Origin of the sequence: Microbacterium sp. NPDC079176 (genome assembly GCF_040686675.1) — a bacterium.
Taxonomy (GTDB): Bacteria; Actinomycetota; Actinomycetes; order Actinomycetales; family Microbacteriaceae; genus Microbacterium.
This window is the reverse complement of sequence record NZ_JBFBLM010000005.1, coordinates 19,890-75,126: the sequence shown is the minus strand read 5'-3', so window position 1 is coordinate 75,126 and position 55,237 is coordinate 19,890. Positions and strand designations below refer to the sequence as shown.

The following is a 55,237-nucleotide window of genomic DNA, read 5'->3' as shown; positions in this document are numbered from 1 at the left end:
ATGAGACGTCGATCCGTTCGGCCTCTGACTCACGGCTGCGCATCTCGGATGCCTCGACGCGTGTCCTCCGTCGGAGATCGTCGAGCGAGTGCTGCATCGCGCGCACCCCGTCGGAGTGCCAGTCGGTGTCGGCGGTGAGGACGGCGAGCGATGCGCGCACGTCGTCGAGCGCCTCGACCGCGCTGCGGAGCGCTGCCACGGCGCGGGACTGGGCCCAGGCGGTGTCTGCGGCGCCGGTCTGTGCGAGTGCGAAGGAGTACATGCGCCCAGCATCCGCGATCCACTGCCGCTGCGATGTGCGGACGACCCTCGGATCTCGGGCCTCGTGAGCAGTTGGCTCGGTCGCGGCACCGGTGCAGAACGGGTGCGCCCGACCGGCCCCGGATCTCCGGCATCGCGCGATCGGGCTGCGACCGGCAGAATAGGACGGTGACATCCCCGGATCCCTTCCGCGTGATCTTCGTGTGCACGGGGAACATCTGCCGTTCTCCGATGGCGGAGGTGGTGTTCCGCGATCTCGCGGAACGTCAGGGTCTCGGCTCGCGGATCGTCTCCCGCAGCGCGGGAACAGGAGATTGGCACCTCGGCGAACGGGCCGACCACCGCACTCTCGATTCCCTCAGCCGCCGCGGCTACGACGGCTCACTCCACCGCGCGAAGCAGTTCACCTTCTCCTCCTTCTCGGAGAACGACCTCGTCGTCGCCCTCGACCGCACTCATGAGCGCATCCTGCGCGAGTGGGCCGCCAACGAGGACGAGGAGGGCAAGGTCACCCTGCTGCTCGCCTTCGACCCCGACGCGCACAGCCAGGATGTCCCCGACCCCTACTACGCCGGCGCCGAGATGTTCGATTCGGTGCTCGGTATGATTGAGACCGCGACTCGCGGGCTGTTCCGCCAGCTCGAGCCGGCTCTCCGCCAGCCCCGCACGCCCCGCACTCCCGGGGCCCGATCAGGAGGACTCCCCTGACTTTCCAGCCTTCGCTCCCGCCCCAGCCGCTGAGCCCCCTCGACGGTCGCTACCGCGGCGCCGTCACCGGCCTCGCCGACTTCCTCTCGGAGGCCGGCCTCAACCGCGCCCGTGTCGAGGTCGAGGTGGAGTGGCTGATCGCGCTCACCGACCGCTCGCTCTTCGAGACGAGCCCCCTGTCGGATGCCGACAAGGAGCGCCTGCGCGCCCTCTACCGCGACTTCGGCCAGGCCGAGATCGACTGGCTCGCCGAGAAGGAAGCCGTCACGCAGCACGACGTGAAGGCGATCGAGTACCTCGTGCGCGACCGCCTGTCGGCCCTCGGCCTCGACGCGATCGCCGAGCTCACCCACTTCGCCTGCACAAGCGAGGACATCAACTCCGCGTCCTACGCCCTGACCGTCAAGCGCGCGGTCGAGGAGGTCTGGCTGCCGGGTCTCGACGTCGTGATCGCGAAGCTCCGCGAGCTGGCCGCCGAGCACGCCGACGCCGCGATGCTCTCCCGCACCCACGGTCAGCCGGCCACTCCGTCGACCATGGGCAAGGAGCTCGCCGTCTTCGCGTGGCGTCTCGAGCGCGTGCGCGCGCAGATCGCGGCATCCGACTACCTCGCCAAGTTCTCGGGCGCGACCGGCACCTGGTCGGCGCACATCGCCGCCGACCCCGACGCCGACTGGCCCACCATCTCGCGCGAGTACATCGAGGGCCTGGGTCTGGGCTTCAACCTGCTGACCACGCAGATCGAGTCGCACGACTGGCAGGTCGAGCTCTACGATCGCGTGCGTCACGCCGGCGGGATCCTGCACAATCTCGCCACCGACATCTGGACGTACATCTCGCTCGGCTACTTCGCGCAGATCCCCGTCGCGGGCGCGACCGGATCGTCGACGATGCCGCACAAGATCAACCCGATCCGGTTCGAGAACGCCGAGGCCAACCTCGAGATCTCCGGCGCCCTGCTGGCATCCCTCGGACAGACCCTCGTCACCAGCCGACTGCAGCGCGACCTCACCGACTCGACGACGCAGCGCAACATCGGCGTCGCGTTCGGCCACTCGCTGCTCGCGATCGACAACCTGCGTCGCGGTCTGAACGCCATCTCGCTCTCGCGCGACGTGCTGCTCGCCGACCTCGACGTGAACTGGGAAGTCCTCGCCGAAGCAATCCAGACCGTCATCCGCGCGGAGGTCGTCGCCGGCCGCTCGTCGATCAGCGACCCCTACGCGCTGCTGAAGGAGCTCACCCGCGGTCACCGCGTGGGCGCCGCGGACCTGGCGGAGTTCGTCGAGGGACTCGAGATCGGGGATGCCGCGAAGCAGCGTCTGCTCGCCCTGACCCCCGCCTCGTACACCGGCATCGCCGAGCAGCTCGCGAAGTAGGCGCGAACGCGCGGGTGCCGCTGAGGCATCCGCGCGTTCGGTGCGGGGCCAGAAACGCACCGTGCGCGCGATGCGAGGCCAGAAACGCACCGCAATCGGCCGAATCGGATGCGAAAGTGACCCCGCAGCCAAGTGACCCCGCAGCGAAGCGACCCCGCACGAATCTGACCCGGCGCCGGGTCACGAACGCCGTGCGGGCTAGGGGCGGGGTTCTCCGGAGTGCGCGCCCGCCGGGTCCCGCGGCATGAACGCCGCGGCGATCAGGGTGAGCACGGCCACGACGGCGGCAGCGATGAACACCCAGACGGATGCCGAGATGATGGTCGCCGGGTCCTCGGGCCCCGCGCCCTGCGCGATCACCGAGTTCGAGATCGCGCCGAACACGGCCACCCCGAGCGCGCTGCCCGCCGAGCGGGCGAAGGCGTTCATGCCGGTCACGGCACCCCGCTCGCCCCAGCCGACCGAGGCCTGAGCCGCGATCAGCGTCGGGGCGGCGCTCCAGCCGAGGCCGAAGCCCAGGACGAATGCCACGGCGGCGATCGAGAACGGATTGGGCCAGGGAGAGACCACCGCCAGAGCGATCGCCGCGACCGCGGTGATCGACATGCCGGTGAGCGCTGTGCGTCGGAAACCGATCCGCATGTACAGCCGGCCCGCGTTCGCGGCGGCGAGCGGCCAGCCGAGAGTGAGCGCCGCGACGGCCAACCCCGACAGCAGCGGCGCGATGCCGATGGACCCTTCCAGATATGCGGGTGCGAAGCTCGTCACGCCGGTCATCAGGGCGCCGATGCCCAGGGAGACGATCGTGGTCGTGAGGATCAGCGGCCGCGCCGCCAGGCGCAGGTCCACGATCGGCTCGGCTGCGCGACGCTCGACGAGGCCGAAGGCCACGAGCGCCGCGGCGCCGAGTCCGAAGCAGACGGCACTGGGGATCGACAGCCACGCCCAGGCGTTTCCGCCCTCCAGCATCCCGAGGATCAGGCCCGTGAGTCCGACCGTGAGCAGCACGGCACCGGCGTAGTCGATGCGATGACGCTGCGTCTGCTTCTCTTCGTGGTACCGCCGCAGCAGCATCCATCCCGCGATCAGACACAGCGGGATGTTGACCCAGAAGATCCACCGCCAGGCGTCGAGCTGGGCGAAGATGCCGCCGAGCGCCGGCCCGACGACAGAGGAGATCGCCCACACCGAGGCGATGTACCCCTGCACCTTGGCGCGCTCGGCGACCGTGTAGATGTCGCCGACGATCGTCATCGACATCGGCGCGACGGCACCGGCGCCGAGGCCCTGGATGATGCGGAACACGATCAGGGCGGTCATGCTCCAGGCGAAGCCGGAGAGGACCGACCCGAGCAGGAACAGCGCGATGCCGAGCAGGATGATCGGCTTGCGGCCGACGGTATCGGCGAAGCGCGAGTAGATCGGCACGCTGACCGCCTGTGCGAGCAGATAGACCGAGAAGAGCCAGGGGAACTGCTGGTAGCTGCCCAGATCGCGCACGATGCTGGGCACCGCGGTCGCGAGGATCGTCGCGTCGATCGCGATCAGCCCCGTGGCGAGCATGAGGGCCCCGAGCACCGGGCCTCGTTCCGACCTGAGTCCGATGGAGGCGCGGTCGATCGAGGCAGTCACTACAGGGACAAGCCGTCGCAGCCCGGGACTATTCCGGTCGCGATGGAGAACCTTGCGATCCGGTCAGGAGGAGCTTGCGATCCGGTCAGGAGGAGGAGGTGCGGCCCGGCTTGTCGGCGCCCGGCTCGTCGGGAGTCTCGGGGTCGAACAGCACGGGGCGGTCGACCTTCTTGGTGACCTCGGCCGGGTCGACCACGAGGATCAGCATGGCGAGGAACAGCAGCGTGACGATGAATGCGCCGCCGCCGACCACCAGGCCGAGAGCGATCGGCGTGAGGCCGTCGTAGGTGCCGTTCGCGATGGCGTTGTTCACCCGGGCGGTGAAGGCGCCGGTCGACACGAGCGTCACCACCGCGGCGAAGACACCGCAGCCGAGAGCGATGCCCAGCAGGTGCAGCGGGCGCAGAATGTCGCGTCGGGTGGGCTTCTCGTCGCTCATCGCTCTCCTCCGTGCCCGGCGGGGGCGGGGTCGTTCTCGATCGTGGTCCCGGCGGCGACAGCATCCGCTCGCTTCGGGGTCAGACCGGCGATGCCGAGGAAGACCGCGACGATGGCCGCGTATCCGCCGAACATCCCGACGCCGAGGATGATGCCGGTGAGCTCGAACGCACCGGCTCCCTCGATGGCGTACGGCTGCACGAAGCCCGCCGGGATCGCGATCAGGAGCACGGCCAGCAGCAGGCCGAAGGCGCCGAGGGTGATCGAGTCCCGTGCGGTCGCATCGCCGGCTTTGCGAGCACGGAGTCCGACGACGAGCTCGAGGATGCCGGTCGAGACCGCCCAGGCGATCACGACGACGAAGAAGAGGTCTTCGGTACGCCATGCGGGCACACCGGCAGTCATCCCGGCGACGAAGCTCAGCAGGGCGAACACGACGGACGGCCAGCGCTGACCGGCCGGGTAGACGAGCCACGCGGCGACGATCATCACGAGGCCGGTGGTGAGCACGAAGCCGCTGAAGACGGAGAGACCGACGGCCGCCGAGTGATCGGGCGAGAAGGTGATCATCACTGCAGCGGCGGCGGCGAAGAGCGCGCGCAGCAACTGGAGGTGACGCACGGTGAACGCGCGGGCGGTGGCAGACATGAAGATCGAGGGTCCTCCGGGGGGTGTTCCCCCCAGTCTACGCGGGGGCGCTGAGTGGGCGCCGACACCGGAGAGGTGTTCGCGGGGCCCGATGGATCTCCCCAGATCGATCATCAGGCCCCGCGACAGAACGCAGCGACGGGGGCGACACTGCGTCAGGCCGAGTGGTCGCGAGGTCGGGCACCCTGCTCACGACTGCTCAGCCGATAGACCCCAGAAATAGCACCTCGTCCCCTACGCGATGCTGGTGTGGTCGTATGCTCACTCTAGGGCTCGATTCTTCACATACCGGAGGGGGTGCTGTGATGAGCATGGAAAGTGGTCTGCGCCGATATGCCGATGTATTCGCAGCGTCCTTCCGCGACGCGATCAATGCGCGTGGATTGACTCTGGCGCGGCTGCACGAGCAGCTGCGCGCCCGCGGCAACAGCGTGTCCATGGCGACGCTCAGCTACTGGCGGTCCGGAGCTCGGCGCCCCGAGGGTGCCCAGTCGATGGCCGCGCTCGGCGACATCGAGCAGCTGCTGCACCTCGAGCCCGGCTCTCTCACCGCCCTGCTCGGCACCACGAACCGCACCGGTCCGCTCGGACCCAACCTCTTCCCGCTCGACGAGCAGGAGCTCGAGGATGCCGTCAAAGAGGCGTTCGCCGCTCTCGGCGCGGAGTACCCCGACACGTCGCGCGAACTCACGACCCACTCGGTGACGGACGTGGATGCCGCGGGCAACGTCTCGTACTCGATCACGCGCAGCATCGTGCAGTCGACCGTCGGCACCGTCGCGTCGATCCCGTTCCTCGAGATGACACCGGGCATCAGCACTCCCGCCCCGTTCATCGAGGCGGTGGCGGGAGGACGCATCGCTGCCCGGTACTCGCACCCGAACGGCGAGGTGCACGGCGTCCTGTTCGAACTCGACGTTCCTCTGACCGCTCCGAGCACCGCGATGGTCGAGTGGTCGGTCGCCTACCCGCCGGACTATCCCCCGCAGCGCGAGACGGGTCATGCCGTCGCCCGGCAGACCAGGGAGCTGCTGGTGTGGACGCGATTCCACCCCGACGCGCTGCCCGACCGGATCGAAGAGCGCGTCGAGACGCCGGACGGCTCGACGCTCACCGAGCTGTCGCTCGAGGGCCGCAATTCGGTGCACCAGGTGCGACGCGCATTCGGACCCGGACTGCTCGGCGTCGCCTGGAGCTACGCCGACGGGCGCTGACCGCGCCCGCCTGCGAGCTCGGAGCCGACCGACTCACCCGGGCTGATCGCCGACCGCGACCGGGCGTCCCGGAGTGTTCGACCACTGGCTCCACGAGCCGGGGAAGACCTTCGCCTCGATGCCGATCTCATCCAGCACCAGCGCGGTGTGCGCCGCCGTGATGCCCGAGCCGCAGTAGGCCGCGACGGGCGTCCCCTCGGTCACCCCGAGGGCGGCGAAGGTCGCCTGAAGGGTATGAGTGTCGAGGATCCGGCCCTCGGCATCCAGATGGGCGGCCATCGGGACGTTGAGCGCGCCCGGAATGTGCCCGGCGATCGGATCGAAAGGCTCGTGCTCTCCCCGATAGCGATCCGGCGCGCGCGCGTCGAGCAGCACACCGGTGTCGACGAACGAGGCGGCCTCGTCGATCGAGATCGCATCGCCGCCGATCTCGTCGAGGACGACGTCGCCGGGCTCGGCCTGCACGTCATCGTCGGCGACCGGAAGGCCGGCGGCCGTCCACGCGCGGATGCCGCCGTCGAGGACGCGCACGTCGACACCGCCCTGACGCAGCAGCCACCATGCTCGTGACGCACTGACTCCCTTGGCGTCGTCATAGGCGACGACGACGTCACCCCGGTTCACACCCCACCGCCGGGCGGCCCCCTGGAGCGTCGCCGTGGAGGGCAGGGGGTGCCGGCCGTCCGAGGGTTCGCCGTGGGTGGCGAGCTCGGTCGCGAGCGGCACGAAGACCGCCCCCGGGATGTGGCCCGCGAGGTAGTCCTCCCGGCCGTCGGGCCGGTCGAGTCGCCAGCGCACGTCGATCACACGCACGGGGGTCTCGGACGTCAGCAGATCGCGCAGTTCGGTGGCGCTCACGAAGTTGCTCATGATCCGAGGCTAGCGAGACGCCGTCCGGATCGCGCACCCGGCCGTATTCCGTCGACATATCGGGCCGACCGGCGATTCGAGACGGCGGTCGGCGCGGCGCTAGGCTCGTCCCGGCCGCGTCGAGAAAGGACAGCATGTCCACTCGATTCCGCTTCATGAGCCTGCGCCGACAGGAGGTCGCCCTCATCGCCGTGACGGCGGTCTGGGGCAGCACATTCCTCCTGGTGCACTGGGCGATGCAGCACTCGGGGCCGTGGTTCTTCGTCGGCATCCGGTTCCTGGTCGCCGGCGCGATCAGCATCGCCATCTTCCGCCGGGCGCTGCGCGGCATCCGCTGGCGCGACATCGGCGCCGGGGTCGCGATCGGCGTGATGATCTATCTCGGATACGGATTGCAGACCGTCGGGCTGCAGACCATCGATTCGAGCACCTCGGCGTTCATCACCGCGATGTACATCCCTCTCGTGCCGCTCGCGCAGTGGGCCGTCTTTCGCAAGCGCCCACCGGCCATGGCGTTCGCGGGCGCCGCGCTCGCGTTCCTCGGACTGCTGCTCATCGCGGGACCCGATGCGTTCGCCCTGACCCTCGGGGCGGGCGAGATCCTGACGCTCATCAGCACCCTGCCCATCGCGGCCGAGATCATCCTGATCAGCGTGTTCGCCGGCCGGATCGATCTCGGCAGGATCACGATCATCCAGCTCCTCACCGCCGGAGTGCTCGGCATCCTCACCATGCCGATCGTCGGCGAGGGCCTGCCCGAGTTCTCGTGGATCTGGGTCGGCTGCGCAGTCGGACTCGGAGTGGCGAGCTGCGTCATCCAGCTCACGATGAACTGGGCCCAGAAGTCCGTGTCCCCGACCCGCGCGACGATCATCTATGCGGGCGAACCGGTCTGGGCGGCCGTGATCGGGCGCATCGCCGGTGAACGCCTGCCCGTCGCCGCACTGATCGGCGGAGCACTCGTGGTGCTCGGCATCCTCGCCAGCGAGCTCAAGCCCGTGCGTCGTCGTTCCGGCGAGTAGTGCGCCAGCGGGAATATCGGGGGCGTCGGCGCGTTGCACCCGACATGATTGAAACTTCAACCGTCGTTCCGGTCGCCACAGAGCGGACGCGGGTGCGCGTGCCGATGCGCTTCGCCGACGGGTTCTCGACCACGGCGGATGTCGTCACATTCGACGGACTGATCGACGGCCGCGAGCACCTGCTGCTCGGGCTCGGCGACTGGAGGACCGCCATGGAGCGCGCGGCCGACGGCGGCGACGCACCCCTCGTGCGTCCGCACAGCGAATGCCTGACCGGTGACGTGTTCGGTTCCGAGCGCTGCGACTGCGGCCCGCAGCTGCGTGAAGCCGTCGAGCGCATCGCCGAAGACGGCGGGTTCCTGCTCTACCTGCGCCAGGAGGGTCGGGGCATCGGCCTCTACGCCAAGCTCGACGCGTACGCGCTGCAGGATGCCGGCCTCGACACGTACGAGGCGAACGTCGCACTCGGCCGCGGAGAAGACGAACGCGACTACACGATCGCCGCGCAGATGCTGCAGGCGGTGGGCGTCGACAGCATCCGTCTGCTGAGCAACAATCCCGACAAGGCGGCACAGCTCGACGCCCTCGGCATCCGCGTCACCGAGCAGGTGGCCACCGGCGTGCACCTGTCGGACGCGAACCACCGCTACCTCGAGGCCAAGCGCGACCACACCTCGCACACGCTCGACCTGTCAGCCGCCTGATGAACGCGCAGCTGGCGAGCGAGCGGAGGCTCGACGATGCGGAGATGCAGACGTGGCTGCCGACCATCCGGTTCGTGCAGCTGCTGCCGCAGGTGCTCGATCGCACGCTCAAGGCCGAGACCGGACTCAAGCACTCGCACTACGCGATCCTGGTGACCCTCGCAGGTCAGGGTGATCGCGCGATCCCGATGACCGAGCTCGCGCAGATCGCCGGGCTCAGCCGCTCACGACTCAGCCACGCGATCGACTCGCTCGAAGACCGCGGCTGGGTGACGCGCACCTCGTGCAGCAGCGACAAGCGCACGCTGACCGCTGCGCTGACGGATGCCGGTCGTGACCTGCTGCGGGCGGCGGCGCCCGTTCATGTGGCGCAGATCCGCGAACTGATCCTCGACCCTCTGACCGCAGAGGAGAGGGAGCAGCTCGGCACGATCTCGGCCAAGCTGCTCCCCGGCGTCGCCGCCGCTCTCTAGGTCACGCCTCGGGGATCTCGCGGCCGAAGGTCTCGAGCGTGACGTCCTCGGGCTCAGGGCCACGGCGCACACCGGTGTCGAGCGCATCGATCGCGTCGAGCTGGTCGGCGGTGAGCTCGAAGTCGAAGACGTCGAAGTTCTCGGCGATGCGGGCGGGACGCACCGACTTCGGCAGCGCGGAGCGCCCCTGCTGCAGGTGCCAGCGCAGCATCACCTGTGCCGGCGACTTGCCGTGCTCTGCGGCGATGGCCGTGAGCGTCTCGTCGTCGAAGACGGATGCGCCGTTGGGGCGGTAGGCCGTGATGCCGCCGATGGGCGACCACGCCTGGGTGACGATGCCGGCCGCGGCATCCGCCTGCTGCACCTCGCGCTGCTGGAAGTAGGGGTGCACCTCGATCTGGTTGAGCGCGGGGACGATGCTCGTCTCCGCCGCCAGCTTGTCGAGGTGCTCCACCATGAAGTTGCTGACGCCGATGGCGCGCACCCGACCGTCGGCGAGCAGGGTCTCGAGCGCCTTATAGGCACCCAGGGTGAGGTCGAAGCGGGTCGGCAGGGCCTGGTGCAGGATCAGCAGGTCGAGCTGATCGACCCCGAGCTTGCCCGTCGACTTCTCGAACGCGTGCAGGGTCTCGTCGTAGCCGAAATCGCTGATCCAGACCTTGGTCTCGATGAAGACCTCGTCGCGCGCGATACCGGTGCGGCGGATCGCCTCGCCCACCTCGCGCTCGTTGCCGTACGCAGCGGCGGTGTCGATCAGGCGGTAGCCGGTCTCGAGAGCGGTGCTGACGGCATCGACCGTCTCGTCCGGAGCGGCCTGGAACACTCCGAAGCCGAGGGCGGGCATCTCAATGCCGGTGTTGAGCGTGATGTTCATCGTCATACCTCCAGTGTGCGCGTCCGCTCACACGCGAGGGAGAGTCCACCAGTACCTCCCTTCGTCGCGACAGGGGGCGTACCGTCGCATACATGGACACCCGCAGCGAGGTGCGCGAATTCCTCTCGTCGAGGCGCGACCGCATCACCCCCGACCAGGCCGGCCTCCCCGCATTCGGCGGCAACCGGCGTGTGCCGGGGCTGCGCCGTGAAGAGGTGTCGCTGCTCGCCGGCGTCAGCGTCGACTATTACACCCGACTCGAACGGGGCGACCTGTCCGGCGTCTCCGACAGCGTGCTCGATGCGCTCGCCCGTGCTCTTCAGCTCGACGAGGCCGAGACCGCGCATCTGTTCGATCTCGCCCGCACCGCGAACGCCTCACCCGTCGCCCGCAAGCCGCGCAAGAAGGTCGAGACGCTGCGCCCCAGCATCCTGCGCCTGCTCGACGCGATGACCGAGGCGCCGGCGATCGTGCGCAACAACTACTTCGACTACCTCGCGGCGAACGCGCTCGGCCGCGCGCTCTATGCGCCCCTGTTCACGACCCCGGTGCCGAACAGCGCCCGCTTCGCCTTCCTCGACCCGGCCGCACAGACGTTCTACCCCGAATGGGAGCGAAACACCCAGGAGCTCGTGGCCGCGATGCGCGGCGAAGCGGGGCGCAACCCGTTCGACCGCAAGCTCACCGATCTCGTTGGCGAGCTGTCGACGCGCAGTGAGCGGTTCCGCACCCTGTGGGCGGCGCACAACGTGCGCTTTCACCGCAGCGGCGTCAAGAGGATCAACCACCCCGTCGTCGGCGAGATGGAACTCACCTACGAGGCGTTCGAGCTGCCTGCCGACCCGGGCCTGCAGATGTCGACGTACACGGCCGAGCCGGGAACGGCATCGGCCGACAAGTTGCGGATGCTGGCCAGCTGGGCGGCGACCGACGCTGCCGATGGGATCATCGATGCGCCTTCAGAGCGCACCGAGGCCTGATTTCTGCTGTGAGCAGAACGGCTCGAATCATGCGCTGACGGCGGATTATCGTGAGGCATGGCCGACCTCGTCCCGTTCCCTCGCGCACCTCGCTCTGCCCGCCCTCGTCCCAGTGAGCCCGAGCCCCTATGGCGCCAGATGGTCGGCGATCAGCTGCGCCGTCGACGACACGACCGGGACGAGACCCTGACCGAGACGGCAGGGAACGCCGGAGTCTCGCCGCAATACCTCTCCGAGGTCGAACGGGGACTCAAGGAGCCGTCGAGCGAGATGATCGCGGCGATCGCCGGGGCCCTCGACACCTCGCTGATCGAACTGACGAGCGCCGTGGCCGACGAGCTGCGCCAGGCGACGATGGCTCCGGCATCCGCTGCGGTGTCCGCCACCCGCGGGGCCTTCGCCCTCGCCGCCTGACGGCTCGTCTCGTCTGCCCGCCCGTCTGAAGGTCCGCCCGTCTGAAGGTCCGTCCGTCTGCAGGTCCGTCCGTCTGCAGGTCCGTCCGTCTGCAGGACTTCGGCACGGATGCAGGACCAGAACGGCAGAATCATCCTGCATCCGTGCCCCGATCCTGCAGACGAACGCCGTGGCCCCTCAGTCCGCCCGCTCCCCCAGCACGGTGTCGACCAGACCGTAGTCCCGGGCGGCGGATGCCGTGAAGACGCGATCCCGGTCGGTGTCGGCGCGCAGCTCGCTCAGCGAGCGTCCGCTGTGCCTGGCGAGGATCGACTCCATGTCGGAACGCACCCGCACGACCTCGTCCGCCGCGAGGATGAGGTCGGGGATCGCTCCCCGCGACTGGCCCGCCGGCTGATGCAGCACGATACGGGCGTGCGCGAGAGCTGCCCGCTGTCCCGGAGCCCCTGCCGCGACCAGCAGCGCCGCCGGCCCGATCGCCTGACCCACACACGTCGTCGCGATCGCCGGACGCACGTGCTGCATGGTGTCGTAGATCGCGAGCGCCGCCCCCGGGTCGCCACCTTCGCTGTTGATGTAGAACTGGATGCCGGAATCCTGGCTGTCGGCATCGAGGTGCAGCAGCTGCGCGATCAACGCGTTGGCGACTCCGGCGTCGATGCCGGTGCCGAGATAGATGACCCGCTCGGCGAGCAGGTGCGAGTAGACGTCCATGACGCGTTCACCTCGCGGATGCTGCGCGATGACGTTGGGGATCGTGTAACCGCTCATGCGCCCGCACCCAGCCCGACCCGGGCCCGACGACGCGGCATGAGATCCGCGAGCGAGGCGACGATCTCGTCGATGAAGCCATAGTCCTTCGCCTGCTCCGCCGTGTACCAGCGGTCGTGCAGCGAGTCCTCGAAGATGCGCTCCACGGGCTGTCCGGTGTCGGCCGCGATCAGCCCGAGCACGGTGTCGCGCATGTGCCTCAGGTCGTCGGCCTGCGTCTCGAGCTCGCCCGCCGAGCCGCCGATCCCCGCCGAGCCCTGATGCATGAGGATGCGCGCGTGCGGGAGCGCCCTGCGCTTGCCCCTCGCCCCGGCTGAGAGGAGGAACTGCCCGGCGCTGCACGCGAGCCCGAGTGCGAGGGTCGACACGTCGTTCGGCACGAGGGTCATGAGGTCGCGGATCGCGAGCATCGACGGCACGGAACCACCGGGCGAATGGATCCACAGGGCGATGTCGGTCGTCGGATCCTCCGCCGAGAGGGTGAGCAGCTGCGTCATGAGCAGCGTGCCGTTGTCGTCGTCGAGGGCGCCGTCGAGCACGAGCACTCGTTCGTGGAACAGTGCCCGGCGGGCCTCGGGGCCGAACTGCGGGATGGGGTTGTCTTCGCTCATGGCCCCAGCATCCGCCGCCGTGTCGGAGTGCGGGCGAGTATCCGCTCGCGGCAGATCGGCCCAGAGCAGATAGGCCCAGAGGAGATCGGCCCCAGCAGATCCACCCGTGCAGATCGGTTCGGCATCCTCGCGTAACACCCCCGACTCACGCGACTCCTACCCTCGAAGCATGGCGAAGCAGAAGACACCCGAGTGGCAGTGGTCCGAAGAAGGCATCAACTTCCGCACCCGCAAATGGGTGAAGCCGGAAGACCTCAACGCGAACGGATCGCTGTTCGGCGGCAGCCTGCTGAAGTGGATCGACGAAGAGGCCGCGATCTACGCGATCGTGCAGCTGGGCAACTATCGGGCCGTGACGAAGCACATCTCCGAGATCAACTTCGAGGCCTCAGCCGTGCAGGGCGACCTGATCGAGATCGGCCTGCAGGCCAGGCACTTCGGCACCACGTCTCTGACCATGCGCGCCGTCGCCCGCAACATGATCACGCGCAAGCGCATCCTCACGATCGAGAAGATCGTGTTCGTGAGCCTGGACGACGACGGGATGCCGACGCCGCACGGATACGACGAGATCACGTACAACCGCGATCGGATGCCGACCGAGCGCATCGCCACGGGGACGATCCGTCTGCCCTAGCCGCGGCTCCCGCCCGCTCGTCCGCCCGTGTGCGGGCCTCCGTTCAGGAGGAGATCCCTCGCACCGAAGGACCAGGCAGTGGATTCGGTCCTTCTGAGCGAGGGATCTCCTTCCGCAGGTGCGGGGGTCAGAGGCCGGCGTCTGCGCTCGGTGCGAGGATGGAACACGTCTGCCGAGCAAAGGAGCCCAGAATGAGCCGCAGCGCCACCGCAGCCACGACCGCGATCAGAGAGATGCGCGACTTCCTGTTCGCAAACGCGACGGACTACGCCGCGGCACGCGAGGGGTTCGCCTGGCCTGCGCCCGCTGAGTTCAACTTCGCGCTCGAATGGTTCGACGTGATCGCCGGCGAGTCGCCCGACCGCCCGGCGGTGCAGATCGTGTCAGCCGACCTCAGCCTCGAGTCGTGGACCTACGGAGAGCTGTCGAACCGCTCCGACCAGGTCGCCGCCTGGCTCACAGGACTCGGCATCGGGCGCGGCGACCACGTCATCGTGATGCTCGGCAACACCATCGAACTCTGGGAGGTGATGCTCGCCATCACCAAGGTCGGCGCGGTGTCGATCCCCACCTCGACGTTGCTCTCGGCATCCGACCTGGCCTACCGTGTCGACCACGGACGCGCCCGCGCCATCGTGACGCTCGGCGGCCTGGCCGAGCGCATCGCCGACATCGACGGCGATGTCCTGCGCATCGGGGTGGGCGAGGGCATTCCGGCCGGGTGGACGCGCTTCGACGATTCCGCCGACGCTCCGACGACCTTCGAGCCCGACACCGCGACCCCCGCCGATGACACGGCTCTGCTCTACTTCACGAGCGGCACGACCAACCGTCCGAAGCTCGTGCAGCACACCCACGTGTCGTACCCGATCGGGCATCTGTCGACCATGTGGTGGCTCGGTGTGCGCCCCGACGACGTGCACCTGAACATCTCGTCGCCGGGTTGGGCGAAGCATGCGTGGTCGAGCTTCTACTCGCCCTTCCTCGCCGAGGCGACCGTGTTCGTCTACAACTACGACCGCTTCGACGCGAACACCCTCATGCAGGTCATGGACACGCATCATGTCTCGACGTTCTGCGCGCCGCCGACCGTGTGGCGGATGCTGATCCAGGCCGACCTCGGGCGCTTGACCCACCCGCCGCGCGAGCTCGTCGGAGCCGGCGAACCGCTGAACCCCGAGGTCATCGACCGGGTGCAGGAGGCGTGGAGAGGCACGATCCGCGACGGCTTCGGCCAGACCGAGATGACGGCCTGCGTGGGCAACTCCCCCGGTCAGGTCGTCAAGATCGGATCGATGGGACGACCCCTGCCCGGATACCCCGTCGTGCTGCTCGACCCCGCGACCGGTGAGCTCGCCGAGCACGAGGGCGAGATCGCGCTCGACCTGGCGCATCCTCCGGTGGGGCTCATGGCCGGGTACTACGACGACCCCGAGAAGACGGCCGAGTCGCGCGTCGGCGGATACCACCACACGGGCGACATCGCCCAGCGGGATGCCGACGGCTATCTGACCTACATCGGCCGGGCGGACGACGTGTTCAAGGCGTCCGACTACAAGATCTCGCCGTTCGAGCTCGAGTCGGTGCTGCTGGAGCACGACCTCGTGATCGAGGCGGCGGTGATCCCGAGCCCCGATCCGACGCGGCTCGCAGTCCCGAAGGCGTACGTGTGCCTGCGCCCCGACGCGGCCGGATCCGACGCCGACGCCGCGCGATCGATCTTCGCCTACGCCCACGACCGGCTGTCCTCGCACCTCTGGGTGCGGATCATCGAGTTCGTGCCCGAGCTGCCCAAGACGATCTCCGGCAAGATCCGCCGGGTCGAACTGCGCGCCCGAGAGGCCGAGCGCGTCGCCTCAGGAGACGAGGCCGCGCAGCACCGGGATCGCGACTACCGCTGAGTGCGGCTCAGCCTGCGAGCGCAGGCTGACTGCCGGTGCTCGGCGCTTTCGTGGAGCGCGCCGGGACCGTCGGCTCGGGCGCGTCGACGACAGCCTGGATCCGCGCGGCGCGGGCGACCTCACGGGCAGGCTCGCCCGCGTTGACGATCCCGCGTGCGACGGCTCCGATCACCAGCATCGCGACGAGCACGATGCCGGACACGAGCAGCGGCGTCCACTGATTCGCGAACGATGCCGTGGTGCTGAGCATCGCGCTCGGGATCCACAGTCCTACTGCTCCGCCGGCGAGACCCGCCGCTCCGCGCATGATCGCGACTCCCGCCACGATCGCGCACAGCGCCGCGAGCACGGCCCCCACCACTCCGATCGGCACCAGTATCGATGCCAGTTCGCTTGCCACCCTTGACGATGTCATCACGACCCCCCGGTCCGCGGAACCTCCGCATCACCAACATTACGAAGTGTCGGCATTCTGGGCATCCATCTGAAGGATGATGTTCCTCAACCGTGACGCGTTGTTCAGCGGCGCTTCAACCGTGCGAACCGTGTCCTCTTGACCACTCGCACCGGCTGGGTGACGACCGCGTCGACGACCATCGAGCCGTCGGTCGGGCCGATGATCGCCATCGCCGACGTCTCGGTGGACTCGATCGGGTCGACCGGCATGCGGGCGAGCGACCGGTGAGCGCGCACGTACGCGGGCACCAGCAGCACGATCGCGCCGAGCCAGGCGAGAGGGTTGCTGAGCGCGACGCCCTCGAATCCGATGAGCGCGCCGAGCACGACCGCCGCTCCCACGCGCATCACCAGCTCGATCACGCCCGTGACGGTGGGGATGAGTGTGTGGCCGAGGCCCTGCAGCGCACCGCGGAGCACGAACAGCACACCGAGGGCCCAGTACCCGCATCCGTTGATGATCAGCATGAGGTGCGCGAGTCGCACGACCTCGTCGGACCCCTCACCGACGAACAGGCGCACCATCGGCGTGCCGAACGCGATGATGATGACGCCGAGTGCGATGCCGGCGGCGATCGCCATCCAGGTGCCCTCGACGACTCCTCGACGGATGCGGTCGGGGCGGCGCCCGCCCAGGTTCTGCGCCGTGTACATCGACGACGCGAGACCCAGCGACGAGAGGAAGGCGACCGCGAGGCCGTCGACGCGGGATGCCGTCGTGTAGGCCGCGACGGCATCCGAGCCGAGCGTGTTCAGCGCCACCTGCACGGTGAGCGTGCCGATCGCGATGATCGATGCCTGGAATCCCATCGGCAGACCGAGGTGCAGGTGCTCCCTGAAGTCGTCGCGGGTGACTCGCCAGTCGGCGCGACGCAGGTGCAGCATCGGCAGGCGACGGCGCACGAACTCGAGGCACAGTGCGACGGAGACGGCCTGGGCCACGACGGTCGCGAGGGCTGCGCCGCCGACTCCCCACTCGAGCGGACCGACCATCAGGATCACGAGGCCGACGTTGAGCGCGCACGAGACGGTCAGGAAGATGAGCGGTGTGCGCGAGTCGCCGATCGCCCGGATGATCGCCGAGAGGTAGTTGAAGAACATCGTCGCGCTCGCGCCGATGAAGCTGATCTGGGTGAAGACCGTCGCCTCGGGCATGAGCTCGGCCGGCGTCTGCAGCAGCTCGAGCACGGGCCGGGCGATCAGGGGCGCGACGATCGTGAGCACCACGCTCGTGATTCCGGTCAGGATCACGCCGGTCGCGACCGAGCGGCGCACGGCGGCACCGTCACCCGCTCCGAACGCCTGCGCGATGGGGATCGCGAAACCGCTGGTCAGACCCCAGGCGAAGCCGATGAGCAGGAACAGCAGGCTGCCGGTGGCGCCGACGGCGGCGAGGGACTCGACGCCGAGGTGCCGGCCGACGACGACGGCGTCGGCGAACTGGTACATCTGCTGCACGACGTTTCCGAGCAGCAGGGGAATGGAGAACGACAGGATGACACGCCACGGACGGCCCGTGGTCAGAGAGGTGGCCATGAGAGAAGAGGCTCGCAGAACTGGGGGATGATCGGGGGTCGTACCAGGATATCGAATCGATTCGGTTGGATGCCATCCCCGATCGCCAAGTACGGTCGGAAGGATGCCGCAGCGGGACGCGGCACGGAACACCGGAGGTTCGAGCGATGACGACAGAGAAGACAGGCGGATCCGTCGGGGTGGACGGGTCGGTCGACGGCGACGAGCAGCACCTGAAGCGGGCACTGAGCAACCGGCACATCCAGCTGCTCGCGATCGGCGGCGCGATCGGCACCGGCCTGTTCATGGGCAGCGGCAAGACCATCTCGGTCGCGGGCCCCTCGGTCATCTCCGTCTACATGATCATCGGCTTCATGCTGTTCTTCGTGATGCGGGCGATGGGCGAGCTGCTGCTCTCGAACCTCAAGTACAAGTCGTTCAGCGACTTCGCCAGCGACCTGCTCGGCCCGTGGGCGGGGTTCTTCACCGGATGGACGTACTGGTTCTGCTGGGTCGTCACCGGAGTCGCCGACGTGATCGCGATCGCCGGCTACACGGATGCGCTGTTCCCCGGCATCCCGTTGTGGATCCCCGGCGTGCTGGTGATCGTCATCCTGCTCGCGCTGAACCTGCCCACCGTCGCCGCCTTCGGCGAGATGGAGTTCTGGTTCGCGCTCATCAAGATCGTGGCGATCGTGGCGCTCATCATCACGGGTCTCGTGATGATCTTCACCGGCTTCCAGCACGATGCGGGCACGGCGAGCTTCGCGAACCTGTGGGATCACGGCGGCATGTTCCCGCACGGGTTCATGGGCTTCGTCGCCGGGTTCCAGATCGCTGTCTTCGCGTTCGTCGGCGTCGAGCTCGTCGGCACCGCCGCGGCCGAGACGAAGGACCCCGAGAAGAATCTGCCGAAGGCGATCAACGCGATCCCGATCCGCATCCTGCTCTTCTACGTCGGCGCCCTCGTCATCCTGATGGCCGTCACGCCCTGGACCGAGTACGTCGCGGGCGAGAGCCCCTTCATCGCGATGTTCGCTCTCGCGGGCCTCGGCATCGCCGCGACGGTCGTGAACCTCGTCGTGCTGACCTCGGCCATGTCGAGCGCCAACTCTGGCATCTACTCGACCTCGCGCATGGTGTTCGGGCTCGCACAGGACGGCGATGCGCCCCGGCTGTTCGGACGCCTGTCGAAGCGCCGCGTGCCGCAGAACGCGCTGTTCCTGTCGTGCATCCTGCTGCTGTCGGGTGTCGTGCTGCTCTACGCCGGCAAGGACATCGGCACCGCGTTCGACATGGTCACCACGGTCTCGGCGGTGTGCTTCATGTTCGTCTGGACGATCTTCCTGTGCAGCTACCTCGTCTACCGGCGCCGGCGGCCCGAGAAGGTCGCCGCATCGAGGTTCCGGATGCCGGGCGGCATCTTCATGGTCTACGTCGTGCTCGCGTTCTTCGTGTTCATCCTGTGGGCGTTGACGACGCAGCCCGACACGCTGACCGCGCTGCTCGTGACCCCGATCTGGTTCGTGCTGCTGCTCGTCGCGTGGCTGTTCGTGCGGAAGTCGCAGAACCACCTGACCCGGCACGCCGCGCACATCGCCTACCTGCGTGACGACTCGGCGGAGTAGTCGCGACGGCTCGGCGTTCACAATTCAGCATGAGCCGGCCGATTCCTGACGAAACGGCCGGTTCTGCGGTGTCCGGGACTGTTCGTGCTGAATCGTGAACGGCGGCTGCCTGTGGGAGGTTCCGACAGGCCCTCCCTCGGGGCCGTCAGCGCGCGTAGCGTCGGCCCTGACGAAAGGACTCGACATGCACACTCGCACACTCGGACAGGGCCTCGAGGTCTCGGCAGTCGGACTCGGCTGCATGGGGATGTCGCAGAGCTACGGACCCAACCCCGGCAGCCGCGACGAGATGATCGGCGTGCTGCGGTCGGCTCTCGACCTCGGCGTCACGTTCTTCGACACCGCGGAGGTGTACGGGCCCTATGTCAACGAAGAGCTCGTCGGCGAGGCGCTCGAGCCGATCCGCGACCAGGTCGCCATCGCGACGAAGTTCGGGTGGCGCATCGAAGACGGCAAGAGCGTCGGGCTCGACAGCCGCCCCGAGCAGATCCGCCGCGTCGCGGAGGCATCGCTGCGGCGCCTGCGCACCGACGTGATCGACCTCTTCTACCAGCACCGCGTCGACCCGGACGTGCCGATCGAAGACGTCGCGGGCACGGTGTCGGAGCTGATCGCCGAAGGCAAGGTGCGTCATTTCGGGCTCTCCGAGGCCTCGGCATCCACCATCCGACGCGCGCATGCCGTGCAGCCGGTCACCGCGCTGCAGAGCGAGTACTCGTTGTGGACCCGCGATCCCGAAGCGGAGGTGCTGCCGGTGCTCGGTGAGCTCGGCATCGGCTTCGTACCCTTCAGCCCTCTGGGCAAGGGGTTCCTCACCGGCACCGTCGACCAGACCACCTCATTCGCAGACGGAGACATCCGCGGCACGATCCCCCGCTTCAGCGAGGAGAACCGGGCGGCGAACCAGGCCCTCGTGAGTCACGTCACGGCACTCGCCGAGGCGAAGGACGCATCGTCCGGCCAGATCGCGCTGGCCTGGCTGCTCGCCCGCGAACCGTGGATCGTGCCGATCCCCGGCACCCGCCGCACCTCGCGCATCGCCGAGAACGCGGGAGCGGCGGCCGTGGCGCTCTCGGCAGACGAGATGGCGGATCTCGACCAGCTCGCCGCTCGCGTCGGGGTGCAGGGCGACCGCTACAACCCGCAGCAGATGTCGTTCGTCGACCGTTGAGCCGGCGCCGGCGCTGGGTAGTCTGAGGCGGATGACTCCGCCCCGCAGCTACCCGGCGACGATCGCCGCGCCTGTGGAGCATGAGCTCGTCATCAAGAAGTCGCGATTCATCGCGACTGTCGAGCCGGTCGCCTCAGTCGACGAGGCGGATGCCGTGATCGCACGGCTGCGGAAGCGGTGGTGGGATGCCCGGCACAACTGCAGCGATGGTCACCGGACTCCTCGGAGACCAGGCACGTTCGTCGGACGACGGCGAGCCGTCGGGCACCGCGGGAGTGCCGATGCTCGAGGTGCTGCGCAGGCGAGAGCTGACCGACGTGGTGGCCGTGGTGACGCGGTACTTCGGCGGGGTCAAGCTCGGCGCCGGCGGCCTCGTGCGGGCATACTCCTCAGCGGTCTCGGAGGCCCTCGACCTCGCGTCGCCGGTGCACCGGCAGTCGCTGACGCAGGTGATGTTCGACGTCTCGCACGCGGATGCCGGGCGCTACGACAACCTCCTGCGCGACTGGGTGCTGCACCACGGAGCGACGCTCGGCGATGCCCGCTATGCAGCGCTGGCGACGTTCGAGGTGTGGGCACCAGCGGACGAGGTCGACCGTCTCGTCGAGGACATCGCGGCGGCGTCCGCCGGTTCCGTCGTGCCGGTGACCGGCGTGGAGCGCATCGTCGACGTCCCCGGCTGATCCACAACAGCGCCCGGATATTCTGGATGACGCGATCTCGGAAGGAGAGCGATGTTCGACAGCCCGCTCTCGGCTTCCGCCTACGAGATCCTCGGGGTGGACCCCACCGTCGACGACGGCGAGCTGCGGCGCGCCTATCGTCTGCGACTGCGCCAGACCCACCCCGACACCGGAGGGGACGCGGCCGTGTTCATCCAGGTGCAGCGCGCGTGGGAACTCGTCGGCACGCCCGAGGGCCGCGCCGCCTATGACCGTCGCTCCGGCGCCCACCCCGGCATCCCCGCCGAACCGGAGTGGAACGGCTGGCGGCCGCAGTCGGCGACCCGCACCGACACGCGTCCCCGGGCGCGGTCGTACGGCCACCCCGGCGGATGGCGTCGAGAGCGCTACCTCTCACTCATCCGCGAGTGGGCCGGCCGTGGCGTCGAGGTGCCCGATCCCTACGACCCGGCGCTCGTGCGATCAGCGCCGCGAGACCTGCGACGGCTGCTCGCCGATGCCCTCGCGGAAGAGGCGACGGCCCGCACCGTCAGCGCCCTCGGAATGGGATTCACGGTCTGGCACGACGTCGCGACCGGCGCCGACCCCGACGACAAGCTCGACCACGTCGTGCTCAGTCCGTCGGGTCTCTACGGCGTGATGTCGGAGGACTTCGGCGGCGTCGTCGGATTCCGCCGCGGCGAGATCACCGGCCCGAGCCTCGGCACACGCGCGCCCGTCACCGCGGCGCTCGGCCGCATGCGCACCGTCGCGAAGGCCGCCAAGGTGAAGTTCGGCGGTCTGATCATGGTGCTCCCCGACGACGACCTGGCACAGGCCGTCACGCCTCTGGGCAGCAGTCGCGGGGTGCCCGTCGTGGTCGTGCGGCGCAGCGCCCTGGCGATGGTGCTGCGCCAGGGAGTGCCCGGCGCACGAGCGATCGGCGGCAACGAGCTGTTTGACGTCCGCACCCGACTGCAGCAGACCGTCACCTTCGTCTGACCCTGGTCGCGCCCTGTCGGCATCCGTCCGGCCCTCTTGACGGGCGTCGTCAAACCGGTTTACACTCGCTGCACCCGCACCTGTCAAACCGGTTAAACCGACGCCTGGCGAAGATGCGGACGATCAGCCCGATTTTCCACGAGGAGGTGGCATGAGCCGCACGACGATCGCCGACGTCGCCCGCGAGGCGGGAGTCACCAAGGCCACCGTCTCTCACGCGATGAGCGGCAAGCGCCCCATCTCCGACGACACCAGGGCGAAAGTGCTCGCCGCCGCGGAGAAGCTGAACTGGGTGCCGAGCCAGAGCGCCCGCGCGCTGGCCACCCAGAAGGCCAACGCCCTCGCCGTCGTGCTGGCCCGCGACCCCGAGGTCATTGCGAACGACTCGTTCTTCCCCGCGTTCATCGCCGGCGTCGAGTCCGTGCTGGCCGAGACCGAGACTGCCCTGATCCTGCAGGTGGTTCCCGATCGGGCCGCAGAGGAACGCGCCTATCGCTCGCTCAGCCACGGGCGGGCCGACGGCGCCCTGCTCCTCGATCTTCGGAACGACGACTGGCGCGTGCCGCTGCTCGAAGAACTCGGCCTGCCGGCCGTGCTGGTCGGCGCCTACGAGCAGCCGACCCGCTTCTCGTGCGTACGCACCGATGACGACGCCCCGGTGCGCGAGATCATCGCCCACCTGCGCGCCGAGGGGCATGAGCGCATCGCGCACGTGGCCGGTCCTCTCGACTACGTGCACTCGCGGGTGCGGGCGGATGCCTACATCGACGCCGTGGGCGGAGACGCACTGCTGCGCGAGGGCGACTTCACGGCATCCAGCGGTCGTGAGCGCACCGCCGAGCTGCTCGCGCTTCCCGAGCGACCGACCGCGATCCTCTACTCCAACGACACGATGGCGATCGCCGGGTTGTCGTACGCCCGCTCGAGCGGACTCAGCATCCCCCGCGATCTCGCGATCGCCGGCTTCGATGACGACCACCTCTCGGCCCACCTCTCCCCTGCGCTCACGAGCGTCTCGTCGGGTCCTGCCGCACGTGGCCGCGCGGCAGCCCGCCTGCTGCAGGCCGACATCCTCGGCGCCGAACCGCGCACCGAGGTCGTCGACTGCAACGTCGTGCACTTCCGGGAGAGCACCACCCGCTAGACGATCACCCGAACCATCGCGTCAAGGAGGACAACATGAAGAAGAAGATCCGCGCAGCAGCGCTCTTGGGAGCCGTCGCACTCGTCGCCACCGGATGCTCGTCAGGAGGCGGGGGCGGCGACGCCTCGGCCGACGGCACCGGCTCCATCGACATCTGGCTGTCGAACAACGAGCAGGAGGTCGCCTGGGGCACCGCCGTCGTCGACGCCTGGAACGCCGAGCACCCCGACGAGAAGGTCAACGCTCAGGAGATCCCCGCGGGCTCGTCGTCGGAAGAGGCCATCACCGCCGCGATCACCGCCGGCACCGCACCCTGCCTCGTCTACAACGTGGCCCCGGCCGCCGTCTCGGGCTGGGTCAAGCAGGGCGGACTCGTCGACCTCAGCACCATGGAGGGCGGCAGCGACTACATCACCGAGCGCGGAGGAGAGGTCGACTCGTATTCGACCGACGGCAGCTTCTACCAGCTGCCCTGGAAGTCGAACCCCGTCATGGTCATGTACAACAAGGCGCTGTTCCAGGCCGCGGGCATCGATCCCGAGGACCCGCAGATGAACACGTACGACGCGTTCCTCGAGGGGTCCAAGGCGATCGTCGCCTCCGGTGTGCAGAGCGCCATCTGGCCGGCTCCGACGAGCGAGTTCTACCAGCCCTGGTTCGACTTCTACCCGCTCTACCTCGCCGAGACCGACGGCACCATGCTCGTCGAAGACGGCAAGGCGACGGTCGACTCGGATGCCGGCCGCGAGGTCGCCGAGTTCTGGAAGACGTTCTATGACGAGAAGCTCTCGCCGAACGAGGCGTCGACCGACGATGCGATGTCCGCCGGCACCACCGCCATGCAGCTCGCCGGTCCGTGGGCGATCCCCTCGTACGCCGAGACCGTCGACGTCGGGTTCATGCCGGTCCCGACCAGCGACGGCCGCGAGAACCCGACGACCTTCGCCGACTCGAAGAGCGTCTCCATGTTCACCGCGTGCGAGAACCAGGGCACCGCGTGGGAGTTCCTGAAGTTCTCGACGAGCGTCGACAGCGACGGACAGCTGCTCGAGGCCACCGGTCAGATGCCGATGCGCACCGACCTCACGGAGACCTACGCCGACTACTTCGATGCGAACCCGAACTACGTCGCGTTCGCCGAGCAGGCCGAGGCGACGGCCGACGTGCCCAGCATCCCGAACTCCGTGGAGGCCTGGCAGGCGTTCCGCGACGAGTACTCCGCCGCCGTGATCTTCGGCAAGGAGTCGATCGACGACTTCCTGAAGAACGCCACGACGAAGATCGACGACCTCGTCGCCGAGTGATGAGTCTGCGATGACGCTCCGAGACGACGCCGTCGCGGACGTGGCCGGGGGCACTTCAGCCCCGGCCCCGTCCGCGGGCCGGCCACCGAGGGCGCGGTTGCGCACCCGACTGCTGGGTGCGCAACCGATCGGCGGCCTGTTCGCCCTGCCGTACCTGGTCTTCGTGCTGGCGATCTTCGCGTTCCCGCTGGGATTCGCGGTCTACATCGCCTTCCACGACTACTTCTTCACCGCGCCCAACGTCGAGGTCGAGCGACCGTTCGTGGGCTTCGACAACTTCGTGACCGTGCTCACCGACCCGAGAGTGCTCGGTTCGTTCCGCAACACCCTGATCTTCCTCGTCATCAACGTGCCGCTCACCGCCGTGCTCTCGCTCGTGCTGGCCGCGGCGCTGAACACCGGCATCCGCTGGGTCGCCGCCTACCGCGTGGCGTTCTACGTGCCGTATCTGACGGCCAGTGTCTCGCTCGTCGGCGTGTGGATGCTGCTCTTCTCGGGCAACGGTCTGATCAACACGATCCTCGGCCCGCTCGCCCCCGATCCGTCGTGGCTCGTGAACAGCGGGCTGGCGATGCCGATGATCGCGCTCTACGTCACGTGGAAGCAGCTGGGCTTCTACATCCTGCTGTATCTCGCGGCGCTGCAGAACGTGCCGAAGGAGCTCTACGAATCGGCCGAGACCGACGGCGCGGGAGCATTCTCCCGATTCTGGAACGTCACGGTTCCCGGCGTCCGTAGCGCCACCACGCTCGTGCTGATCCTGTCGATCATCACCGGAGCCAACCTCTTCACCGAGCCCTACCTGTTGACCAACGGCGGTGGCCCCGACGGCGCCTCGTCGACCCCCGTGCTGCTGATCTACCAGCTGGGCATCCAGCAGCAGAACCCCGACACCGCGGCAGCGATCGGCATGATCCTCGTGATCCTGGTCGGGATGCTGTCACTCGCCGCCAACCGCGCGACCAGGGAGCGATGACCATGAGACGCACGCGTTCACTGCCCCGCATCCTGAGCCTCATCCTGCTCACGGTCGCGGCCATCGGCTTCGCCTTCCCGTTCTACTTCATGCTGGTCGGGGCCTTCCAGGAGAATCCGACGAACTCGCCCAGCGAGCTCTTCCCGACGAGCGGGTGGACGGTCGACAACTTCCTCGCGATCGACTCCCGCATCGACCTCGCGGGCTCCCTGCTCAACTCGCTGATCTTCACGGCGGGTGTGCTGCTGGGCACCGTGGTGTTCGGGCTGCTCGCCGGATATGCGATCGCGAGGCTCGACTTCCGCGGCCGTGGCGTCATCTGGGTGCTCATGCTGCTCGTGCAGATGGTGCCGTTCCAGCTGCTGATGATCCCGCTCTACGTGCAGATCACCCGCAACTACGGGCTCGGCGATTCATACATGGGCATGATCCTGCCGTTCCTCATCAACACGACCGCGGTGTTCATCTTCGTGCAGTTCTTCAAGGCGCTGCCCGTCGAGATCTTCGAGGCGGCGCGCATCGACGGAGCCGGCGAGATCCGGCTGCTGACGTCCGTCGCGATCCCGCTGATCAAGCCGGTACTCGTCACGGTGGTGCTCGTCACGTTCATCGGCCCCTGGAACGAGTTCCTCTGGCCGTTCCTCATCACGAAGGACGCGTCGCTGCAGCCGCTCGCCGTATCGCTCGCCAACTACATCTCCAACGTCGCGCAGTCGACGGCGAATCCCAACGGGGCCATCCTCGCCGGCGCCACGGCGCTCGCGTTCCCCGTCGTCATCCTGTTCATCGTCTTCCAGCGGTTCTTCCGAGCCACCGACCTCGGCGCCGCCGTCAAAGGCTAGCCAGAAAGGCACCCCATGTTCACCGGAGCAACCTTCCCCCTGGGCCCCTTCGTCCCCTACGAGGCCAATCCCATCCTTCGACCGAAAGGCGACAGCTGGGAGTCGGCCAATCTCTACAACCCGGCCGCGATCGTCGACGGCGACGAGGTCGTGCTGCTCTATCGGGCGCACGCCGACGACATCGTCTCGCACATCGGCATCGCGCGATCGAGCGACGGCGTGAACTTCACCCGCGAGGACGCGCCGATCCTCTCCCCCTCAGAGGACTACGAGCGCTTCGGATGCGAGGACCCGCGCATCGCGCTGATCGACGGCACCTACTATCTGACCTACACGGGATGGGACCGACGCAGCGCCCAGCTCTGCCTCGCCACCTCGACCGACCTGCGCACCTGGACCAAGCACGGCCCGCTGTTCGACGACTTCGACACGTTCAAGACCATGGATCCGCGTGGGTTCAACTGGTCGAAGGCCGGCGTGATCGTGCCGCAGAAGATGCACGGCAAATGGTGGATGTACTTCGGCGAGGGGGCGATCTACTGGGCGACCAGCGACGACCTCATCCACTGGACGCCGGGCACGGCCGACACCGATCCGATGTACTCGCCGACCCCGGGCACCTGGGACGAAGCGCTCGTCGAGATCGGCACCTCGCCCGTGCTCGCCGACAACGGACTGCTGGTGTTCCTCACGAACGGCGCGACGAGGGTCGTGCATGACGACGGATCGGTCGACGTCGACTACCGGTGCGGGCAGATCGCGATCGACCCCGACGAGCCGACGAAGGTGATCGCCCGCCTGCAGGAGCCGTGGCTGAGGCCGCAGACGTTCGAGGACATGAACGGCCTGGTGTCGAACGTCACGTTCGTCGAAGGACTCGTGAAGTTCCGAGGCAAGTGGTTCGCCTACTACGGGCAGTCCGACACGACGCTGGCCGTCGCCATCCACGATCCCGCGCAGCCCTGGGGCCGGGCACTGAGAGACGCGAACGAGGAATGAGAGCATGTCCATCTCCCGACGCACGTTCCTGACCGCCGCAGCCGCGACCTCTGCACTCGCGCTGCTTCCGCTCGACCCTGCCGGAGCGCACGCCTCGGCGCCCGCCGCACTGCCGCTCGGATCTCGACCGATCGGCGCGGGTGGAGGCGCGCGGCTCACGAACCTCGCACACCTGCGCTTCCTGCTCGCCGAGGTTCCCGTGGTGGCGAGTACCACGCACACCACGTTCGGCATCGACGCCTCACCCCGCGTGCTCGCACCGTGGACCTATGCCGACACCGACGGTGCGGGCGGATTCCGTCCGGTGGGTGGCGGCACTCGCGACGCCGTGACCGGGTACTGGACGCAGGGCGCCTACAACGCGGATGACATCGCGCGAGCGGCGATCGTGTTCCTGCGCGCGTGGAAGGCGACCGGCGACGCGCAGGCCCGCGACGAGGCACGCGATGTGCTGAGGTCGCTGGCGTTCCTGCAGACGACGAGCGGGCCGAATGCCGGCCGGGTGGTGCTGTGGCAGCAGGAGGACGGCACCCTGAACCCCAGTGCGATCCCCGTCGAACTGCCCGACCCGTCGGACTCCGCCGAGTCCTACTGGCTCGCTCGTTCGGTCTGGGCATTCGGCGAGGGCTATGCGGCGTTCCGGCGGGAGGATTCCGAGTTCGCGGCATTCCTGCTCGCACGGCTGCATCTCGCTCTCGACGCGCTCGGTCGCGAGTCTCTGTCGCGTGCCGGTCACTGGGTGCGCAGCGACGGACGGGATCTGCCCGCCTGGCTGATCGCCGGCGGCGCGGATGCGACGGCCGAGGCCATGCTCGGGCTCGCTGCGGCGACCGAGGCCGGAGATGCGCGCAGCCGTCAGGCTCTGCAGACCTACGGAGAAGGGGTGGCCGCGATGGCCACCGACCCGGCGAAGGGATGGCCGTTCGGCGCCGTTCTGCCGTGGACCGGGTCTCTCGGTTTCTGGCATGCCTGGGGCGCTGCCGCACCGGAGGCACTGGCTCGCGCGGGTGCGCTGCTGCGCCGCCGAGAATGGACCGCCGCGGCCGTGGCGGACGCGGGGACGTTCACCCCGCAGGTGCTCGCCTCGGGCGGACCGCACAACGCCTGGGCGCCGCTGCCCGCGGAGGCGCAGATCGCGTACGGCGCACACGGCCGCGTCGCGGGCGCCGTACAGGCGGCGTCCGTCGGCGGAGACGGTATGCGCGTGCTCGCCGGGCTGACTGCCAGCTGGTTCTTCGGGGCGAACACCGCAGGCGTCCCGGTGTACGACCCGGCCACCGGCGTGACGTTCGACGGCGTGGAGACCGACGGGCGCGTGAATCGCAACTCGGGGGCTGAGTCCACGATCCACGGGCTGCTCACGATGCTGCTGCTCGACGCGAACCGCGACATCGCACGCATCGCGACATCGATCACCGGCCTGTCCTCGTTCTCGGGACTTCGGGTGATCGATGCCGAGGGCGCTCGGCTCTCGGCGGGCTGCGAAGTCGTGCGGCCAGAGGGCGGCGCGTGGATCGGCGAGGGCAACCTCTCGGGAGCCGCGTATGTGCGGGTTCCCGCGGGCGAGTCGGTCGAGTTCGATGTGACAGAGGCCGGCGGCATCCTGCACGGTCTCGTCTGGAGACAGAAGGCGGATGCCGGAGAGGCGGTGTGGGAGGTGTTCCGCGGTGGCAGGCGGCTCTGGAGCACGCGAACCCCTGCCGGAGGAACGGGCGATCGCGGCCTCACGGAGGCCGACGGGATGCTCGTTCCCCAGCTGCTCGGTGGCGATCTTCCCGCCGATGCGGTGACCGTCCGGTGCACGAGCACCGGCGATCTGCGGCTCGACGCTCTCGTCATCCAGCCGGCGGTGTCCACGGCCGTGTATGCCATGGCATCCGGTTCCGCGGTGCTGTACGCGAACGGCGCTCGGCGCGATCAGCGAGTCTCGCCCCTCGCTGCGGGATCGGGCCGAGCCTACGAGGCCGACGGGTCGCAGCGTGGCCAAGCTGTACAGGGCGGCAGGGTTCGCGTGCGCGGCGGAGGTTTCACCATCACGCGGTGAGGGTGCGGGGCTGTGCCGTCGGCACGCGTGCGGACTACGGTTGCGGTGTGCCTGCGCTTCCCGAGTACGACCCGCTGCCCGATCGCCCCGCCCCCGACAATCCCTCGGGAAAGCTCGTCCTCCTGCGCCACGGCGAGACGGAGTGGTCGAGGGCCGGCCGCCACACCGGCCTCACCGACATCCCGCTCACGGCGCGGGGTGAAGACCTCGCTCGCGCTGCCGGGAGGCTGGTCGCCGACTACGACTTCTCGCTCGTCCTGTCGTCACCCCTCGAGCGCTCTCGGCGCACGGCCGAGCTCGCGGGGCTTCACGCCGAGGTCGATCCGCTGCTCGTCGAGTGGGACTACGGCGGATACGAGGGTCGCACGACGAAGGACATCCGCGAGGAGCTCGGCTACGACTGGAGCGCCTTCACCCACGGTGTGATCCGGGGCGCGACGCCGGGCGAGACCGTGGAGGAGGTCGCCGCCCGCGCGTCCCGCGTGCTCACACGGGTGCTGCCGGCGCTGACCGAGGGCGATGTGGCACTCGTCGCGCACGGCCACTTCCTCCGCATCCTCACCGCCGTCTACCTGCGCCTCGCTCCGCGCTTCGGCGCGCAGATCACGCTGGATGCCGGATCGGTGTCGGTGCTGAGCTTCTATCGCGAGCAGCCGGCGATCCTGACGTGGAACTACGGCCTCGAGCTGCCCCTCGCACCGTCGGAGTCCTGACCCCCGCAGCGGAACGAGAGCACTGGAAACTCACGGCACGGTGACGAGCGAGATCGCATTGATCGTGGGAGCGCCGTCGAGAGCGAGCTCGAACCTCACCCCGGTCCGGGCATTCGTGACGTCGAACGCGATCGTCTCGTTCGTGCACGCGATCGGCTCCGACGGCGATCCCTCATCGAGTTCACTGACGGTGAGCACGATCGTCCCCTCGCCTCGGCATGCGAACTGCGCCTGATAGGTCCCCGGTTCGAGCGATGTGAAGCTGGTGACGTCGTTGGCCGAGCTGTTCTCGCTCATCCATCCGGAGAAGCCGAAGACGTATCCGGGAGAGTCCGACCCCGGTACCGCCGTCTGCGCCCACTCGGCGATCTCGTCCACGGGCAGCGGAAGCTGCGCCTCGTCGGAGTCGGCATCCGGAGTCGCCGTCGACGCGGAGCCGCTCGGAGATGGCGAGGGAGACGTCGATCCGGTCGCCGACCCCGACGGCTCTCCCGTGCATCCGGCGAGCGCGATGCCCGCCATCAGGACCAGTCCGATCGTCGCCGCTCGTTTCCTGAACATCCCTCCACGCTACGGATGAGCCAGGATGATGCAACCGCCGCGCCCGACACGCCATTCTTTTGAGTTACTCAAAATAAACGGTAGAGTCGGGGCCATGGAGACAGAACTCGACTCGGCACTTCGCGGTGCCGGGCTGCGTGCGACCGCGGGCCGCGTCGCCGTGCTCGAGGCACTGGAATCCATGGCCCACACGGATGCGGAGCGGATCTTCCGCACCGTGTCCGACGTGCTTCCGACGACGTCGATCCAGTCGGTGCACAACATCCTCGCGGACCTGACGACGGCGGGCCTCATCCGCCGGATCGAACCGGCAGGCTCCGCGGCGCTCTACGAGCGGCGCATCGACGACAACCATCACCACATCGTGTGCACCCAGTGCGGTGCGATCGGCGATGTGGACTGCGTCGTCGGCGAAGCGCCGTGCCTCACCCCGTCTTCGGCGGGGGGATTCACCGTCCAGACAGCCGAAGTGACCTTCTGGGGCCTGTGCCCCAGTTGCCAGAACGCCGCGCAGTAGCATCCGACGCCGCTCCCGGGCACCCGGGATGATCGTCGTGTCTGCGTGCAGAAGGAGAAGAACATGACCGACCCATCGACCACCACCCAGACGGGCACCCCCGTCGCGAGCGACGCGCACTCGCTCACCGTCGGAGCTGACGGCCCCACCGTTCTGCACGATCGCTACCTCGTCGAGAAGCTCGCGTCGTTCAACCGCGAGCGCGTGCCGGAGCGCAACCCCCACGCCAAGGGCGGCGGAGCCTTCGGAACGTTCACCGTCACCGAGGACGTGTCGGCCTACACCCGTGCCGCGGCCTTCCAGCCGGGCGCTCAGAGCGAGACGCTGCTGCGTTTCTCGTCGGTCGCCGGCGAGCAGGGTTCGCCCGACACCTGGCGCGACGTGCGCGGTTTCGCGCTGCGTTTCTACACGCCCGAGGGCAACCTCGACATCGTCGGCAACAACACTCCGACCTTCTTCCTGCGCGACGCCATGAAGTTCCCCGACTTCATCCACTCGCAGAAGCGTCTCGGCGACTCGGGTCTGCGCGACGCCGACATGCAGTGGGACTTCTGGACCCTCTCCCCCGAGTCCGCCCACCAGGTCACCTACCTCATGGGCGACCGCGGCCTGCCGCGCAGCTGGCGCCACATGAACGGCTACGGATCGCACACCTACCAATGGGTCAACGCCGCCGGCGAGCGCTTCTGGGTGCAGTACCACTTCCTGTCGAAGCAGGGCGTCGAGGCGATGAGCGCCGAAGAGGCCGAGAAGCTCGCCGGATCGGATGCCGACTACTACCGTCGCGACCTGTTCGACGCGATCGCTCGCGGCGACGCCCCCTCGTGGGACGTCTATGTGCAGGTCATGCCCTACGAAGAGGGCAAGACCTACCGCTTCAACCCGTTCGACCTGACGAAGACCTGGTCGAAGAAGGACTACCCGCGCATCAAGGTCGGCACGTTCACCCTCGACCGCAACCCGCAGAACTTCTTCGCCGAGATCGAGCAGGCCGCCTTCTCGCCGGGCAACCAGGTTCCCGGCACGGGCATCTCGCCCGACAAGATGCTCATGGCTCGCGTGTTCGCATACTCGGATGCTCAGCGCTACCGCATCGGTGCGAACTACAACCAGCTGCCGGTCAACCAGCCGCACGCGGCCGAGGTGCGCAACTACATGCACGAAGGCCAGATGCAGTACAAGTTCAACCCGGCCGAGCACCGCGTCTACACGCCGAACTCCTACGGCCCCGCCGGCGGACCCACGGCTGACCCCGCTGCCGGTGTCGAGGCGAGCTGGGAGTCGGACGGCGAGCTGATCCGCGCCGCCGCGACCCTGCACCTCGACGACGACGACTTCGGTCAGGCGGGCACGCTCTACCGCACGGTCTTCGACGACGAGCAGCGCGCGCGCTTCCTCGACACGCTGACCGGCCAGGGACAGGGCATCACGATCGACGCGATCCGCGAGCGGTTCTTCCAGTACTGGACGAACGTCGACGCCTCGCTGGGCGACGCTCTGCGCGCTCGCTTCTGAGCCGCCTCCGCTGAGGACCGAGACCCACCGTCCCTTCGGGCCGGTGGGTCTCGGCGTCTCCGGGCATCGCAGGGGGAGCACAATGGATGCCGTGGCTGTTCCTCTCTCCGACCTGACCCAGATGCCCGAACCCCAGCAGGTGCACGCCGCCGATGGCACTCGCCTCGCGACCTACACCTGGGGTGATGTGGATGCTCCCGTGGCGGTGATCGTGCACGGCTTCGCGTCGAGCGCCCGCGACACCTGGGTGCTCACGGGGTGGGTGCGCGAGCTCACGAAGGCGGGGTATCGGGTGCTCGCGCTCGATCAGCGGGGCCATGGGCTCAGCGAGAAGCCGCACCAGGCCGACGCCTACGGCATCCGCACTCTCGCGACCGACGTCGAGACGGTCATGGACATGTATCTCGTCGACGAGGCCGTCTACGTCGGATACTCGCTCGGGGCCCGGGTCGGCTGGGAGGTCGTGCGCGATCTGCCCCACCGGATCGGCCGCGCCGTGCTCGGAGGGGTGCCGGACGGCATCCCTCTCGCGCGGCTCGATCTCGACCAGGTGCGCGCGTATCTCGCCGACGGGACGCCCGTCGCGGATCCGACGACGCAGAACTACATCGCGCTGACCGAGCGCGTGCCCGGCAACGACCTCGGCGCGCTCGTGGCGCTGGCCGAGGGGATGCGGTCGTCTCGGACGATCGATCCCGACCCGTCGAACGCGCCGGCGAGCCCGATCCTGTTCGCGACGGGGTCGAAGGATGCCATCATCGAGGGCTCTCGCGCCCTGGCGTCAGCTGCCCCGCAGGGACAGTTCTTCGAGATCCCCGATCGCAACCACTTCAACGCACCGGGATCGCGCGCTTTCAAGGAAGCCGCGCTCGCTTTCCTGTCGGAGAGCTGACCGCGGGGCGCCACGCCTGCCCACTCGTAGCGGAGGACATCTCAGGCAACGAAGGATGCTTCTCAGCATCCGCTCCTTCGATCCGCGAGATCTCCTTCATTGCCGGAGCGGCAGCCGTCTGCCCGAGCACTGACCGCGGGCACGAGAAGAGCCCTCCGTCTCGGGGAGACGAAGGGCTCTCGGGGTGACGGTCAGACCGTCGCGTTCTCTTCGCGCTTCGGCAGCACCCATCCCGCACGCGGGAAGTGGCAGGTGTAGCCGTTGGGGTATTTGATCAGGTAGTCCTGGTGCTCCTCTTCGGCCTGCCAGAACGGGCCGACGGGCTCGATCGTGGTCACGGCCTTGCCCGGCCACAGACCCGAGGCGTCGACGTCGGCGATGGTGTCGCGCGCGACGGCCTCCTGCTCGGGGCTGAGCGGGAAGATCGCCGAGCGGTAGCTCGAGCCGATGTCGTTGCCCTGGCGATCCTTGGTCGACGGGTCGTGGATCTGGAAGAAGAAAGCGAGGATGTCGCGGTACGTCGTCTTCGTGGGATCGAAGACGATCTCCACAGCCTCGGCATGACCCGGGTGGTTGCGGTAGGTCGCGTGGTCGTTGCTGCCGCCGGTGTAGCCGACACGGGTGTCGAGCACGCCGGGCTGGCGGCGGATGAGGTCTTCCATGCCCCAGAAGCAGCCGCCGGCGAGCACGGCAGTCTCGGTCCCGGGGGTGCGGGTGATTGTTCCGGTGTCGGTCATGAGTTCTCCTCGGAGTTGGGGGTGGGGAAGAGGTGACGGTAGCGACCGTACCCCTCATCTTCCAGGCTGTCAGCCGGGATGAAGCGCAGGGCGGCGGAGTTCATGCAGTACCGGAGTCCTCCTGCGTCTCGGGGTCCATCGTCGAAGACGTGCCCGAGATGGCTGTCCGCGCCGCTGGAACGCGCCTCGGTGCGCTTCATCCACAGCGTGCGGTCGGTGCGCGTGGTCACGGCGTCGGCCTCGATGGGCTTGGTGAAGCTCGGCCATCCGGTGCCGCTGTCGAACTTGTCGGTCGACGCGAAGAGCGGCTGGCCCGAGACGACGTCGACGTAGATGCCGTCGTCGTGAGTGTTCCAGTACGCGTTGCGGAAGGGCGGCTCGGTCGCATCCTCCTGCGTGACCTCGTACTGCAGGTGCGTGAGGTCGCTGACGGCCTCGGGGGTCTTGCTGTACTCGTTCGACATGGTCTGTCTCCTTGTCCGACGCGGCTGGCTGCAGCGTCATAGAAGAGAACCAGGAGGATGCCGGTTTTGGTCCCGCGGGACTGTGAGCGCGCTGTGAGTTTGTGCGCAGTCGATAGAGTTGCTCCGCTACATACACACCAGGGAGACACACATGTCGGTAGGACTGCTCGCCGTCGTCGATGACATTCTCAGCGCGGCGATGAAGGCTTCGGCCAAGGCCGCCGGCGTCGTGATCGATGACGCCGCCGTGACCCCGCAGTACGTGCAGGGCATCACGCCCGCGCGCGAGCTGCCGGTCGTGGCGAAGATCGCCCTCGGATCTCTCGCGAACAAGTTCGTCATCATCATCCCCATCGCGCTGCTGCTCACCGCCTTCGCGCCGTGGGTGCTGCCGTATCTGCTGATCCTCGGTGGCGCCTACCTCTGCTTCGAGGGGGCCGAGAAGGTGCTCGAATGGTTCGGCGTGCAGCACGGCCATGCCGATGAGAGCGCCCGCAACGAGAACAAGCTCGTGTGGGGCGCGGTGCGCACCGACCTGATCCTGTCGACGGAGATCATGCTGATCTCGCTCGCCAACCTCGAGGCCGGCCTCGACATCTGGACGACCCTCGCGATCCTCGCCGTGATCGCGCTGCTCATGACCGGCGTCGTCTACGGTGCAGTCGCCCTGCTCGTGAAGATCGACGACATCGGTCTGAAGATGGCGAAGAACCCGTCCCAGCGAGTTCGCCACACGGGCACGCGCATCGTGCGCTCGATGCCGGCGGTCTTCCGCTTCATCAGCATCCTCGGCACCGTCGCGATGCTGTGGGTCGGCGGGCACCTGCTGCTCGTGAACCTCGGCGAGGTCGGCGTGCACTTCGGCGCCGACATCCTGCACGGCATCGAGCACTTCCTCGAGCCGGCCGGCGGTGTCATCGTCTGGATCGGCGACACGCTGTTCTCGGCCATCGCGGGTCTGATCGCGGGTCTGATCATCGTGGGGATCATCCTCGGGATCGGTCGCCTGATCGGCAAGAAGCCGAGCTTCCACGAGGGTGAGGAATCGCCCGCCGACGTGCACGTCTGACACTGACGCCGCTGTTCGAATCTCGGTCGGTATGCCGACATGCGATCCGACTCACTCGTCGCGCACGTGATCCTCGGTGCGCAGCCATTCGTCGAACGTGATCGCTCCCTGCAGAGCATCGCCGTCGCCGCGCAGCGACCCCGACGCCAGCCCTTTCCCGTACGCGCCGGCGCCGACAATGTCGCGCGCTTCCTGCTCGGAATCGCAGCCAAGAACCCGCACTTCACCGTCGAGGAGAGGCAGTTCGGCGAGGGTCTCGGCCTGGTGTTCCGCGACGGAGGGAGGGTGCACTCGGTCATGAACCTGCACGTCGAAGACGGCGTGATCGATCAGCTGTGGGTCGTCCTCAATCCCGCCAAGCTGACGCACTGGCGACTTCACACCTGAACCGACGTGGCGAGCCCTCCGAGACTCCGTGGACCCGGACCGTCTGCAGGGCCGCCGCATGGATGCAGGAGGATCTGAGGGATCTCGCCCTGCAGACGTGCCCCGGTCCTGCACGCGGCACAGGAGGGAAGCCGCGGCGAGCCCTCGGAGACCGACCCCACCCCGGCATCCTGCTACCGTCGTCCCGTGCGCACCCGAGCGCAGATGCAGGAGACCCGATGAGCGACCACCAGATCCGGGATGCCGAGACCGCCGACGTCGAGGCGATCACCGCCATCTACAACGACGCGGTGCTGACCACGACCGCCATCTGGAACGAAGAGGCCGTCACGGTCGATGACCGCACCGCCTGGCTCGCCGAGCGCACCGAGCGCGGCTACCCCGTGATCGTCGCCGTAGACGACACCGGCGTCCTCGGCTACGCGACATTCGGCGACTGGCGCCCGCACAGCGGCTACCGCCATACGGTCGAGCACTCCGTCTATGTGCGCGAGGGGCAGCGCGGGCGCGGCATCGGAAAGGCGCTCATGATCGAGCTCATCGACCGCGCGCGACGCCTCGGCAAGCACGTCATGGTCGCGGCGATCGAGAGCAGCAACACGGGGTCGATCATCATGCACAAGCGCCTCGACTTCATGCAGGTCGGACGGATGCCGCAGGTCGGCGCCAAGTTCGATCGCTGGCTCGATCTCACCTTCCTGCAGCTGGTGCTCGATGAGCGGCCGTTCCCGGACGAGCGCCCGTGAACCCGCTGCTCTGGCTCGCTGACGCCTTCAACTCGCAGTGGGTGCTCCCCGGCGGTCAGGTGCTGCTGATCCGCGAAGTGGTCGGCAACGCGTTCGGCCTGGCGAGCGCCCTCGGCGGCATGCAGCGCAAGATCTGGGCGTGGCCGGTCGGCATCGTCGGCAATCTGCTGCTGCTCACGGTCTTCCTCGGGTCGATCCTGAATCCCGACCACGAGCTGCCGCATCTGCTCGGCCAGGCCGGGCGTCAGATCATGTTCATCATCGTCGCGATCTACGGCTGGGTGCGCTGGCGCCAGGCCGCCTCGAACGGTGGGCGCGTGACCCCGCGATGGGCGCCCAACAGCGCCCGCATCGGCCTGGTGCTCGTGATGGTGATCGGCACGATCGCCCTCACTCCCCTGTTCCGCGCGCTCGGCTCGTGGGAGCCCGTGTGGGCGGATGCCTGGACCTTCGTCGGCTCGCTGCTCGCCACCTATGGCATGGCCAAGGGCTGGACCGAGTTCTGGCTCATCTGGATAGCCGTCGACATCGTGGGCGTGCCGCTGCTGTTCAGCTCCGGCTTCTACGCCACGGGCCTGATGTACGTGTTCTACGGCGTCTTCACCGCGGTCGGATTCGTCGTGTGGTGCCGCGCGCAGGCGAATGCCAAACCGCAGGTCGACACGATCATGCCGGACCCCCGACCCATCACCTCCACCATGAAGACCGTCGACCGCGACCGCGACTGACCCGCCCCGACCACTCGGCGAATGTGTCGGCGCATGTCACCGGGGTGGCCGGGAGGTCGATCGACGGGTTTGCTGGTCCCCATGACCCGTCAGATCCGTTTCAACGCCTTCGACATGAACTGCGTCGCCCACCAGTCGTCCGGCCTGTGGCGGCATCCTGACGATCGATCGCGCCAGTACAACACCATCTCGTACTGGACCGACCTCGCGAAGCTGCTCGAGAGCGCGACCTTCGACGGCATCTTCATCGCCGACGTCCTCGGCACCTACGACGTCTACGGCGGGACGAACGAGGCGGCGATCCGCAACGGCGCCCAGGTGCCGGTCAACGATCCGATCCTGCTCGTCAGCGCGATGGCCGCCGTCACCGAGCACCTCGGATTCGGCATCACCGCCGGCACCGCCTTCGAGCACCCGTACCCGTTCGCGCGCCGTCTGAGCACCCTCGACCACCTGACCAACGGACGCGTCGGCTGGAACGTCGTCACCGGCTACCTGCCCAGCGCCGCGCGCAACATGGGCCAGGAGGACCAGCTCGCGCACGACGACCGCTACGACCATGCCGATGAATACGTCGAGGTGCTCTACAAGCTCTGGGAGGGGTCGTGGGAAGACGACGCGGTCGTCGAGGACCGTGAGCGCGGCATCTTCACCGACCCGTCGAAGGTGCACCCCATCGGCCACGAGGGGAAGCACTTCAGCGTTCCCGGCATCCACATCTCCGAGCCGTCACCGCAGCGCACGCCGGTCATCTACCAGGCCGGAGCGAGCCCCCGCGGCGTGCGCTTCGCGTCGGAGAACGCCGAGGCGATCTTCGTCGCCGCCCCGTCGAAGGAGGTGCTCGCCGGCACCGTGAAGCGCATCCGCGACGCACTCGAAGAGGCGGGCCGCGACCGATACGACGCGAAGATCTACACGCTGCTCACGGTCATCACCGGGGCGACGAGCGAGGATGCCGCGGCGAAGCACGCCGAGTACCTCTCGTATGCGAGCCCCGAGGGCGCGCTGACGTTCATGTCGGGCTGGATGGGCGTCGACCTCTCGCAGTACGCCGAGGACGAGCCCGTCGGCAACGTCGAGTCGAACGCCATCCAGTCGGTGCTGCAGCACCTGAAGGAGGAGGCCGACCTCGGACGCGAGTGGACCGTCGGCGACTTCGGACGCCACAACGCGATCGGCGGCCTCGGCCCGACCATCGTCGGCTCGGGCGTCGAGATCGCCGACGAGCTGCAGTCGTGGGTGGAGGAGACCGACATCGATGGCTTCAACCTCGCCTACGCGGTCACTCCCGGCACCTGGCAGGACGTCATCGAGCACGTCATCCCGGTGCTGCGCGAACGCGGCGTCTACCCCGAGGAGTACACGCCGGGCACCCTCCGCAACAAGCTGCAGGGCAAGGGCGACCGCGTGCAGGACACGCACCGCGCCGCGAGGTATCGGATCGGGGCGAACGTCCCGGTCGCCTGACCCTCAGCGACCTTCGGTCGGGCGCGGTCAGTCGGCCTTCGAGGTGAAGAGCCCGCGCAGCACGAGGAACACCACGACCGCGACGACGAGCACGATCGCCAGCTTGGCGATGAACCACAGGATCGAGAACAGCGCGCTGACGATCCACCAGGCGATCACCACGGCGAGGACGACGCCGACGATGGTCCAGAGCGAGTTCTTGTTCATGGTTCCAGCCTAGGCGGCGCAGCGACGTCACAGATCCGGACGCTGCGGCATCCGCCCTTCCGCATCCGATGCGTCGCCGTCAATCCCCTTCCCGTGCGCTGATCACCGGGGTGAGACTGCAAGCATCCGACTCTTGGGAGCATCTCCATGTCTGCGCCAGCACTCACTTCGTCCGCCGTTCACGGCATCACCGCGAGAGGTCCCCTCAGCGACGCCGTCATCCGCCGACTGACCGGCGAAGACGCCGACGATCTCGGTGCCAGGGCCGAGGCTGCGCTCGCTTCGACCGATGACGTCGTGCGCGACGACGACATCCAGCTCGCGCTCTTCGTGCTCTACGCCTCGTCGTACGGGTCACTTCCCGAGCTCGACCCCGCCCTCGAGTGGGATCCGGCGTTGATCGCGACACGGGGAATCCTCGAGCACGCGTTCGAGCGGGCACTGCGGGCGACTGTCCCGATGCCCGAACTCCCCGAGCCGACCGTCGATGCCGTCGGGCGGGCCCTCTTCGCCCTCGCCGAGGCCGACACGGGTCCCAGCCTGTCGCGCTACGTCGCGAAGAAGGCGACGGAAGAGCAGATGCACGAGTTCTTCATGCAGCGCTCGATCTACACGCTGCGCGAGGCCGACCCGCACTCGTGGGCGATCCCGCGCCTGCACGGGCGTGCGAAGGCGGCGCTCGTCGAGATCCAGTCCGACGAGTACGGCGGCGGGCGGCCCGACCGCGTGCACGCGACGATCTTCGCTCGCGCGATGCGCGGCGCCGGACTCGACGACACCTACGGCGGATACGTCGACGACGTGCCGGCCATCACGCTCGCCTCGCTGAACTCGATGTCGATGTTCGGCGTCAACCGGCGCCTCCTCGGCGCCATCGTCGGACACCTCGCCGCGTTCGAGATGACCTCGTCGATCCCGAACCGCCTGTACGCCGACGGCCTGCGGCGCCTCGGGTTCGGTGAGGACGTGACCGACTACTTCGATGAGCACGTCGAAGCGGATGCCGTGCATGAGCAGATCGCGGCGCGTGACCTCGCCGGCGGGTTGGCGGAGGATCACCCCGAGCTGCTGCCCGACATCATGTTCGGCGCGGCCGCCTGCCTGACCGTGGACGGCTGGGCAGCGGGCCACATGCTCGACTCGTGGACGCGCGGAGAATCCTCGCTGCGGCCGAGGGACGCACGATGAGCGCGCGCGAGGATGCCGTCACCATCACCGCCTACCCCGACGGACCGCTGCTCGTGCGGGGCGCGGCGGTGCTGGAGTCATCCGACGGCGAGCCGATCGAGGTCACGCGCCGCACCGTGGCGCTGTGCCGCTGCGGCCTCTCGACGATCAAGCCGTTCTGCGACGGCACCCACAAGGCCGCAGGGTTCCGCACTGACGCCTGATCTCAACCCGTCGGTCAGTGCCCGACTGCCGGCAGGCATCCGCCGTCCATGATGACGCCGCCGATCTCGACCGTGAGCACGTCGGCCGAGACCTCGCCGAAGATGCATCCCCCTTCGGGAGCAGCTGCACCGAAGGCCACGGCCCGCTCGTCGCCCAGCGTCTGGACGTAGGCGAGGCCGGCGTCGGCGAAGACCTCCTCCACAGCCGCGACCGACAGGCCGCCGGAAGTGCGGAGCGACTCGAGGCCGGCGCGGATGTCGTTCGCCGGTTTCTCGGCGGCGGCTCGGCTCTCCTCCGAGAGGTCGACGCGATCGCGGTAGCGCTCGTTCTGCGCCATCGCGTCGTCGGGGTCGTAGGGCGCGCAGTCCGGAGGCAGATCGACGCCTTCGATCTGCGGGCACGCTGCCGTGGGAGTGGGACTCGGAGATGCAGACGGCGATGCGCCCGGCGGGCCGGCGGTGGCCGTCGCGCACCCTGCGAGCATCATGGTCGTCGCAACGACGAGAAGCAGCCGTGCACCTCTCGACCTGTCCCCCCGGAGTCCGGTCATTCCCTCATGCAACCACACGGGAGCTCAGTGGCCAATGGTCATTCCGTGTGCGCCTCCGCTCACCGCGACAACGCCCCGGGTGCAGGCCGGATGCGGCGATGAGGCGCGACGACTCCGCTTCAGCCCGGATTCAGCGTGCGCCCGCCACACTGGAGGAATGCGGATCCTGGTGGTTGACGACGAGGTGCGGTTGGCCGACGCCGTACGCCGGGGACTCGAGGCCGAGGGCTTCGCGGTCGACGTGGCGAACAACGGCGTCGACGGGCTCTGGCGTGCGCGCGAGACCCGATACGACGCGATCGTGCTCGACCTCATGATGCCCGGCATGAGCGGCTGGAAGGTGTGCGAGGCCCTGCGCGCCGAGGAGAACTGGACGCCCGTGCTGATGCTCACCGCCAAGGACGGCGAGTGGGATCAGGTGGAGGCCCTCGAGACCGGCGCCGACGACTATGTGACGAAGCCGTTCTCGTTCGCGATCCTCGTCGCCCGCATCCGCGCCCTCGTGCGCCGGGGAGCCGTGGCCCGCCCGGCCGTCCTCGAAGCCGGAGACCTGAAGCTCGACCCCTCGTCGCACCATGTCTGGCGGGGCGAGACCCCGGTCACGCTGACCGCCCGCGAATTCGCCGTGCTCGAGCACCTGATGCGTCATCGAGGTCAGGTGCTCTCGAAGCGCGAGCTGATCGACGGCGTATGGGACGACGACTTCGACGGCGACCCCAACATCGTCGAGGTCTACGTCGGACACCTGCGCCGCAAGCTCGACAAGCCCTTCGGACGCGAGGCGATCGAGACGATCCGCGGTGCCGGCTACCGATTGGCGGTCGACGGTGGCTAGGCGCTCATTCCGATCGGTGCGCGCCCGGACGACCCTCGGCGCGACGCTCGTCGTGGCCGTCGCCCTGCTCATCGGGGCGTTCTCGTTCTACGGCATCCTGAGCTCCAGCATCCACGCGAGCGCGGAGCGTGCCGCCGAGCAGCGCCTCGACGAACTCGCCGATCGCTTTGACGGCCCCGGCGGCGGACCAGGCGGCGAACGCGGCATCGACACCCTCGACGACGAGATCGTGCAGATCATCGGCGGCGACGGATCGGTGCGCGCCGCCAGTGAGGATGCGCGCGACGAACTGGGGTCGACCGCTCTGCCGGTCTCCGACGGCGCGCAGACCCTGACGATCGGCGGCGAGCCCATGCTCGTGGTCTCCGACGGCATCGAGGACGACGACACCCTCGTGCTGGCGGTGTCGATCGAAGACGGGGTCGAGACGCTGTCGACGGTCGCGCTGCTGCTCGCGGTGGCCGTGCCGCTACTGCTGCTGCTCGTCGCCGTGACCACGTGGCTGGTCGTCGGGCGGGCCCTCCGACCGGTCACCCGCATCCGCGAAGAGGTCGACGGGATCACCGCCGAGCACCTGCATCGGCGCGTCGAGGTGCCGCCGTCATCGGACGAGATCGCGGCGCTCGCGACCACCATGAACCGGATGCTGGATCGCCTCGACGCCTCGGCGACGGCGCAGCGCCGTTTCGTCTCCGATGCGTCGCACGAGCTGCGCTCCCCGCTCGCGACGATCCGACAGCACGCCGAGCTCGCGCAGGCCCACCCGGCCACCACGAGCATCGGCGAGCTCGCGGAGGTCGTGTCCGATGAAGGACTCCGGCTCCAGGGCATCGTCGAATCGCTGCTGCTGCTCGCCCGGCTCGACGAGGGCGGCGGCACGCACGACGAGGCGATCGATCTCGACGACCTCGCGCTCGCTGAGGTGAGGCGGCTGAGGTCTCGGGGCGTCGAGGTCGACGGCTCCGGCATCCGTGCGGCCCGTGTCACCGGAGACCCCCGCCTGCTCGGTCAGCTGCTGCGCAACCTCGCCGACAACGCCGTCCGGCACAGTGCGGCTCGCGTGGCCATCAGCGTGATCCCGCAGGATTCGTGGGTGTTCGTGACCGTCGAGGACGACGGCTCCGGCGTGCCGCCCGACGAGCGCGAGCGCATCTTCGAACGGTTCGTGCGGCTCGACGAGGCGCGCAGCCGGGATGCGGGAGGCAGCGGTCTCGGCCTCGCGATCGTGCAGGGCATCGCCGTGGCCGGCGGCGGCACCGTCTCGGTCGACGCCTCCCGTTGGGGCGGCGCGCGCTTCGTCGTGGCCCTGCCCCTCTCGGACTGACACTCTCTCGGCGTCCGGGCCGTCCGCAGGACCTGACGCCTCAGCATCCGGGCCGTCTGCAGGACCTGCCACCTCAGCATCCGGGCCGTCTGCAGGACCCGGCACCTCAGCATCCGGGCCGTCTGCAGCACCTGGCACCTCGGTATCCGGACCGTCTGCAGGACCTGCCACCTCAGCATCCGGGCCGTCTGCAGGACCCGAGCACGGATGCGGGAACAGGATCCATGTCTCATCCTGCATCCGTGCCCGGATCCTGCAGGCGGTACGTGTCACTGCGGCCGAGACGCCCCTGCTTCCTGAAGACGCCTTCAGGACGCTTCAGGGTGGCTTCAGCACTGCCGCGAGAGCATCGAGACATGAACGACAAGAACCCGACCCCCGACCAGACGCCCGAGAACCTCCCGACGAACGCGACTCCCCCGGCGCCCCCCGCGCCCACCGCGACGCCGTCCCACGATGGTGAGACCGTTCCCGTCGCGCCGCTCGCGGCTGAGAACGCCGCCCCGGCATCCGCGTCCGCAGCTCCCGCGAAGCGCGGTCGCAAGCGCGCTCTGCTGATCGGCGGCGGAGTCGCGGCTGCCCTGATCCTCGCCGGTGGAGGCGTGGCCGTCGGAGCAGCCATCGGAGACGACATCGGCGACGACGATGACCGCCCCTCGGTCTCGGACGGACCCCACGACGACGACGGAGACCGCGGTGGACAGCCCGGCGACGACCGTGACGACAGCGACAGCGACGATCAGGGCGCTCCGCAGGGCGGCGGCCCCGTGACCGGGATCGGCACGGACTCGGCCGACGAGCTCGTGGACATCTCGGATGCCGCCCGCGGAGCCGCCGAGGGCGACGTCACCTCGATCGACGCGAAGCGCGACGGCACCTGGGAGGTCCAGCTGACCGCCGCGAACGGCAGCGAGACCGAGGTGCGAGTGGATGCCGACCTCGCCGCCACCGTGATCTCGACCGAGCAGGAGGACGACGACACGGCTCCGACCCACACCCTCGACGAGGCCGCGATCCGTGCCCTCGTGGATGCCGCACTGGCCGAGGCCGACGGGATGATCACCGACCTCGACGCCGACAACGACGAGGTCAGCCCCTACGACGCGTCGGTGCTCACCAGCGACCGCCGCTCGATCGACATCGACTTCAGCGCCGACTACGCGGTCGTCGGCACCGACATCGACGACTGATCGCCCTCGTCGTTCTTCGAGCCGCCGGCCCTCTGGGGTCGGCGGCTCGACGCGGTTTCAGCCAGACGTCCCGGCAGCGGAACCCGGCTCCCGCAGGCGATTCCCCCGCGTAGCGTCATGATCCGTCACTCGTCGGGTCTCTCTCAGTGAGTTCGGTCGCCATCGCGCGCCGACGATGCGGACACCGGGGGGATCCATGCCAGTCACGGCGCACACCTACTTCTACACACCCGCTCGAGCGGACTCCGTCGTGCAGGCACTGCAGCACCTCGTGACCGACCTGAAGCACGTCGAGCGGCGATACTTCGACAGCCGTTCGGTCGCGTTCAGCACCCGCGGGTCGCTGTTCGAGGCACCGGCCGACGTGACGATCGTGACGACTCCCCTGACGACCGGCGGATCGGATGTGAGGATCGCGCTGCAGACGACGACCCGGCGGACGGCGAGCCGCCGGTCGCTGACCACCAGGGCCGCCGACCGCCTCAGCGTGCGGATTCAGAAGGCGCTGGGCTGACCGCGAGCCAGACGTATCCTCTCGCGGCGCTCGCTCGCAGCTGAGCACCGCCGGATACCATCGGAGTCATGACGAATTCCGGTCCGATCGACGATGTCTCCATCGGCGGCGAGATGATCCGCCTCGGCCAGTTCCTGAAGTACTCGGGACTGCTCGACTCGGGTGGTGACGCCAAGGAGGTCGTGATCGACGGATTCGTGAAGGTCAACGGCGAGGCCGATCGACGGCGCGGACGCCAGCTGCATGACGGCGACCTGGTCACCTTCGAGGGCCGCACCGTTCGCGTGCGCCCCTGATCACGCGGGCCGCTTCCGGTCACCCCCGCGTCGTGTAGCGGAGGAACATCACGCCGCTGTCGAAGCGCCGATCCTCGGCGAGCTCCAGGTCGACGTGCACCCCGTCGGGGAAGAACGGCTTGCCACCACCGACGATCGCCGGTCCGATGAAGAGACCGAACTCGTCGACCAGTCCCGCGCGGATCGCCTCGGCGGCGAGAGTGGGGCCGTCGACGGAGAAGTCGCTGTCGGACTCAGCCTTCCACCGCGCGATCACCTCCGGATCGAACGTGCGCTCGAGCCGGGTGCGCTCGCTCGACACCTCGGCGAGGGTCTTCGAGAAGACGACCTTCTGCGCGGCCTGCCACACCCGCGCGTAGTCGATGCCGACCTGCGGCTGATCGGGTTCGAGATGAGCGGTCTCCCAATAGACCATGGTCTCGTACATGCGCCGCCCGTAGAGGTAGGTGCCGACGTCTGCGAACTGCTTGTTGATGAAGTCGTGCAGGTCGTCGTCGAGCGCCCAGTCGAACCCGCCGTCAGGCCCGCTGACGTATCCGTCGAGCGACGTGATCATGGAGTAGATGAGTCTGGCCATGCGGCGAGGCTACCCCCGGCGTCCGCGTGGGTCGACCCCTTCTCGGCGGCCTCTCTAGCGACCCTCGGCGTGAGACGCAAGGTGCTGGCCGACATTCCGACGTCGGCGCACGCTGGAGCCATACCCCCAGACCAGCGACCGAGAGGAACCCCCATGTCTCGCGACCAGTACACCTTCACCAACCCGGCCGAGCTCTACTCCGACATCGAACCCGAGAAGCAGCACATGCCGGAGCCCGGCCTCGATGCCGACCTCGGTCCGAAGGCCGACCTCGGTGAGGAGAGCTACCGCGGCACCGGCCGACTGACCGGACGCAAGGCGCTCATCACCGGCGGCGACTCCGGCATCGGCGCGGCGACTGCGATCGCCTTCGCACGCGAGGGCGCGGACGTCGCGCTCTCGTACCTGCCCGAAGAGGAAGAGGATGCGGCGCGCATCGCCGGCATCCTCCGCGACGCCGGCGCGACCGTGGCTCAGATCCCCGGTGACCTCCGTGACCCCGAGTACTGCCGCACGCTCGTCTCGGAGGCGGTCGGTGCACTCGGCGGGCTCGACATCCTCGTGAACAACGGCGGCAAGCAGATCTACAAGGAGTCGCTGACCGACATCACCGACGAGCAGTTCGACGACACCTTCAAGACCAACGTCTACGCGATGTTCTGGATCACGAAGGCCGCGCTGCCGCACCTCCCGGCAGGCTCGACCATCATCAACACCACGTCGATCCAGGCCTACTCGCCGTCGGGAATCCTCGTCGACTATGCGTCGACCAAGGCCACGATCAACGCGTTCACGAAGGGCCTCGCCGAGCAGCTCGCGCCGAAGGGCATCCGTGTGAACGCCGTGGCACCGGGACCGATCTGGACGCCGCTGCAGCCGAGCGACGGACAGCCGCAGGAGAAGCTCCCGGAGTTCGGGGAGGACACCCCGCTCGGCCGCATGGGCCAGCCCGCAGAACTCGCCCCCGCCTACGTCTTCCTCGCCTCCGCGGAGTCGAGCTACGTCGCCGGCGAGACGCTCAACGTCAACGGCGGCATGCCCACGCCGTGAGTCGCTGACCGCGGACGCCCCCTCCCGAGCTCGCTTCGGAGGGGGCGTTCGCGTGTGCGGCGAGGCCGCGGCGATGTCGGTGGAACCAGGCAGTATGTCGGTATGGCAGACGGATACGACCTCGACTTCCTTCCGACGCGAGTGCCCCTGCCCGGGCCGGCCCGCGATGCGACGGAGCTGACCTACCCCCACTTCAGCGTGCTGCTCGACCGCGAGCGCCGCCTGGCCGCCGTGACGGGCGTGAACATCGACGGGGCGCTGCTGCGCGAGCTGCCCCGCACCGGGGACTGGCAGCTCGACCCCCGAGTCGATGCAGCACTGCAGACCGGACCCGAGGTGTATGCGCGCAACGACCTCGATCGCGGCCACCTCGTGCGCCGACGCGACCCCGGCTGGGGTGATGTCGACGACGCTCGGGCGGCGACCGAGGCGACGTTCTTCTATCCGAACGCCGCCCCGCAGGCCGCCGGTTTCAATCAGTCCGCAGAGCTCTGGCTCGGTCTGGAAGACCACGTGCTCGAGTATGCCGAGACGACGGATCAGCGGATCTCGGTGTTCACGGCCCCTGTGCTGGGAGACGACGATCCGCCGTACCGCGGCATCCGCATCCCTCTTCTGTTCTGGAAGATCGCGGCGTGGCAGGGCCCCGACGGTCTGTCAGCGGCCGGGTTCGTGCTCGATCAGTCAGAGCTCGTCGAGTCACCGGACGGTCTCTTCGCGGTTCCGCCGCTCGGCGCATTCCGCACCTTCCAGGTTCCGATCACCGAGATCATCCGGGTGACGGGGCTGGATGTCGGCCCGCTGCTCGATGCCGATGTGCTCGACCGGCGCAGCGCCCGATCGACCGAGTGGCGGGCGCTCGCCTCGGCATCCGACATCACGCTCTAGCCGTCGCGGCGTCGGTTCCAGTGGGTGAGCTTGTCGGGGTTGCAGACGACCCAGATGCGCGAGAGCAGCCCTGATCTGCTCTCGACCGACACCGCCGCGACGACTGCGCCGTCTCGTTCCAGCACGAGTCCAGCGGAGCCGTTGATCGACGCGATCGAGACCGTGGGGCCGGTCGCCACCAGTGCCGCCAGCTCCGCGGATGCCGTGTGGGTCCCGTCGACGGCGGTCGACGACTGCGGCATGCGACCTCCGCTGTCGATGATCATCACCACGTCAGGGTGCAGCATCGAGCGGATGCCGGCGCGGTCGCCCGCGGCGAGCGCCAGCCGGAGTTCTTCCACAGCGATCGGTTCGGAGGCATCCCGAGGTCGCCGACCCAGACGCGCCGGATGCCGCCCGCGAGTCATGTCGCGACCGCGGTGATGTGTCCGAGCTTCTGGGGACTCATCACCCAGAGCAACTGCTCGATCCCTTCGTCGGACGCCGTGACGGTGACCATCGTGGTGACTTCACCGTTCTCGACGAGCGTCGCGGCGGGCTGACCGTTGACCTCCACCCACCCGATCGACTTGCCCGTCCAGAAGTGGTGCGCGAAGGCAGCCACGAACTGCGCCACGCGGCCACGACCGATCACCGGGATCCGCGCCGCCAGCTTCACCCCGTTGCCGTCGGTGTAGCTGACCACGTCGGCGGCGAAGAGCTTCTCGAGCTCCCGGGCATCGCCCTTCCGCGCGGCGGCGAGGAAGGCCTCGAGCAGGTGACGTTGATGCGAGGGCTCGACGGTGATCTGCTTCGCCGAGGCCAGGTGCGCGCGAGCCCTGCTCACCAGCTGTCGAGCGCTCACCGCACTCGACGAGATGATCTCGGCGATGCGGGGATACGGATAGTCGAACGCCTCGCGGAGGATGTACGCCGCACGCTCGGTCGGGGTGAGCTTCTCGAGCGTCAGCAGGATCGCGAACTGCAGCGCCTCGGCGCGCTCGGCGCCGAGCGAGGGATCGTCGTCGGTGTTGACCGGTTCAGGCAGCCACGGCCCGATGTAGGTCTCCCGCTTCACGCGAGCCGACTGGAGAACGTTGATCGACAGACGCGTCGTGATGGTCGTGAGGAAAGCGGCGGGTTCCTGCACCTGGGTCCGGTCGGTGTTCTGCCAGCGGATCCAAGTCTCCTGCACGATGTCCTCGGCGTCGGCCACGGTGCCCAGCATCCGGTAGGCGATGCCGAACAGTCGGCGACGCTGGGCGGCGAACACCGAGACCGCGGTGCCGAGGTCTCGGATCGACCCGCTGTGCTCGTCACGTGTCGCGGTCACGTCTTCACTCTGCACCAGAGGTCGCCGCATGCGCACTCCCCTTTCCGCGCCGTCGGCGCTCCCACTCACAGCTCTGACCGGAGAGCGACGCGATCTGTGACGAATCCTGGCGATTCCGTCACAGCCGGGTCCGCCGGCCGGTCAACCAGGTACATGCGGGCTCGTCCGCATCACTCGATCGGAGGAGCGGCATGAGGATCACAGTCATCGGCGGCACGGGGTTGATCGGCACCCGCGTCACGCGCATCCTGAAGGGCGCGGGACACGACGTCGTCGTCGCGTCCCGCGCCACGGGGGTGAACTCATTCACCGGCGAGAGGCTCGACGACGCTCTCGCCGGCGCATCCGCGGTGGTCGATGTGTCGAACTCGTCGTACACCGACGAGGCCGGTGCGCAGGAGTTCTTCTCCACCTCGACGATGAACCTGCTCGCCTACGGCGAAGCCGCGGGCGTCTCCCATCACGTCGCCCTGTCGGTCGTGGGCACCGACCGCCTCGCACGCGCGCAGGGCGGATACTTCATCGCCAAGCATCAGCAGGAACGCCTCATCGCGGCATCCGGTCGCCCGTACACCCTCGTGCATGCGACGCAGTTCTTCGAGTTCATCCGCAGCATCACCGACCACGCCCTGCGCGAGGGAGCCGCGCACATCGCCGATGTGCTCGTGCAGCCGATGGCGGCCGACGACGTCGCGAACGCGGTCGCAACGGCAGCGCTCGGAGAACCCCGTGTCGGGATGATCGAGTTCGGCGGCCCCGAGGTGTTCAGCCTGACGGAACTCGCGGCACTCGACCTGCGGGCGAGACAGGACGATCGGGAGGTCGTCCCGGATCCGCTCGGAACGTACTTCGGCGCGCATCTCGCCGCCCGCGACCTGCTGCCGGAGATGACCGCGACGATCGCTCCGACGAGGTATCACGACTGGAGGGTGAAGACGCCCGCCAGCATCTGAGAACCCGAGGCGTCACATCTTCGGGCACTCAGCGGTCATACCTGGCAGACGCCACCCGGGCGTCGTCACCGAAGAAAGGTTTGGACATGGCAGAGATCGTCGTCATCGGAGGCACCGGCCTCATCGGCTCGAAGGTCGTCGCGAAGCTGACGGAGCACGGCCACGACGCCGTCGCCGCATCGCCGAACACCGGCGTGAACTCGCTCACCGGCGAGGGCCTCGCGGAGGTTCTCGTCGGAGCCCACACCGTGGTCGACGTGTCGAACTCCCCCTCGTTCGCCCCCGACGATGTGCTGGAGTTCTTCACCACGTCGACTCGCAACCTGCTCGCCGCTGAGGCCGCGGCCGGTGTCACCCACCACGTCGCTCTCACGATCGTCGGCACGAACCGCCCGCAGAACATCCCCTACTTCGCGGCGAAGGTCGCGCAGGAGACGCTGATCCGTGACTCCGGGATCCGATACTCCCTCGTGCACGCCACGCAGTTCTTCGAGTTCGTGGGAAGCATCGCCGACATCTCGACCGACGGCGACACAGTGACGCTGCCCGGGGCGCTGATCCAGCCGATCGGCGCCGAGGATGTCGCCACGGCAGTGGCCCGTGCTGCGGCCGGTGAGCCGACCGGCGACATCGAGATCGCAGGCCCGGAGGCCTTCGGCATGGACGAGTTCGCGCGCCGCGCCCTGGCCTTCCGTGGCGATCCTCGCACGGTCGTGCGTGATGACGCTGCGCCGTACTACGGTGCGCAGATCGAGGAGCGCACCCTCATCCCGGTCGACGGGGCGCACATCTTCGAGACGACTCTCGAAGAGTGGCTGCCGCTGAACCCGCCTCGCGAGTAGCGGCGGCATACCGGTCGACAATAGGTCTTGCGCGGCGCGTCGGCCGGTGTCACGCTTGCGTCACAGCTCTGTCGCGCTGTAACGCGACAGCTGGGGTGCCGCTCATCGGCGGCATCGGATGGGGCGCCCTTTCTGCTACCTCCCCCGTGGTGGGGGCGTCCCGTCCTCCCCCGACCTGCGAGGGAGCGCGACTCAGTTGAAGTCGCCGCCCGGTGCCATGTCGTGGAAGCGCGAGTAGTGGCCCTGGAAGGCCACGGTGATCGTCGCGGTCGGGCCGTTACGGTGCTTGGCGACGATCAGGTCGGCCTCGCCCGGACGAACGTCCTTGTCGTAGACCGAGTCGCGGTGCAGCAGGATCACCATGTCGGCGTCCTGCTCGATCGAGCCGGACTCACGCAGGTCGCTGATCGCGGGCTTCTTGTCGGTGCGCTGCTCGGGACCACGGTTCAGTTGCGACAGAGCGATGACCGGAACCTGCAGCTCCTTGGCGATGAGCTTGAGGCTTCGCGAGAACTCCGAGACCTCCTGCTGACGCGACTCGACGCGCTTGCCTGACGTCATCAGCTGCAGGTAGTCGATGATGACCATCCGCAGACCCTCACGCTGCTTGAGTCGACGGCACTTCGCCCGGATCTCGACCAGCGTCATGTTCGGGCTGTCGTCGATGTAGAGCGGAGCGTCGTTGATGCGTCCGCGGGTCGCGGCGACCGTGGTCCAGTCCCGCGGGTCGAGGTTTCCCTTTCGCATGTTCTGCAGAGGGATCTGCCCCTCGGCACTGAGCAGACGCATCGCGATCTCGCTCTTGCCCATCTCGAGTGAGAAGAAGACCGAGGGGAGGTTGTGGCCGATGGAGGCAGCGCGGGCGAAGTCGAGCGCGAGCGTCGACTTACCCATGGCGGGACGAGCGGCGACGACGATCATCTGCCCGCCGTGCAGGCCGTTGGTGAGCTCGTCGAGCTCCTTGAAGCCGGTCGGGACACCCGTCATCGACCCGTCGCGACCGCTGGCGGCCTCGATCTCCTCGAGCGCGGCGTCGACCGCGATCTGCAGCGGCACGTAGTCCTCTGCGGTCTCGGAGCCGGTGATCGAGTAGATCTCGGCCTGGGCGTTGTTGACGAGGTCGGTCGCGTCGCCCTGTCCGTCGTAGCCGAGCTGCACGATACGCGTTCCCGCATCGACCAGACGACGCAGGATCGCCCGCTCCGACACGATGCCCGCGTAGTAGCCGGCGTTGGCGGCGGTGGGGACGATCGAGGTGAGCGTGTGCAGATAGTCGGCACCGCCGGCCCGGCTCAGCTCTCCCGTCTTGATGAGCTCGTCCGTGACGGCGACGACGTCGGTCGGCTCGCCGTGCGAGTAGAGCGACAGGATCGCCTCGAAGATCAGCTCGTGCTTGGGGATGTAGAAGTCGGCACCCTTGAGCGTCTCGATGACGTCGGCGACAGCATCCTTCGAGAGGAGCATTCCACCCAGGGCGCTCTGTTCGGCGAGAGTGTCGTGGGGAGGCGTTCGCTCCTGTGGACGCTTGCCTCCGAGGCGCTCCTCTGAGATGTCGGCGATCGACACGCTGCTCCCTTCGATGCGACGGTTCTTCCGGTGTGCTCGGTGCCGACTGCGTCGGTCACGCGATGCGAATCAGCTCGAGAAGGGCCGTCCGCACAGCAAACCAGGCACTTCCGACATCGGGTCGCTGGACCACGCTACGAGCGGGGGTTTTCGGTCGCAACACGGCCTGTGGATAACTATGTGGAAAGCGTGCGAACAAGTCCGGAGAGTCTGTGCAGAACGCATGTGGATAAGTCGGTGGAGTACCTCGAAACACAAGTTTCTTTTTGCACCTGATCTGGTATTTAGAGTTTCCCCACCCTGTGGATGAGATCGTGGTTCAACCGGGCATTGAAGGTTCATCGAATCCGGGATGGGATGTGTAGAACCTGGGGAAAGTCAAGCCGAGATTCCACCGGGCGCGTCACAGTGCGCAACCCTCCGAAATGTGCGCGATATGTCATCGTTTCCGAGCGGAACCCTCTAGACACGGCGATATACCGGGAGTATCGTCACCCGCTATCGACGTACTGTGCGTCGAGGACGAACGATCGCTCTCGGGGGAGGGAAGTCGACGTGAACGCTCAGGCAACCCGCCGCGGCCTACCTGCCGTCGCTCTCTGGGGTGGCGTGGGCGCGATCGCGTGGGCCGCGATCACGATCCTCACGGGCGGTTCGTCCGCGAGCGCGGACGACGGATCGAACGACTCGCTGCTCGACGGCGTCTCCTCGATCGTGAGCGAGACCGTCTCATCGGTCGAAGACACCGTGACGTCGGTGACCTCGCCGATCGTCGCGCCGGTCGAACCCGTCGTGACCGAGGTCGTCCAGCCTGTGGTCACCCAGGTCGTCCAGCCGGTCGTGACCGAGGTCGTCAAGCCCGTCGTCACTCACGTCGTCGAGCCCGTGCAGCAGGTGGCACCTCCGGTCGTCGAACACGTCGCCGAGACGATCGCTCAGGTGCCCGTCGTGGGCCCTGCGACGTCGCCGATCGTCGACGCCGCCACCGACACCACCGGGGCCGTCATCACTCCCGTGACCGATCTGTTGGACGGATCCCCGGTCGCCGAGATCGTGGCCCCGGTGCAGGATCTGATCACCGAGCTGCCGATCGTCGGAGAACTGGTCGACGATCTCGGAGTGACGCCGGTGATCGACGATGTCGTCGGCGTCATCGACGCGACCACCCCGACTGTCGGCACGGTGGTCGAGAACACTCTCCCGCCGGTGCTCGAGGCCATCACCCCCGCACGCCCCGGATCCTCCGGATCGGACCCCGACCCCGGTCCGATCGGAACAGCGCCGCTCGGAACGGTTTCCCCCCTGGCCGATGAGCCGACACGCGGTCACTTCTCCACGTCCGCGGTGCGCCAGCCGGTGATTCCGTCGGCCGGGTCCGACCTCCCGCCTACGGTGTCCGTCGCGGCATCCGAGGTGAACGAGCCGGCAGCCGACGTCGAGGAGTCCCCCTCTGCACCGCCCGCCGGAGCCCCCTCCGCGCCTACTTCCTCCGCCGGTTCGAGCGGAGCATCCTCATTCACCCCCGCGCGCCTCAGCGATGCGGGAGTTTCTGCGTTCCGCACTGTGGAGCGCACTTCCGGTGCATCCGACGACGTCCTTCCGACGTCTCTGGTCGCCGACACCGACGTCTCTCCTGACTGACGGGTTGTCCGGTCGTTCCTCGTGAACGACAGATGCCGTGCTGCGCGCGCACATGCTCTTCGCGTGCACCCATCCAGACCACCCACTTCCAGTCAGGAGAAGGTCATCATGCGTACATACATCAAGCGGGCCCTGTGGGGCACGCTTCTCGCCGGCGGGATCACCCTGCTCGGCGCAACAGCCGCCAACGCGGCAGACACCTCAGGAGAAGACGGGCTGCTCTCGGGCACCCAAGCGGATGCGCCGATCTCGGTGCCCGTGACGGTCGTCGGCAACGCGGTCTCACTGCTCGGAGACACCTCCGCCCAGCAGACCTCGGCGCCCGCTTCGTCTCCCGCTCCCGCTCCCGCACCGGCCGCCACCACGAGTGGAGATTCCGGCACCGCATCGGGCACTCAGGCCGTCGTGGACGTCGTCGTGCCTGTCACGGTGACCGACAACGCGATCACCGTGCTCGGAGACTCGTCGAGCGGCACGGCGGCTGCTCCGGCTGAGGCTCCCCAGGCCCCGGCTCCCGCTCCCGCTCCCGCTCCCGCGATCACGACGAACGGCGCCGACGGCGTCCTCTCGGGTACCCAGGCCCTGCTGGACGTCGACGTTCCGGTCACCGTCTCAGGCAACGCGATCACCCTGCTCGGCGACAGCGAGGCAACGGGCCAGAATGCTGCAGCACCGGCATCCTCGGACGGCGGCGGCGTGGGATCGACTGAGCCGACCACTTCGGGCGACGACGGGGTCGCAAGCGGCACCCAGGTCGTCGCGCCCGTCACAGCACCGATCGACGTCACCGGCAACGCCATCTCCATCCTCGGAGACAGCGAATCCACCGGCGGCACCAGCAGCACCGGCACCCCGTCCCGAGGCAGCAACACCGGAGCGGAGACGTCCGGAGACGACGGAATCGCAAGCGGCACCCAGGTCACCGCACCCGTCACAGCACCGATCGACGTCACCGGCAACGCCATCTCCATCCTCGGAGACAGCGAATCCACCGGCGGCACCAGCAGCACCGGCACCCCGTCCC

General features: G+C 68.4%; 62 protein-coding genes (2 of these 62 only partly in view). 42 read left to right on the top strand and 20 right to left on the bottom strand.

The window, feature by feature from the left end:
* Positions 1-2, bottom strand: partial view of a hypothetical protein gene (locus AB0P11_RS13355; protein WP_072592105.1) — a 2-nt sliver only. 1,276 nt of this gene lie to the left of the window's left edge; just 2 of its 1,278 coding nucleotides fall inside the window; the start codon is cut by the window's left edge — 2 of its three bases fall inside, at positions 1-2; its stop codon lies off the left edge, out of view.
* A protein-coding gene (locus tag AB0P11_RS13350) for a hypothetical protein (protein ID WP_072592106.1) crosses the window boundary here: on the bottom strand, positions 1-262 show its 5' portion. The gene continues 2 nt to the left of window position 1, outside the view; the window shows 262 of its 264 coding nt (coding positions 1-262); the start codon lies at positions 260-262; only part of the stop codon is in view: it crosses the left edge, with 1 base visible at position 1. The genes AB0P11_RS13355 and AB0P11_RS13350 overlap by 4 nt, the downstream gene beginning before the upstream one ends.
* Before the next feature lie 167 nt (positions 263-429).
* On the opposite strand from AB0P11_RS13350, the gene AB0P11_RS13345 reads away from it, so the two are divergent.
* Together AB0P11_RS13345 and purB are read left to right on the top strand one after the other, a co-directional pair.
* Positions 430-969: a low molecular weight protein-tyrosine-phosphatase gene (locus tag AB0P11_RS13345; protein WP_171821959.1), complete on the top strand. Its 540-nt coding sequence runs from the start codon at positions 430-432 to the stop codon at positions 967-969.
* Positions 966-2,348, top strand: coding sequence for an adenylosuccinate lyase (gene purB / locus AB0P11_RS13340; RefSeq protein ID WP_056275439.1), 1,383 nt, complete (start codon positions 966-968; stop codon positions 2,346-2,348). The genes AB0P11_RS13345 and purB overlap by 4 nt, the downstream gene beginning before the upstream one ends.
* A 198-nt stretch (positions 2,349-2,546) precedes the next feature.
* Here the strand turns inward: purB and AB0P11_RS13335 are convergent, their stop codons facing one another.
* From AB0P11_RS13335 to AB0P11_RS13325, 3 genes are all read right to left on the bottom strand, one after another.
* The gene (locus AB0P11_RS13335) at positions 2,547-3,980 is read right to left on the bottom strand and encodes an MFS transporter (protein ID WP_187249206.1); all 1,434 of its coding nucleotides are present in this window, start codon (positions 3,978-3,980) and stop codon (positions 2,547-2,549) included.
* A gap of 85 nt (positions 3,981-4,065) precedes the next feature.
* The gene (locus AB0P11_RS13330) at positions 4,066-4,419 is read right to left on the bottom strand and encodes a hypothetical protein (protein ID WP_053098147.1); all 354 of its coding nucleotides are present in this window, start codon (positions 4,417-4,419) and stop codon (positions 4,066-4,068) included.
* A complete protein-coding gene (locus tag AB0P11_RS13325) occupies positions 4,416-5,066 on the bottom strand; it encodes a hypothetical protein (protein WP_053098148.1) in 651 nt (216 codons plus the stop codon). Before AB0P11_RS13325 ends, AB0P11_RS13330 begins: the two co-directional genes overlap by 4 nt.
* Positions 5,067-5,371: 305 nt before the next feature.
* Between AB0P11_RS13325 and AB0P11_RS13320 the strand changes: the two genes are divergently transcribed.
* Complete coding sequence (locus tag AB0P11_RS13320; protein ID WP_187249205.1) at positions 5,372-6,280, top strand: hypothetical protein; 909 nt, start codon at positions 5,372-5,374, stop codon at positions 6,278-6,280.
* 33 nt (positions 6,281-6,313) lie between these two features.
* Here the strand turns inward: AB0P11_RS13320 and AB0P11_RS13315 are convergent, their stop codons facing one another.
* Positions 6,314-7,150, bottom strand: a complete 837-nt coding sequence (locus AB0P11_RS13315; RefSeq protein ID WP_363522424.1) for a sulfurtransferase — start codon at positions 7,148-7,150, stop codon at positions 6,314-6,316.
* 134 nt (positions 7,151-7,284) lie between these two features.
* Here AB0P11_RS13315 and AB0P11_RS13310 point away from each other — a divergent pair, with 134 nt between their 5' ends.
* From AB0P11_RS13310 to AB0P11_RS13300, 3 genes are read left to right on the top strand one after another with little or no spacing between them, the layout of a single operon-like run.
* A complete protein-coding gene (locus AB0P11_RS13310) occupies positions 7,285-8,172 on the top strand; it encodes a DMT family transporter (protein ID WP_363522422.1) in 888 nt (295 codons plus the stop codon).
* A gap of 44 nt (positions 8,173-8,216) precedes the next feature.
* Complete coding sequence (ribA, locus tag AB0P11_RS13305; protein ID WP_072592110.1) at positions 8,217-8,876, top strand: GTP cyclohydrolase II; 660 nt, start codon at positions 8,217-8,219, stop codon at positions 8,874-8,876.
* Positions 8,876-9,349: a MarR family transcriptional regulator gene (locus AB0P11_RS13300; protein WP_053098153.1), complete on the top strand. Its 474-nt coding sequence runs from the start codon at positions 8,876-8,878 to the stop codon at positions 9,347-9,349. Before ribA ends, AB0P11_RS13300 begins: the two co-directional genes overlap by 1 nt.
* A 1-nt stretch (position 9,350) precedes the next feature.
* On the opposite strand, the gene AB0P11_RS13295 is transcribed toward AB0P11_RS13300, so the two are convergent.
* Entirely contained in the window at positions 9,351-10,223 is an 873-nt protein-coding gene (locus tag AB0P11_RS13295; protein WP_198032420.1) for an aldo/keto reductase, read from the bottom strand.
* A 92-nt stretch (positions 10,224-10,315) separates the two neighbouring features.
* On the opposite strand from AB0P11_RS13295, the gene AB0P11_RS13290 reads away from it, so the two are divergent.
* Positions 10,316-11,203 carry a helix-turn-helix transcriptional regulator gene (locus AB0P11_RS13290; RefSeq protein ID WP_363522419.1) on the top strand — a complete coding sequence of 296 codons (888 nt, stop codon included), beginning with the start codon at positions 10,316-10,318 and terminating at the stop codon, positions 11,201-11,203.
* 57 nt (positions 11,204-11,260) lie between these two features.
* On the top strand, positions 11,261-11,617 hold the full coding sequence (locus AB0P11_RS13285; RefSeq protein WP_053098156.1) for a helix-turn-helix transcriptional regulator: 357 nt from the start codon (positions 11,261-11,263) through the stop codon (positions 11,615-11,617).
* Positions 11,618-11,794: 177 nt separating this feature from the next.
* On the opposite strand, the gene AB0P11_RS13280 is transcribed toward AB0P11_RS13285, so the two are convergent.
* Both AB0P11_RS13280 and AB0P11_RS13275 read right to left on the bottom strand, forming a co-directional pair.
* Positions 11,795-12,388: an ATP-dependent Clp protease proteolytic subunit gene (locus AB0P11_RS13280; protein ID WP_053098157.1), complete on the bottom strand. Its 594-nt coding sequence runs from the start codon at positions 12,386-12,388 to the stop codon at positions 11,795-11,797.
* Positions 12,385-12,999 (bottom strand): ATP-dependent Clp protease proteolytic subunit, encoded by a 615-nt coding sequence (locus AB0P11_RS13275; protein WP_285363513.1) that lies wholly within the window; start codon positions 12,997-12,999, stop codon positions 12,385-12,387. The genes AB0P11_RS13280 and AB0P11_RS13275 overlap by 4 nt, the downstream gene beginning before the upstream one ends.
* Positions 13,000-13,168: 169 nt before the next feature.
* On the opposite strand from AB0P11_RS13275, the gene AB0P11_RS13270 reads away from it, so the two are divergent.
* Together AB0P11_RS13270 and AB0P11_RS13265 are read left to right on the top strand one after the other, a co-directional pair.
* Positions 13,169-13,636 (top strand): hotdog domain-containing protein, encoded by a 468-nt coding sequence (locus AB0P11_RS13270; protein ID WP_363522416.1) that lies wholly within the window; start codon positions 13,169-13,171, stop codon positions 13,634-13,636.
* A gap of 191 nt (positions 13,637-13,827) precedes the next feature.
* Positions 13,828-15,537: an AMP-binding protein gene (locus AB0P11_RS13265; protein ID WP_363522414.1), complete on the top strand. Its 1,710-nt coding sequence runs from the start codon at positions 13,828-13,830 to the stop codon at positions 15,535-15,537.
* Between the two features lie 7 nt (positions 15,538-15,544).
* Here the strand turns inward: AB0P11_RS13265 and AB0P11_RS13260 are convergent, their stop codons facing one another.
* Together AB0P11_RS13260 and AB0P11_RS13255 are read right to left on the bottom strand one after the other, a co-directional pair.
* Positions 15,545-15,937, bottom strand: coding sequence for a hypothetical protein (locus AB0P11_RS13260; protein ID WP_150115131.1), 393 nt, complete (start codon positions 15,935-15,937; stop codon positions 15,545-15,547).
* 119 nt (positions 15,938-16,056) lie between these two features.
* The gene (locus AB0P11_RS13255) at positions 16,057-17,529 is read right to left on the bottom strand and encodes an MATE family efflux transporter (protein WP_056275468.1); all 1,473 of its coding nucleotides are present in this window, start codon (positions 17,527-17,529) and stop codon (positions 16,057-16,059) included.
* 146 nt (positions 17,530-17,675) lie between these two features.
* On the opposite strand from AB0P11_RS13255, the gene cycA reads away from it, so the two are divergent.
* From cycA to AB0P11_RS13200, 11 genes are all read left to right on the top strand, one after another.
* A complete protein-coding gene (cycA, locus tag AB0P11_RS13250; protein WP_363522411.1) occupies positions 17,676-19,136 on the top strand; it encodes a D-serine/D-alanine/glycine transporter in 1,461 nt (486 codons plus the stop codon).
* A 184-nt stretch (positions 19,137-19,320) separates the two neighbouring features.
* A complete protein-coding gene (locus AB0P11_RS13245; RefSeq protein WP_285363518.1) occupies positions 19,321-20,307 on the top strand; it encodes an aldo/keto reductase in 987 nt (328 codons plus the stop codon).
* A gap of 185 nt (positions 20,308-20,492) precedes the next feature.
* Positions 20,493-20,990, top strand: coding sequence for a YigZ family protein (locus AB0P11_RS13240; RefSeq protein ID WP_363522408.1), 498 nt, complete (start codon positions 20,493-20,495; stop codon positions 20,988-20,990).
* Between the two features lie 51 nt (positions 20,991-21,041).
* Positions 21,042-21,971: a DnaJ domain-containing protein gene (locus tag AB0P11_RS13235; RefSeq protein ID WP_053098165.1), complete on the top strand. Its 930-nt coding sequence runs from the start codon at positions 21,042-21,044 to the stop codon at positions 21,969-21,971.
* 151 nt (positions 21,972-22,122) lie between these two features.
* Positions 22,123-23,115, top strand: coding sequence for a LacI family DNA-binding transcriptional regulator (locus AB0P11_RS13230; RefSeq protein WP_056275491.1), 993 nt, complete (start codon positions 22,123-22,125; stop codon positions 23,113-23,115).
* Between the two features lie 35 nt (positions 23,116-23,150).
* Positions 23,151-24,419 (top strand): extracellular solute-binding protein, encoded by a 1,269-nt coding sequence (locus AB0P11_RS13225; RefSeq protein ID WP_363522405.1) that lies wholly within the window; start codon positions 23,151-23,153, stop codon positions 24,417-24,419.
* A 10-nt stretch (positions 24,420-24,429) separates the two neighbouring features.
* Positions 24,430-25,395, top strand: a complete 966-nt coding sequence (locus AB0P11_RS13220) for a sugar ABC transporter permease (RefSeq protein ID WP_082586444.1) — start codon at positions 24,430-24,432, stop codon at positions 25,393-25,395.
* A 2-nt stretch (positions 25,396-25,397) separates the two neighbouring features.
* Positions 25,398-26,237, top strand: coding sequence for a carbohydrate ABC transporter permease (locus AB0P11_RS13215; protein WP_053098169.1), 840 nt, complete (start codon positions 25,398-25,400; stop codon positions 26,235-26,237).
* Positions 26,238-26,252: 15 nt separating this feature from the next.
* Positions 26,253-27,236, top strand: a complete 984-nt coding sequence (locus tag AB0P11_RS13210) for a glycoside hydrolase family 130 protein (RefSeq protein WP_072592119.1) — start codon at positions 26,253-26,255, stop codon at positions 27,234-27,236.
* Between the two features lie 4 nt (positions 27,237-27,240).
* The gene (locus tag AB0P11_RS13205) at positions 27,241-29,280 is read left to right on the top strand and encodes a hypothetical protein (RefSeq protein ID WP_056275498.1); all 2,040 of its coding nucleotides are present in this window, start codon (positions 27,241-27,243) and stop codon (positions 29,278-29,280) included.
* Between the two features lie 47 nt (positions 29,281-29,327).
* The gene (locus AB0P11_RS13200; RefSeq protein WP_082298058.1) at positions 29,328-29,993 is read left to right on the top strand and encodes a histidine phosphatase family protein; all 666 of its coding nucleotides are present in this window, start codon (positions 29,328-29,330) and stop codon (positions 29,991-29,993) included.
* A gap of 30 nt (positions 29,994-30,023) precedes the next feature.
* Here AB0P11_RS13200 and AB0P11_RS13195 read toward each other — a convergent pair whose 3' ends face one another.
* Complete coding sequence (locus AB0P11_RS13195) at positions 30,024-30,554, bottom strand: hypothetical protein (RefSeq protein ID WP_072592121.1); 531 nt, start codon at positions 30,552-30,554, stop codon at positions 30,024-30,026.
* 94 nt (positions 30,555-30,648) lie between these two features.
* Here AB0P11_RS13195 and AB0P11_RS13190 point away from each other — a divergent pair, with 94 nt between their 5' ends.
* From AB0P11_RS13190 to AB0P11_RS13180, 3 genes are all read left to right on the top strand, one after another.
* Positions 30,649-31,071 (top strand): Fur family transcriptional regulator, encoded by a 423-nt coding sequence (locus tag AB0P11_RS13190; RefSeq protein WP_053098173.1) that lies wholly within the window; start codon positions 30,649-30,651, stop codon positions 31,069-31,071.
* Positions 31,072-31,134: 63 nt separating this feature from the next.
* Positions 31,135-32,586, top strand: a complete 1,452-nt coding sequence (locus AB0P11_RS13185) for a catalase (RefSeq protein WP_053098174.1) — start codon at positions 31,135-31,137, stop codon at positions 32,584-32,586.
* Between the two features lie 91 nt (positions 32,587-32,677).
* Positions 32,678-33,478 (top strand): alpha/beta hydrolase, encoded by an 801-nt coding sequence (locus tag AB0P11_RS13180; protein ID WP_198032354.1) that lies wholly within the window; start codon positions 32,678-32,680, stop codon positions 33,476-33,478.
* A 191-nt stretch (positions 33,479-33,669) separates the two neighbouring features.
* On the opposite strand, the gene msrA is transcribed toward AB0P11_RS13180, so the two are convergent.
* Together msrA and msrB are read right to left on the bottom strand one after the other, a co-directional pair.
* Entirely contained in the window at positions 33,670-34,215 is a 546-nt protein-coding gene (gene msrA, locus AB0P11_RS13175; RefSeq protein WP_053098176.1) for a peptide-methionine (S)-S-oxide reductase MsrA, read from the bottom strand.
* Positions 34,212-34,679, bottom strand: a complete 468-nt coding sequence (gene msrB, locus AB0P11_RS13170; RefSeq protein ID WP_053098177.1) for a peptide-methionine (R)-S-oxide reductase MsrB — start codon at positions 34,677-34,679, stop codon at positions 34,212-34,214. The genes msrA and msrB overlap by 4 nt, the downstream gene beginning before the upstream one ends.
* Positions 34,680-34,830: 151 nt before the next feature.
* Between msrB and AB0P11_RS13165 the strand changes: the two genes are divergently transcribed.
* The 5 genes from AB0P11_RS13165 to AB0P11_RS13145 all read left to right on the top strand — a co-directional run bounded on the left by AB0P11_RS13165 (position 34,831) and on the right by AB0P11_RS13145 (position 39,076).
* The gene (locus tag AB0P11_RS13165) at positions 34,831-35,748 is read left to right on the top strand and encodes a DUF808 domain-containing protein (protein WP_053098178.1); all 918 of its coding nucleotides are present in this window, start codon (positions 34,831-34,833) and stop codon (positions 35,746-35,748) included.
* Between the two features lie 39 nt (positions 35,749-35,787).
* Complete coding sequence (locus AB0P11_RS13160) at positions 35,788-36,135, top strand: hypothetical protein (RefSeq protein WP_363522399.1); 348 nt, start codon at positions 35,788-35,790, stop codon at positions 36,133-36,135.
* Between the two features lie 218 nt (positions 36,136-36,353).
* Positions 36,354-36,881: a GNAT family N-acetyltransferase gene (locus AB0P11_RS13155; protein ID WP_056275511.1), complete on the top strand. Its 528-nt coding sequence runs from the start codon at positions 36,354-36,356 to the stop codon at positions 36,879-36,881.
* Complete coding sequence (gene pnuC, locus AB0P11_RS13150; RefSeq protein ID WP_187249190.1) at positions 36,878-37,609, top strand: nicotinamide riboside transporter PnuC; 732 nt, start codon at positions 36,878-36,880, stop codon at positions 37,607-37,609. Before AB0P11_RS13155 ends, pnuC begins: the two co-directional genes overlap by 4 nt.
* Before the next feature lie 81 nt (positions 37,610-37,690).
* Positions 37,691-39,076 carry an LLM class flavin-dependent oxidoreductase gene (locus AB0P11_RS13145; RefSeq protein ID WP_053098181.1) on the top strand — a complete coding sequence of 462 codons (1,386 nt, stop codon included), beginning with the start codon at positions 37,691-37,693 and terminating at the stop codon, positions 39,074-39,076.
* A 27-nt stretch (positions 39,077-39,103) separates the two neighbouring features.
* On the opposite strand, the gene AB0P11_RS13140 is transcribed toward AB0P11_RS13145, so the two are convergent.
* Complete coding sequence (locus AB0P11_RS13140; protein WP_053098182.1) at positions 39,104-39,283, bottom strand: hypothetical protein; 180 nt, start codon at positions 39,281-39,283, stop codon at positions 39,104-39,106.
* A 147-nt stretch (positions 39,284-39,430) separates the two neighbouring features.
* On the opposite strand from AB0P11_RS13140, the gene AB0P11_RS13135 reads away from it, so the two are divergent.
* Both AB0P11_RS13135 and AB0P11_RS13130 read left to right on the top strand, forming a co-directional pair.
* Positions 39,431-40,471, top strand: a complete 1,041-nt coding sequence (locus AB0P11_RS13135) for an iron-containing redox enzyme family protein (RefSeq protein ID WP_072592124.1) — start codon at positions 39,431-39,433, stop codon at positions 40,469-40,471.
* A complete protein-coding gene (locus AB0P11_RS13130; protein WP_053098184.1) occupies positions 40,468-40,674 on the top strand; it encodes a CDGSH iron-sulfur domain-containing protein in 207 nt (68 codons plus the stop codon). The genes AB0P11_RS13135 and AB0P11_RS13130 overlap by 4 nt, the downstream gene beginning before the upstream one ends.
* A gap of 14 nt (positions 40,675-40,688) precedes the next feature.
* Here AB0P11_RS13130 and AB0P11_RS13125 read toward each other — a convergent pair whose 3' ends face one another.
* Positions 40,689-41,225, bottom strand: coding sequence for a hypothetical protein (locus tag AB0P11_RS13125; RefSeq protein WP_056275524.1), 537 nt, complete (start codon positions 41,223-41,225; stop codon positions 40,689-40,691).
* 157 nt (positions 41,226-41,382) lie between these two features.
* Between AB0P11_RS13125 and AB0P11_RS13120 the strand changes: the two genes are divergently transcribed.
* From AB0P11_RS13120 to AB0P11_RS13100, 5 genes are all read left to right on the top strand, one after another.
* Complete coding sequence (locus tag AB0P11_RS13120) at positions 41,383-42,060, top strand: response regulator transcription factor (protein ID WP_056275527.1); 678 nt, start codon at positions 41,383-41,385, stop codon at positions 42,058-42,060.
* The gene (locus AB0P11_RS13115; RefSeq protein WP_056275530.1) at positions 42,053-43,384 is read left to right on the top strand and encodes a HAMP domain-containing sensor histidine kinase; all 1,332 of its coding nucleotides are present in this window, start codon (positions 42,053-42,055) and stop codon (positions 43,382-43,384) included. The genes AB0P11_RS13120 and AB0P11_RS13115 overlap by 8 nt, the downstream gene beginning before the upstream one ends.
* 356 nt (positions 43,385-43,740) lie before the next feature.
* A complete protein-coding gene (locus tag AB0P11_RS13110; RefSeq protein ID WP_363522394.1) occupies positions 43,741-44,574 on the top strand; it encodes a hypothetical protein in 834 nt (277 codons plus the stop codon).
* 196 nt (positions 44,575-44,770) lie between these two features.
* Entirely contained in the window at positions 44,771-45,088 is a 318-nt protein-coding gene (locus AB0P11_RS13105; protein ID WP_053098188.1) for a hypothetical protein, read from the top strand.
* Between the two features lie 68 nt (positions 45,089-45,156).
* Entirely contained in the window at positions 45,157-45,384 is a 228-nt protein-coding gene (locus AB0P11_RS13100) for an RNA-binding S4 domain-containing protein (protein ID WP_363522392.1), read from the top strand.
* Positions 45,385-45,403: 19 nt separating this feature from the next.
* Here the strand turns inward: AB0P11_RS13100 and AB0P11_RS13095 are convergent, their stop codons facing one another.
* A complete protein-coding gene (locus AB0P11_RS13095) occupies positions 45,404-45,961 on the bottom strand; it encodes a dihydrofolate reductase family protein (RefSeq protein WP_187249187.1) in 558 nt (185 codons plus the stop codon).
* 153 nt (positions 45,962-46,114) lie between these two features.
* On the opposite strand from AB0P11_RS13095, the gene AB0P11_RS13090 reads away from it, so the two are divergent.
* Entirely contained in the window at positions 46,115-47,011 is an 897-nt protein-coding gene (locus tag AB0P11_RS13090; protein ID WP_053098197.1) for an SDR family oxidoreductase, read from the top strand.
* 102 nt (positions 47,012-47,113) lie between these two features.
* Positions 47,114-47,899, top strand: coding sequence for a DNA/RNA non-specific endonuclease (locus tag AB0P11_RS13085; RefSeq protein WP_056275536.1), 786 nt, complete (start codon positions 47,114-47,116; stop codon positions 47,897-47,899).
* Here the strand turns inward: AB0P11_RS13085 and AB0P11_RS13080 are convergent.
* Positions 47,896-48,240 (bottom strand): hypothetical protein, encoded by a 345-nt coding sequence (locus AB0P11_RS13080; RefSeq protein ID WP_056275539.1) that lies wholly within the window; start codon positions 48,238-48,240, stop codon positions 47,896-47,898. The genes AB0P11_RS13085 and AB0P11_RS13080 overlap by 4 nt on opposite strands.
* A 62-nt stretch (positions 48,241-48,302) precedes the next feature.
* On the bottom strand, positions 48,303-49,211 hold the full coding sequence (locus AB0P11_RS13075; RefSeq protein WP_232224499.1) for an RNA polymerase sigma-70 factor: 909 nt from the start codon (positions 49,209-49,211) through the stop codon (positions 48,303-48,305).
* A 191-nt stretch (positions 49,212-49,402) separates the two neighbouring features.
* Between AB0P11_RS13075 and AB0P11_RS13070 the strand changes: the two genes are divergently transcribed.
* A complete protein-coding gene (locus AB0P11_RS13070) occupies positions 49,403-50,164 on the top strand; it encodes an SDR family oxidoreductase (protein ID WP_363522388.1) in 762 nt (253 codons plus the stop codon).
* 86 nt (positions 50,165-50,250) lie between these two features.
* Complete coding sequence (locus AB0P11_RS13065; RefSeq protein WP_363522386.1) at positions 50,251-51,006, top strand: SDR family oxidoreductase; 756 nt, start codon at positions 50,251-50,253, stop codon at positions 51,004-51,006.
* Between the two features lie 192 nt (positions 51,007-51,198).
* On the opposite strand, the gene dnaB is transcribed toward AB0P11_RS13065, so the two are convergent.
* Positions 51,199-52,572 carry a replicative DNA helicase gene (gene dnaB, locus AB0P11_RS13060; protein ID WP_053098201.1) on the bottom strand — a complete coding sequence of 458 codons (1,374 nt, stop codon included), beginning with the start codon at positions 52,570-52,572 and terminating at the stop codon, positions 51,199-51,201.
* Between the two features lie 555 nt (positions 52,573-53,127).
* Between dnaB and AB0P11_RS13055 the strand changes: the two genes are divergently transcribed.
* Entirely contained in the window at positions 53,128-54,213 is a 1,086-nt protein-coding gene (locus tag AB0P11_RS13055) for a hypothetical protein (RefSeq protein ID WP_082586446.1), read from the top strand.
* Between the two features lie 108 nt (positions 54,214-54,321).
* Positions 54,322-55,237, top strand: a 916-nt coding sequence (locus AB0P11_RS13050; RefSeq protein WP_363522383.1) for a chaplin family protein, incomplete at its 3' end; no start/stop codon positions are given.

Coding starts and splice junctions, on each gene's coding strand:
- AB0P11_RS13100 (WP_363522392.1), top strand. CDS start 45,157: ATGACGAATTCCGGTCCGATCGACGATGTCTCCATCGGCGGCGAGATG.
- AB0P11_RS13240 (WP_363522408.1), top strand. CDS start 20,493: ATGCCCGGCACAACTGCAGCGATGGTCACCGGACTCCTCGGAGACCAG.
- msrA (WP_053098176.1), bottom strand. CDS start 34,215: ATGACCGACACCGGAACAATCACCCGCACCCCCGGGACCGAGACTGCC.
- cycA (WP_363522411.1), top strand. CDS start 17,676: ATGACGACAGAGAAGACAGGCGGATCCGTCGGGGTGGACGGGTCGGTC.
- AB0P11_RS13160 (WP_363522399.1), top strand. CDS start 35,788: ATGCGATCCGACTCACTCGTCGCGCACGTGATCCTCGGTGCGCAGCCA.
- AB0P11_RS13110 (WP_363522394.1), top strand. CDS start 43,741: ATGAACGACAAGAACCCGACCCCCGACCAGACGCCCGAGAACCTCCCG.
- AB0P11_RS13210 (WP_072592119.1), top strand. CDS start 26,253: ATGTTCACCGGAGCAACCTTCCCCCTGGGCCCCTTCGTCCCCTACGAG.
- AB0P11_RS13185 (WP_053098174.1), top strand. CDS start 31,135: ATGACCGACCCATCGACCACCACCCAGACGGGCACCCCCGTCGCGAGC.
- AB0P11_RS13265 (WP_363522414.1), top strand. CDS start 13,828: ATGAGCCGCAGCGCCACCGCAGCCACGACCGCGATCAGAGAGATGCGC.
- AB0P11_RS13070 (WP_363522388.1), top strand. CDS start 49,403: ATGAGGATCACAGTCATCGGCGGCACGGGGTTGATCGGCACCCGCGTC.
- AB0P11_RS13190 (WP_053098173.1), top strand. CDS start 30,649: ATGGAGACAGAACTCGACTCGGCACTTCGCGGTGCCGGGCTGCGTGCG.
- AB0P11_RS13140 (WP_053098182.1), bottom strand. CDS start 39,283: ATGAACAAGAACTCGCTCTGGACCATCGTCGGCGTCGTCCTCGCCGTG.
- msrB (WP_053098177.1), bottom strand. CDS start 34,679: ATGTCGAACGAGTACAGCAAGACCCCCGAGGCCGTCAGCGACCTCACG.
- AB0P11_RS13300 (WP_053098153.1), top strand. CDS start 8,876: ATGAACGCGCAGCTGGCGAGCGAGCGGAGGCTCGACGATGCGGAGATG.
- AB0P11_RS13225 (WP_363522405.1), top strand. CDS start 23,151: ATGAAGAAGAAGATCCGCGCAGCAGCGCTCTTGGGAGCCGTCGCACTC.
- AB0P11_RS13120 (WP_056275527.1), top strand. CDS start 41,383: ATGCGGATCCTGGTGGTTGACGACGAGGTGCGGTTGGCCGACGCCGTA.
- AB0P11_RS13280 (WP_053098157.1), bottom strand. CDS start 12,388: ATGAGCGGTTACACGATCCCCAACGTCATCGCGCAGCATCCGCGAGGT.
- AB0P11_RS13310 (WP_363522422.1), top strand. CDS start 7,285: ATGTCCACTCGATTCCGCTTCATGAGCCTGCGCCGACAGGAGGTCGCC.
- AB0P11_RS13315 (WP_363522424.1), bottom strand. CDS start 7,150: ATGAGCAACTTCGTGAGCGCCACCGAACTGCGCGATCTGCTGACGTCC.
- AB0P11_RS13095 (WP_187249187.1), bottom strand. CDS start 45,961: ATGGCCAGACTCATCTACTCCATGATCACGTCGCTCGACGGATACGTC.
- AB0P11_RS13235 (WP_053098165.1), top strand. CDS start 21,042: ATGTTCGACAGCCCGCTCTCGGCTTCCGCCTACGAGATCCTCGGGGTG.
- AB0P11_RS13105 (WP_053098188.1), top strand. CDS start 44,771: ATGCCAGTCACGGCGCACACCTACTTCTACACACCCGCTCGAGCGGAC.
- AB0P11_RS13325 (WP_053098148.1), bottom strand. CDS start 5,066: ATGTCTGCCACCGCCCGCGCGTTCACCGTGCGTCACCTCCAGTTGCTG.
- AB0P11_RS13220 (WP_082586444.1), top strand. CDS start 24,430: ATGACGCTCCGAGACGACGCCGTCGCGGACGTGGCCGGGGGCACTTCA.
- AB0P11_RS13145 (WP_053098181.1), top strand. CDS start 37,691: ATGACCCGTCAGATCCGTTTCAACGCCTTCGACATGAACTGCGTCGCC.
- AB0P11_RS13215 (WP_053098169.1), top strand. CDS start 25,398: ATGAGACGCACGCGTTCACTGCCCCGCATCCTGAGCCTCATCCTGCTC.
- AB0P11_RS13320 (WP_187249205.1), top strand. CDS start 5,372: ATGAGCATGGAAAGTGGTCTGCGCCGATATGCCGATGTATTCGCAGCG.
- AB0P11_RS13125 (WP_056275524.1), bottom strand. CDS start 41,225: ATGACCGGACTCCGGGGGGACAGGTCGAGAGGTGCACGGCTGCTTCTC.
- AB0P11_RS13330 (WP_053098147.1), bottom strand. CDS start 4,419: ATGAGCGACGAGAAGCCCACCCGACGCGACATTCTGCGCCCGCTGCAC.
- AB0P11_RS13255 (WP_056275468.1), bottom strand. CDS start 17,529: ATGGCCACCTCTCTGACCACGGGCCGTCCGTGGCGTGTCATCCTGTCG.
- AB0P11_RS13270 (WP_363522416.1), top strand. CDS start 13,169: ATGGCGAAGCAGAAGACACCCGAGTGGCAGTGGTCCGAAGAAGGCATC.
- AB0P11_RS13275 (WP_285363513.1), bottom strand. CDS start 12,999: ATGAGCGAAGACAACCCCATCCCGCAGTTCGGCCCCGAGGCCCGCCGG.
- AB0P11_RS13195 (WP_072592121.1), bottom strand. CDS start 30,554: ATGTTCAGGAAACGAGCGGCGACGATCGGACTGGTCCTGATGGCGGGC.
- AB0P11_RS13165 (WP_053098178.1), top strand. CDS start 34,831: ATGTCGGTAGGACTGCTCGCCGTCGTCGATGACATTCTCAGCGCGGCG.
- AB0P11_RS13090 (WP_053098197.1), top strand. CDS start 46,115: ATGTCTCGCGACCAGTACACCTTCACCAACCCGGCCGAGCTCTACTCC.
- AB0P11_RS13130 (WP_053098184.1), top strand. CDS start 40,468: ATGAGCGCGCGCGAGGATGCCGTCACCATCACCGCCTACCCCGACGGA.
- AB0P11_RS13085 (WP_056275536.1), top strand. CDS start 47,114: ATGGCAGACGGATACGACCTCGACTTCCTTCCGACGCGAGTGCCCCTG.
- AB0P11_RS13065 (WP_363522386.1), top strand. CDS start 50,251: ATGGCAGAGATCGTCGTCATCGGAGGCACCGGCCTCATCGGCTCGAAG.
- AB0P11_RS13245 (WP_285363518.1), top strand. CDS start 19,321: ATGCACACTCGCACACTCGGACAGGGCCTCGAGGTCTCGGCAGTCGGA.
- AB0P11_RS13155 (WP_056275511.1), top strand. CDS start 36,354: ATGAGCGACCACCAGATCCGGGATGCCGAGACCGCCGACGTCGAGGCG.
- AB0P11_RS13295 (WP_198032420.1), bottom strand. CDS start 10,223: ATGAACATCACGCTCAACACCGGCATTGAGATGCCCGCCCTCGGCTTC.
- AB0P11_RS13285 (WP_053098156.1), top strand. CDS start 11,261: ATGGCCGACCTCGTCCCGTTCCCTCGCGCACCTCGCTCTGCCCGCCCT.
- AB0P11_RS13135 (WP_072592124.1), top strand. CDS start 39,431: ATGTCTGCGCCAGCACTCACTTCGTCCGCCGTTCACGGCATCACCGCG.
- AB0P11_RS13205 (WP_056275498.1), top strand. CDS start 27,241: ATGTCCATCTCCCGACGCACGTTCCTGACCGCCGCAGCCGCGACCTCT.
- ribA (WP_072592110.1), top strand. CDS start 8,217: ATGATTGAAACTTCAACCGTCGTTCCGGTCGCCACAGAGCGGACGCGG.
- AB0P11_RS13290 (WP_363522419.1), top strand. CDS start 10,316: ATGGACACCCGCAGCGAGGTGCGCGAATTCCTCTCGTCGAGGCGCGAC.
- AB0P11_RS13230 (WP_056275491.1), top strand. CDS start 22,123: ATGAGCCGCACGACGATCGCCGACGTCGCCCGCGAGGCGGGAGTCACC.